Origin of the sequence: Pseudomonas aylmerensis (genome assembly GCF_001702265.1) — a bacterium.
In the GTDB taxonomy this organism is placed as follows: Bacteria; Pseudomonadota; Gammaproteobacteria; order Pseudomonadales; family Pseudomonadaceae; genus Aquipseudomonas; species Aquipseudomonas aylmerensis.
This window is the reverse complement of sequence record NZ_MAUE01000037.1, coordinates 55076-110483: the sequence shown is the minus strand read 5'-3', so window position 1 is coordinate 110483 and position 55408 is coordinate 55076. Positions and strand designations below refer to the sequence as shown.

General features: G+C 62.7%; 54 protein-coding genes and 1 pseudogene (1 of these 55 only partly in view). 29 read left to right on the top strand and 26 right to left on the bottom strand.

Going from position 1 to position 55408, the window contains the following annotated elements:
* Positions 1–70 precede the first annotated feature (70 nt).
* The 4 genes from BBG20_RS23695 (at position 71) to dhaL (ending at position 3690) form a co-directional block, all read left to right on the top strand.
* Positions 71–826 carry an SDR family oxidoreductase gene (locus tag BBG20_RS23695; protein WP_065907725.1) on the top strand — a complete coding sequence of 252 codons (756 nt, stop codon included), beginning with the start codon at positions 71–73 and terminating at the stop codon, positions 824–826.
* A 26-nt stretch (positions 827–852) separates the two neighbouring features.
* Entirely contained in the window at positions 853–1968 is a 1116-nt protein-coding gene (locus BBG20_RS23690) for an MDR/zinc-dependent alcohol dehydrogenase-like family protein (RefSeq protein ID WP_065907723.1), read from the top strand.
* Positions 1969–2037: 69 nt separating this feature from the next.
* Positions 2038–3039 (top strand): dihydroxyacetone kinase subunit DhaK, encoded by a 1002-nt coding sequence (locus tag BBG20_RS23685; RefSeq protein ID WP_065907721.1) that lies wholly within the window; start codon positions 2038–2040, stop codon positions 3037–3039.
* A 3-nt stretch (positions 3040–3042) separates the two neighbouring features.
* The gene (dhaL, locus tag BBG20_RS23680) at positions 3043–3690 is read left to right on the top strand and encodes a dihydroxyacetone kinase subunit DhaL (protein WP_065907719.1); all 648 of its coding nucleotides are present in this window, start codon (positions 3043–3045) and stop codon (positions 3688–3690) included.
* Here dhaL and BBG20_RS23675 read toward each other — a convergent pair.
* Positions 3647–4543, bottom strand: coding sequence for a LysR family transcriptional regulator (locus BBG20_RS23675; protein WP_065907717.1), 897 nt, complete (start codon positions 4541–4543; stop codon positions 3647–3649). The genes dhaL and BBG20_RS23675 overlap by 44 nt on opposite strands.
* A 103-nt stretch (positions 4544–4646) precedes the next feature.
* Here BBG20_RS23675 and BBG20_RS23670 point away from each other — a divergent pair, with 103 nt between their 5' ends.
* Positions 4647–5132, top strand: coding sequence for a GlcG/HbpS family heme-binding protein (locus BBG20_RS23670; protein ID WP_065907715.1), 486 nt, complete (start codon positions 4647–4649; stop codon positions 5130–5132).
* Entirely contained in the window at positions 5129–6661 is a 1533-nt protein-coding gene (locus tag BBG20_RS23665) for an MFS transporter (RefSeq protein ID WP_065907713.1), read from the top strand. The genes BBG20_RS23670 and BBG20_RS23665 overlap by 4 nt, the downstream gene beginning before the upstream one ends.
* A gap of 113 nt (positions 6662–6774) precedes the next feature.
* On the opposite strand, the gene sohB is transcribed toward BBG20_RS23665, so the two are convergent.
* Positions 6775–7800, bottom strand: a complete 1026-nt coding sequence (gene sohB, locus BBG20_RS23660; RefSeq protein ID WP_065907712.1) for a protease SohB — start codon at positions 7798–7800, stop codon at positions 6775–6777.
* Between the two features lie 193 nt (positions 7801–7993).
* Between sohB and BBG20_RS23655 the strand changes: the two genes are divergently transcribed.
* A complete protein-coding gene (locus BBG20_RS23655; RefSeq protein ID WP_065907710.1) occupies positions 7994–8704 on the top strand; it encodes a histidine phosphatase family protein in 711 nt (236 codons plus the stop codon).
* A 56-nt stretch (positions 8705–8760) separates the two neighbouring features.
* Positions 8761–9075 (top strand): SCP2 sterol-binding domain-containing protein, encoded by a 315-nt coding sequence (locus BBG20_RS23650; protein ID WP_016969749.1) that lies wholly within the window; start codon positions 8761–8763, stop codon positions 9073–9075.
* Positions 9076–9137: 62 nt separating this feature from the next.
* Here BBG20_RS23650 and BBG20_RS23645 read toward each other — a convergent pair whose 3' ends face one another.
* The 3 genes from BBG20_RS23645 to BBG20_RS23635 form a co-directional block, all read right to left on the bottom strand.
* Positions 9138–9731 carry a hypothetical protein gene (locus BBG20_RS23645; protein ID WP_065907708.1) on the bottom strand — a complete coding sequence of 198 codons (594 nt, stop codon included), beginning with the start codon at positions 9729–9731 and terminating at the stop codon, positions 9138–9140.
* A 213-nt stretch (positions 9732–9944) separates the two neighbouring features.
* Positions 9945–12581 (bottom strand): MGH1-like glycoside hydrolase domain-containing protein, encoded by a 2637-nt coding sequence (locus tag BBG20_RS23640; RefSeq protein WP_065907707.1) that lies wholly within the window; start codon positions 12579–12581, stop codon positions 9945–9947.
* A gap of 69 nt (positions 12582–12650) precedes the next feature.
* Positions 12651–14060 (bottom strand): OprD family outer membrane porin, encoded by a 1410-nt coding sequence (locus BBG20_RS23635; RefSeq protein WP_065907705.1) that lies wholly within the window; start codon positions 14058–14060, stop codon positions 12651–12653.
* Between the two features lie 289 nt (positions 14061–14349).
* Between BBG20_RS23635 and hglS the strand changes: the two genes are divergently transcribed.
* The gene (gene hglS / locus BBG20_RS23630) at positions 14350–15726 is read left to right on the top strand and encodes a 2-oxoadipate dioxygenase/decarboxylase HglS (protein WP_065907771.1); all 1377 of its coding nucleotides are present in this window, start codon (positions 14350–14352) and stop codon (positions 15724–15726) included.
* Positions 15727–15879: 153 nt separating this feature from the next.
* On the opposite strand, the gene BBG20_RS23625 is transcribed toward hglS, so the two are convergent.
* Entirely contained in the window at positions 15880–16104 is a 225-nt protein-coding gene (locus tag BBG20_RS23625) for a DUF465 domain-containing protein (RefSeq protein ID WP_065907703.1), read from the bottom strand.
* A gap of 174 nt (positions 16105–16278) precedes the next feature.
* Here BBG20_RS23625 and tkt point away from each other — a divergent pair, with 174 nt between their 5' ends.
* Complete coding sequence (tkt, locus tag BBG20_RS23620; protein WP_065907701.1) at positions 16279–18336, top strand: transketolase; 2058 nt, start codon at positions 16279–16281, stop codon at positions 18334–18336.
* Positions 18337–18374: 38 nt separating this feature from the next.
* Here the strand turns inward: tkt and uvrA are convergent, their stop codons facing one another.
* The 8 genes from uvrA to BBG20_RS23580 all read right to left on the bottom strand — a co-directional run bounded on the left by uvrA (position 18375) and on the right by BBG20_RS23580 (position 30850).
* The gene (gene uvrA, locus BBG20_RS23615) at positions 18375–20891 is read right to left on the bottom strand and encodes an excinuclease ABC subunit UvrA (protein ID WP_065907699.1); all 2517 of its coding nucleotides are present in this window, start codon (positions 20889–20891) and stop codon (positions 18375–18377) included.
* Between the two features lie 8 nt (positions 20892–20899).
* Entirely contained in the window at positions 20900–22600 is a 1701-nt protein-coding gene (locus BBG20_RS23610; RefSeq protein WP_065907697.1) for an ATP-binding protein, read from the bottom strand.
* Positions 22601–22725: 125 nt separating this feature from the next.
* Entirely contained in the window at positions 22726–25818 is a 3093-nt protein-coding gene (locus tag BBG20_RS23605) for an error-prone DNA polymerase (protein WP_218187749.1), read from the bottom strand.
* A complete protein-coding gene (locus BBG20_RS23600) occupies positions 25794–27206 on the bottom strand; it encodes a Y-family DNA polymerase (RefSeq protein WP_065907694.1) in 1413 nt (470 codons plus the stop codon). The genes BBG20_RS23605 and BBG20_RS23600 overlap by 25 nt, the downstream gene beginning before the upstream one ends.
* A gap of 7 nt (positions 27207–27213) precedes the next feature.
* Positions 27214–27828, bottom strand: a complete 615-nt coding sequence (gene imuA / locus BBG20_RS23595) for a translesion DNA synthesis-associated protein ImuA (protein ID WP_065907693.1) — start codon at positions 27826–27828, stop codon at positions 27214–27216.
* A complete protein-coding gene (gene lexA, locus BBG20_RS23590; protein ID WP_065907692.1) occupies positions 27828–28445 on the bottom strand; it encodes a transcriptional repressor LexA in 618 nt (205 codons plus the stop codon). The genes imuA and lexA overlap by 1 nt, the downstream gene beginning before the upstream one ends.
* A 939-nt stretch (positions 28446–29384) precedes the next feature.
* Positions 29385–29972, bottom strand: coding sequence for an NUDIX domain-containing protein (locus tag BBG20_RS23585; RefSeq protein ID WP_065907769.1), 588 nt, complete (start codon positions 29970–29972; stop codon positions 29385–29387).
* A 32-nt stretch (positions 29973–30004) separates the two neighbouring features.
* Entirely contained in the window at positions 30005–30850 is an 846-nt protein-coding gene (locus BBG20_RS23580; protein WP_065907691.1) for an SDR family NAD(P)-dependent oxidoreductase, read from the bottom strand.
* 162 nt (positions 30851–31012) lie between these two features.
* Here BBG20_RS23580 and BBG20_RS23575 point away from each other — a divergent pair, with 162 nt between their 5' ends.
* Complete coding sequence (locus BBG20_RS23575; protein ID WP_065907690.1) at positions 31013–31939, top strand: alpha/beta hydrolase; 927 nt, start codon at positions 31013–31015, stop codon at positions 31937–31939.
* A gap of 192 nt (positions 31940–32131) precedes the next feature.
* On the opposite strand, the gene BBG20_RS23570 is transcribed toward BBG20_RS23575, so the two are convergent.
* Positions 32132–33292: an alpha-hydroxy acid oxidase gene (locus BBG20_RS23570; RefSeq protein ID WP_065907689.1), complete on the bottom strand. Its 1161-nt coding sequence runs from the start codon at positions 33290–33292 to the stop codon at positions 32132–32134.
* A 121-nt stretch (positions 33293–33413) separates the two neighbouring features.
* On the opposite strand from BBG20_RS23570, the gene BBG20_RS23565 reads away from it, so the two are divergent.
* Positions 33414–34199: a DeoR/GlpR family DNA-binding transcription regulator gene (locus tag BBG20_RS23565; protein ID WP_065907687.1), complete on the top strand. Its 786-nt coding sequence runs from the start codon at positions 33414–33416 to the stop codon at positions 34197–34199.
* A gap of 869 nt (positions 34200–35068) precedes the next feature.
* Here the strand turns inward: BBG20_RS23565 and BBG20_RS23560 are convergent.
* Both BBG20_RS23560 and BBG20_RS23555 read right to left on the bottom strand, forming a co-directional pair.
* Positions 35069–35500: a DNA methylase gene (locus BBG20_RS23560; protein ID WP_065907686.1), complete on the bottom strand. Its 432-nt coding sequence runs from the start codon at positions 35498–35500 to the stop codon at positions 35069–35071.
* Positions 35501–35502: 2 nt separating this feature from the next.
* Entirely contained in the window at positions 35503–35727 is a 225-nt protein-coding gene (locus tag BBG20_RS23555) for a hypothetical protein (protein WP_065907684.1), read from the bottom strand.
* A gap of 198 nt (positions 35728–35925) precedes the next feature.
* On the opposite strand from BBG20_RS23555, the gene BBG20_RS23550 reads away from it, so the two are divergent.
* Together BBG20_RS23550 and BBG20_RS23545 are read left to right on the top strand one after the other, a co-directional pair.
* Positions 35926–36429, top strand: a complete 504-nt coding sequence (locus tag BBG20_RS23550; RefSeq protein WP_065907683.1) for a DUF4142 domain-containing protein — start codon at positions 35926–35928, stop codon at positions 36427–36429.
* Between the two features lie 30 nt (positions 36430–36459).
* Positions 36460–37020 carry a type 1 glutamine amidotransferase domain-containing protein gene (locus BBG20_RS23545; protein ID WP_065907681.1) on the top strand — a complete coding sequence of 187 codons (561 nt, stop codon included), beginning with the start codon at positions 36460–36462 and terminating at the stop codon, positions 37018–37020.
* Between the two features lie 61 nt (positions 37021–37081).
* Here BBG20_RS23545 and BBG20_RS23540 read toward each other — a convergent pair whose 3' ends face one another.
* Positions 37082–37288, bottom strand: a complete 207-nt coding sequence (locus BBG20_RS23540) for a PLDc N-terminal domain-containing protein (protein WP_065907680.1) — start codon at positions 37286–37288, stop codon at positions 37082–37084.
* A gap of 139 nt (positions 37289–37427) precedes the next feature.
* Here BBG20_RS23540 and BBG20_RS23535 point away from each other — a divergent pair, with 139 nt between their 5' ends.
* The 4 genes and pseudogenes from BBG20_RS23535 to BBG20_RS23520 all read left to right on the top strand — a co-directional run bounded on the left by BBG20_RS23535 (position 37428) and on the right by BBG20_RS23520 (position 39288).
* On the top strand, positions 37428–37985 hold the full coding sequence (locus BBG20_RS23535; RefSeq protein ID WP_065907679.1) for an ATP-dependent Clp protease proteolytic subunit: 558 nt from the start codon (positions 37428–37430) through the stop codon (positions 37983–37985).
* Between the two features lie 189 nt (positions 37986–38174).
* Positions 38175–38651 (top strand): hemerythrin domain-containing protein, encoded by a 477-nt coding sequence (locus BBG20_RS23530; protein ID WP_065907677.1) that lies wholly within the window; start codon positions 38175–38177, stop codon positions 38649–38651.
* Between the two features lie 170 nt (positions 38652–38821).
* Positions 38822–38929, top strand: a pseudogene (locus BBG20_RS33260) (general stress protein); the annotation flags it as partial.
* 80 nt (positions 38930–39009) lie between these two features.
* Positions 39010–39288: a hypothetical protein gene (locus tag BBG20_RS23520; RefSeq protein ID WP_404940350.1), complete on the top strand. Its 279-nt coding sequence runs from the start codon at positions 39010–39012 to the stop codon at positions 39286–39288.
* Between the two features lie 4 nt (positions 39289–39292).
* On the opposite strand, the gene BBG20_RS23515 is transcribed toward BBG20_RS23520, so the two are convergent.
* Both BBG20_RS23515 and BBG20_RS23510 read right to left on the bottom strand, forming a co-directional pair.
* On the bottom strand, positions 39293–40609 hold the full coding sequence (locus BBG20_RS23515) for an OprD family outer membrane porin (RefSeq protein WP_065907672.1): 1317 nt from the start codon (positions 40607–40609) through the stop codon (positions 39293–39295).
* A gap of 203 nt (positions 40610–40812) precedes the next feature.
* Positions 40813–41208 carry a winged helix-turn-helix transcriptional regulator gene (locus BBG20_RS23510; RefSeq protein ID WP_065907670.1) on the bottom strand — a complete coding sequence of 132 codons (396 nt, stop codon included), beginning with the start codon at positions 41206–41208 and terminating at the stop codon, positions 40813–40815.
* A 91-nt stretch (positions 41209–41299) separates the two neighbouring features.
* Here BBG20_RS23510 and BBG20_RS23505 point away from each other — a divergent pair, with 91 nt between their 5' ends.
* Entirely contained in the window at positions 41300–42202 is a 903-nt protein-coding gene (locus tag BBG20_RS23505; RefSeq protein WP_065907669.1) for an aromatic alcohol reductase, read from the top strand.
* On the opposite strand, the gene BBG20_RS23500 is transcribed toward BBG20_RS23505, so the two are convergent.
* Positions 42177–42722 (bottom strand): putative natural product biosynthesis protein, encoded by a 546-nt coding sequence (locus BBG20_RS23500; RefSeq protein ID WP_065907667.1) that lies wholly within the window; start codon positions 42720–42722, stop codon positions 42177–42179. The genes BBG20_RS23505 and BBG20_RS23500 overlap by 26 nt on opposite strands.
* A 62-nt stretch (positions 42723–42784) precedes the next feature.
* Positions 42785–43168 (bottom strand): DUF2946 domain-containing protein, encoded by a 384-nt coding sequence (locus BBG20_RS23495; protein WP_065907665.1) that lies wholly within the window; start codon positions 43166–43168, stop codon positions 42785–42787.
* A gap of 164 nt (positions 43169–43332) precedes the next feature.
* Here BBG20_RS23495 and BBG20_RS23490 point away from each other — a divergent pair, with 164 nt between their 5' ends.
* The 3 genes from BBG20_RS23490 (at position 43333) to BBG20_RS23480 (ending at position 46491) form a co-directional block, all read left to right on the top strand.
* Positions 43333–43938, top strand: a complete 606-nt coding sequence (locus tag BBG20_RS23490) for an SCO family protein (protein WP_065907664.1) — start codon at positions 43333–43335, stop codon at positions 43936–43938.
* Positions 43938–44405, top strand: a complete 468-nt coding sequence (locus tag BBG20_RS23485; protein WP_065907662.1) for a copper chaperone PCu(A)C — start codon at positions 43938–43940, stop codon at positions 44403–44405. The genes BBG20_RS23490 and BBG20_RS23485 overlap by 1 nt, the downstream gene beginning before the upstream one ends.
* 463 nt (positions 44406–44868) lie before the next feature.
* Positions 44869–46491 (top strand): argininosuccinate lyase, encoded by a 1623-nt coding sequence (locus tag BBG20_RS23480; RefSeq protein WP_065907661.1) that lies wholly within the window; start codon positions 44869–44871, stop codon positions 46489–46491.
* A 32-nt stretch (positions 46492–46523) separates the two neighbouring features.
* Here BBG20_RS23480 and BBG20_RS23475 read toward each other — a convergent pair whose 3' ends face one another.
* The gene (locus BBG20_RS23475) at positions 46524–47738 is read right to left on the bottom strand and encodes a cation:dicarboxylate symporter family transporter (RefSeq protein WP_065907659.1); all 1215 of its coding nucleotides are present in this window, start codon (positions 47736–47738) and stop codon (positions 46524–46526) included.
* 117 nt (positions 47739–47855) lie between these two features.
* Between BBG20_RS23475 and BBG20_RS23470 the strand changes: the two genes are divergently transcribed.
* Entirely contained in the window at positions 47856–48785 is a 930-nt protein-coding gene (locus BBG20_RS23470) for a LysR family transcriptional regulator (protein ID WP_065907655.1), read from the top strand.
* Between the two features lie 98 nt (positions 48786–48883).
* Here BBG20_RS23470 and BBG20_RS23465 read toward each other — a convergent pair whose 3' ends face one another.
* Positions 48884–49354 (bottom strand): GNAT family N-acetyltransferase, encoded by a 471-nt coding sequence (locus tag BBG20_RS23465; protein WP_065907653.1) that lies wholly within the window; start codon positions 49352–49354, stop codon positions 48884–48886.
* 174 nt (positions 49355–49528) lie between these two features.
* On the opposite strand from BBG20_RS23465, the gene BBG20_RS23460 reads away from it, so the two are divergent.
* Positions 49529–49864: a hypothetical protein gene (locus BBG20_RS23460; protein ID WP_065907651.1), complete on the top strand. Its 336-nt coding sequence runs from the start codon at positions 49529–49531 to the stop codon at positions 49862–49864.
* Here the strand turns inward: BBG20_RS23460 and BBG20_RS23455 are convergent.
* Complete coding sequence (locus tag BBG20_RS23455) at positions 49854–51467, bottom strand: ATP-binding response regulator (protein WP_065907650.1); 1614 nt, start codon at positions 51465–51467, stop codon at positions 49854–49856. The two genes, BBG20_RS23460 and BBG20_RS23455, sit on opposite strands and share 11 nt — an antisense overlap.
* 114 nt (positions 51468–51581) lie before the next feature.
* On the opposite strand from BBG20_RS23455, the gene BBG20_RS23450 reads away from it, so the two are divergent.
* Positions 51582–52184, top strand: a complete 603-nt coding sequence (locus BBG20_RS23450) for a LuxR C-terminal-related transcriptional regulator (protein WP_065907648.1) — start codon at positions 51582–51584, stop codon at positions 52182–52184.
* Here BBG20_RS23450 and BBG20_RS23445 read toward each other — a convergent pair.
* Positions 52181–52615 carry a GNAT family N-acetyltransferase gene (locus tag BBG20_RS23445; protein WP_065907646.1) on the bottom strand — a complete coding sequence of 145 codons (435 nt, stop codon included), beginning with the start codon at positions 52613–52615 and terminating at the stop codon, positions 52181–52183. The genes BBG20_RS23450 and BBG20_RS23445 overlap by 4 nt on opposite strands.
* Before the next feature lie 216 nt (positions 52616–52831).
* Between BBG20_RS23445 and BBG20_RS23440 the strand changes: the two genes are divergently transcribed.
* The 4 genes in view from BBG20_RS23440 to argE are tightly spaced (at most 25 nt apart) and all read left to right on the top strand, a layout consistent with a single transcriptional unit that may run on beyond the window.
* Positions 52832–54163, top strand: a complete 1332-nt coding sequence (locus BBG20_RS23440; protein ID WP_168167072.1) for a flavin-containing monooxygenase — start codon at positions 52832–52834, stop codon at positions 54161–54163.
* A 25-nt stretch (positions 54164–54188) separates the two neighbouring features.
* A complete protein-coding gene (locus tag BBG20_RS23435; RefSeq protein WP_010171793.1) occupies positions 54189–54599 on the top strand; it encodes a RidA family protein in 411 nt (136 codons plus the stop codon).
* A 10-nt stretch (positions 54600–54609) separates the two neighbouring features.
* On the top strand, positions 54610–55287 hold the full coding sequence (locus tag BBG20_RS23430; protein WP_065907643.1) for a DUF1028 domain-containing protein: 678 nt from the start codon (positions 54610–54612) through the stop codon (positions 55285–55287).
* Positions 55284–55408, top strand: partial view of an acetylornithine deacetylase gene (gene argE, locus BBG20_RS23425; RefSeq protein WP_065907641.1) — the 5' portion only. Its footprint extends 1021 nt past the window's final position; only the first 125 of its 1146 coding nucleotides appear in the window; the start codon lies at positions 55284–55286; the stop codon falls past the right edge of the window. Before BBG20_RS23430 ends, argE begins: the two co-directional genes overlap by 4 nt.

The window sequence follows — 55408 nt, the reverse complement described above, 5'->3', positions numbered from 1 at the left end:
GACCGAGTCGCTTGCATCGCAGGCCAGCTCCCACATTGAATCTCCAGCGCTTTCGATAGAGGAGTCATGCATGTCTGGATTCTGGAACCAAGCCTTCGACCTCACCGGCCGGTGCGCAGTGATCACCGGTGGCGCCGCCGGGATCGGCCTGGCCTGCGCCACCCTGCTGGCGGAACGCGGCGCCCGCGTGGCGTTGCTCGACCGCGACCCCGCCGTGGCTGAAGTGGCCGCCAGCCTGGGCGCCGGGCACTTGGGCATTGCCGTTGATCTCAGCCAGATCGGCCAGATACAAACTACCGTCGATAGCGTATTCGAACACTTCCAACGCCTCGATTACCTGATCAACAGCGCCGGCGTGGCGCTCCTGGACAAGGCTATTGATGTCAGCGAAAGCGCGTGGGATACCACCCTGGACATCAACCTTAAGGCGAGCTTTTTTGTCGCCCAGGCCTGCGCCAAGCACATGCTCGCCAACGGCGGCGGGCGCATCGTCAACCTTGCTTCGCAGGCTGCCGTGATTGGCCTGGACCGCCACGTCGCCTACTGCGCGAGCAAAGCGGCCATTGTCGGCATGACCAAGGTATTGGCGATGGAATGGGCGCCGCACATCAACGTCAACGCCATCTCCCCGACCATCGTCGAGACCGCGCTGGGCAAAAAAGCCTGGGCCGGTGAAGTCGGCGAAAAAGCCAAATTGCAGATCCCGGCGGGCCGTTTTGCCCAGCCGGAGGAAATCGCCGGGCTGGCGTTGTACCTGCTCAGCGACGCCGCGCAGATGGTCACCGGCGCCAATATGGTGATCGACGGCGGCTACAGCATTCAGTAATTCATTTTTTGTCGTGAGGTTTTGTCATGTCCACCGTCACCGAACGCACCCCCGAACAACTGTCACCGGTCATCCCGAAAACCATGCAGGCCGTGGTCTGTCACGGCCCTGAAGATTACCGCCTGGAAACCGTCGACGTGCCCACGCCCGGCCCCGACGAGATTCTTACCAAAGTCGAGTTGTGCGGCATCTGCATGGGCGATATCAAGACCTATCGCGGCGCCCCCTCGTTCTGGGGTGACGCCGAGCAACCCCGCTATGTGAAACCGCCGATGATTCCCGGCCATGAATTCGTCTGCCGTGTGGTTGCCCTGGGCCCAGGCGCGGAGAAACGTGGCGTGGCGGTCGGCGACCGGGTGATCTCCGAGCAGATCGTGCCGTGCTGGGGCTGTCGCTTCTGCAACCACGGCCAATACTGGATGTGCCAGAAGCATGACCTCTATGGCTTCCAGAACAATGTGCAGGGCGCCATGGCCCAGTACATGATCTTCACCAAGGAAGGCATCATCCACAAAGTGCCAGACTCCATCGCCCCCGACGAAGCAATACTGATCGAACCGCTGGCGTGTTCGCTGCACGCGGCAGAACGCGCGAATGTGGATTTCGACGATGTGGTGGTGGTCGCAGGTGCCGGCACCCTGGGGCTGGGGATCATCGGCGCGGTGCGCATGCGCAACCCGAAAAAGCTCATCGTGCTGGACATGAAGCCCGAACGCGCCGCCCTTGCCTTGCGCATGGGTGCCGACGAGGTGTGGAACCCGGCCGAGGTCGATGTACTGGCGAAGATCCGCGAGATCACCGAAGGCTACGGTTGCGACATTTACATCGAGGCCACCGGGCACCACAAGGCCGTGAACCAGGGACTGGCGATGCTGCGCAAGCTGGGGCGTTTCGTCGAGTTCAGCGTGTTCAATGACGAAGCCACGGTGGACTGGTCGATCATTGGCGACCGCAAGGAGCTGGACGTGCTGGGCTCGCACCTGGGCCCGTACATGTACCCGCGCGCCATCGACTTCATCGGCAACCGCAAGATCGACATGCGCGACGTGGTGACCCACAAGTTTGCGCTGGCAGACTTCAAGGAAGCGTTCGCAGTGATGGAGCGCGGCGACAAATCACTGAAGGTAGTCCTGGAACCCTGACCCACAGGCGAACACGCCCTGGCGTTGATCCATGTTGCCCACTAGAACAAGAACACAGGAACCCGCGTTATGAATCGAGTCATCAACGATCCGGACCAAGTGGTCGAGGACATGCTGCGCGGTATTCTGGTCGCGCACCCCGAACTGCGCCAATACGAGGCCAACCCTCGGGTGATCGTCAAGGCCAGGCCTTCGGCCCAAGGCAGCGTCGGCATTGTCACCGGCGGCGGCTCGGGGCATGAACCGGCCTTTCTCGGTTACGTCGGCCCAGGCCTGGTGGATGCGGTAGCCGTCGGCGAGATCTTCTCCTCGCCCACTGCCAAGAGTTTTTTCGACGCGTTCCGCGCCGCTGACCAGGGTGCCGGCGTGGCCTGCCTCTACGGCAACTACGCCGGCGACAACATGAACGTGAAGCTGGCGATGAAAATGGCCGCCAGCAAAGACATGCGTATCCGCACCGTGGTCGCCAACGATGACGTGGCATCCGCGCCCAAGGCCGACATTGCCAAGCGCCGTGGCGTGGCCGGGGAAATCTTCATGTGGAAGATCGGCGGCGCCGCTGCGGCCCAGCACTACGACCTGGACGGAGTGATCCGGGTCGCGCAGAAAACCGTCGACCACTGCCGCTCGATTGGTATCGGCCTCACGCCGTGCACCATTGCCGCGGTGGGCAAGCCGAACTTCCAGATCCCCGACGGCCAGATGGAACTGGGCATCGGCCATCATGGCGAACCGGGTATCGAAGTGGTTCCGATCGAACCGGCCGCAGCCATGGCCGAACGCATGCTCGCGCCGATCCTCGCCGACCGTGACTTCAGCCAGGACGACAGCGTGGTGGTGCTGGTCTCGGGCCTGGGCGCCACGCCGGTCATGGAGCTGTATATTTTCTATGCCGAGGTCGAAAAACAGCTCAAGGCCAAAGGCTTGAAGATTCACCGCTGCTATGTCGGCAACTACTTCACGTCCCTTGAGATGATGGGCGTGACCCTGACCTTGCTCGGCCTCGACGCCGAGTTGAAAACCCTGATCGACCAACCCTGCCGCTCCATCGGCATGACCCAGGCGGAGTGAACCATGAGCCAGCATTTTTCCACCCGTGACGGCAGCGCCATCGTCGCCGACCTGGTCAGCGTGATCGTGGCCAACCGCGAATACCTCAGCGAAGTCGACGGTGCCATTGGCGATGGCGACCATGGCATCAATATGGCCAAGGGTTTCGCCCATTGCGGGCGCACCATCGAAGGCCGCCAACTGACCCTGGCCGAAGCACTCGACGAACTGACCCTCAGCCTGATGGAAGGCATCGGCGGCTCCATGGGTCCACTGTATGGCAGCCTGTTCATTGGCATGGCCGATGAAGTGCGCAACAGCGACGACATCGACGCCGCAACCTTTGCTCATTTACTGCGCGGCGGCTTGACCTCGTTGCAGGACATTACCGAAGCAGGTGTGGGCGACAAGTGCCTGATGGACACCTTGATCCCGGCCGTCGAAGCCTTTGAGCAGGCGCATGCCTCCGGGGCCGCCTTCAGCGACGCACTGGACGCGATGAAAGCCGCCGCATCACAGGGCCGCGATTCGACCAAGGACCTGGTGGCGAAGATCGGCCGCGCCAGTCGCCTGGGCGAACGCTCCCTCGGCGTGCTGGATGCCGGGGCCGTGTCGTGCTGCCTGATCCTTACGCGCCTGGCCGATTCGGTACAGCCGCGACTGTCTGCTTGACCTGCTGGATGTACCGCGCCACCGCCGGCGCTTTTTCGAAGCGCCGGTGAATCAGCGACAGCCACGACGACGCGTCACTGCCCTGGATGCTGCGGTACACCACGCCTGGCAAATTCACATGCCCGACCATTGACGCCGGCACCACCGCCACGCCCTGCCCGAGTGACACCAGCGCCACCACCGCCACCAATCCGCCGGGCTGCGGCCCGAGCCGCGGTGCATAGCCGCCTTGAGCCGCCACCTGCAAGGTACCGCTGATTTGCTCCGGCAAGATGAACGTCTCGTTTTGCAGGTGCTCGCAACCGATGGCCTTCAGCCCCAGCAGCCAGGAGTCCTGCGGCAGCGCCAAGACAAACCCTTCACTGTCCAGGCGTACTGCCTCGACACCCTCCGGCAGGGTCATGGGCGAGCGGATATAACCGATATCGACACGTCCATCCGCTACCGCGCCAGGCAACGTCGCCATCGCACATTCGCGCACGTTCACGCTGACATCCGGAAACGCCTGGCTGAACGCCTGAATTTGCCGCTGCAACAGACCCGAATACACCGCCGACGCCACATAGCCCAATTCGATATGACCGATCTCGCCACGGCCGGCGCGCTGGGCATTGCGCTGGGCGAATTCAAACTGGCGCACGGTCGCCTCGGCCTCGATCAACAGTGCCGCACCCGCCTCGGTGAGGCTGACTTCGCGTTGCTGACGGACAAACAGGCGCGTGCCCAGGGTCGCCTCCATGTCCTGGATTTGCCGACTCAGGGTCGGCGGCGCAATGCCCAGCTGCTCCGCCGCGCGGGTGAAGTTTCGGTGCCGGGCAACCGCCAGGAAATAGCGGAAATGACGTATTTCCATCGCAGGATTAGCTCAAAGGTAATGAAGATCACACTGGCACCTAATAAAGCCACGGTGGACCGAAGATAAGCTAGGCGCACGCTCACAGTAGAGAGACCCGCTTATGTTAGTCAAATCGCTGGTACTGGTATTGACCGGCCTGAGCCTCGCCCCCGCGGCGATGGCGAACGAACCACCCGCCAGCGTTGCCCACAAGGCAACACTAACCCTGGCCACGGCCCAGCAGATTGCGGCGCAGGCACGTAAAGTCGCCGCGGATCACGGTTGGCCCTGCGCGCTGGCAATTGTCGATGACGGCGGCTGGCCGATTCTCACCACGCGCATGGACGGTGCGCCGGTAGTCGCCGGGATCGAGCTGGCCCAAGGCAAGGCGCGCACCTCGGCGCTGTTCAAACGGCCTTCGGCCGACCTCGAAAACGCCATCAACGGTGGGCGCCCGGCGGCCGTCACAGCCGGCCTGCTGATGATGAAAGGCGCGCTGCCGATCATCCTCGAAGGCCAGGTCGTGGGCGCCCTCGGCATCAGCGCCGACACCCCGGCCCACGATGAACAGATCGCCCGGGCGGCGTTGGCGTCGGTGCAGCCATGAGCACCGTCAGCCCACGGTTTACCTTGCTGACCGCCTCCGGGGTCTGTTCGCTGATTGTGCTCGACACCAACATCGTCGCCGTGACCCTGCCGAGCATCGCCCGCGACCTGGGCGCGAACTTTGCCGATATCGAATGGGTGGTCAGTGCCTACATGCTCGCGTTCGCCGCCCTGCTGTTGCCAGCCGGCAGCATCGCCGACCGCTTTGGTCGCAAGAAGACCCTGGTCTGGGGCCTGGGGATTTTCATCCTGGCCTCTCTCGGCTGCGGCGCGGCGCCCACTGCGCTGTGGCTGGATATCGCGCGGGCCGTCAAAGGTGTCGGCGCAGCCCTGCTCTTGACCTCGGCGCTGGCCTCCATCGGCCACACCTTCCACGACGAGGTCGAGCGCGCCAAGGCCTGGGCCTTCTGGGGCGCCTGCATGGGCGTGGCGATGACTGCCGCGCCGACGCTGGGCGGCCTGATCACCGAATACCTGGGCTGGCGCTGGATCTTCTACCTCAACCTGCCCGTGGGCCTGGTATTGATGAGCCTGGTGCTGCGCGCCATTCCAGAGTCCCGAGATACCCAGTCTGCACGCCTCGACCCGTGGGGCAGCCTGACCTTCAGCGCAAGCTTGCTGTGTTTGATCTGGGGCCTGATCGAGGCCAACCGCATCGGCTGGGACAACCCGCTGACCTATGCGCGGCTATTGGGCGGCGCAGCCTTGCTGGCTGCATTTGTCCTCGCCGAACGCCTGCAACAACGGCCGATGGTCGACCTGCAACTGTTCCGGCATCCACGCTTCATCGGCGCGCTGCTGGGGATGTTTGCCTACGCCGGCTGCGCCCAGGTGATGATGACGCTGCTGCCGTTCTACCTGCAGAACGGCCTGGGCTTTTCCGCGATTGCTTCAGGGCTGGGCATGCTGCCCTTTGCCCTGACGATGTTGATCGGCCCACGGATTGGCGCACGCCTGGCCAGCCGTTTTACCCCGTCGACAATGATGGCGACGGGACTCGCATTGGTCGGCAGCGGCAATTTGCTGAGCGCCTGGGCGGTGAACATCGGTGGTTACCTGCCCTTCGCCCTGGCCATTGCAGTCACGGGCGCCGGAGCGGGCCTGCTGAATGGCGACACGCAAAAAAACATCATGGCCTGCGTGCCACGAGACCGTGCCGGCATGGCCTCGGGCATGAGCACTACCATGCGTTTCAGCGCGATCATGCTGGCGATTGGCGTGTACGGGGCATTGCTGAGCAGCCACAGCGAGCAACTGCTGCGTGCGAGTCTCGACAGCCAGTGGCAGGCGCAGCTAGCGGGAATTGCCTCGCGGGTGGTGGCCGGGGACATGCCGGCGGCGATGGGCTTGTTGCCGGAGACGGCCCGGGCGGTGGCACAACCACTGGCGCAGCAGGCGTTTGTCGGCGGGTTCGGCGCTGTGTTGTGGGTGGCAGGGTTGTTGGGCCTGCTGGGCGCGTTAGTGGTGGGGATGCTGATGCGAAAGCCGATTCCTGTGGTGCAACAGGCCTGCGTGCTAACGCAGAACTGAATGTGGGAGCGGGCTTGCCCGCGATGGCGCCAGTTCAGTCGGTAGAGGTATCGACTGATACATCGCTATCGCGGGCAAGCCCGCTCCCACAGGGGCATGACCTAATTACGGCGTTACCAGAAGCGCTGCTGGGTCAACCGGCTCCACCAGGTCAGCAGCACACGGTCCACCGAGCCGCTGGCCGCCAGGCCCACTCGCTCCTGCAGGCTCTTGCGCTCGGCGTAGTGCAGGTGGAATACCTCGGCGGTCTTGGCCTTGGTAGCCAGGTATTCGTCGCTGGTCTGCAGCTCGTCGACCAGTTGCTTGTCCAACGCTGCAACACCCAGCCACACTTCTCCGGTCGCCACATCATCAATCGCCAATTGCGGGCGATAGCGCGAGACGAAGTTCTTGAACAGTTGATGGGTGATGTCCAGGTCTTCCTGGAACTTCTCGCGGCCCTTCTCGGTGTTTTCGCCAAACACCGTGAGGGTGCGCTTGTACTCACCAGCGGTCAGCACTTCAAAGTCGATGTCGTGTTTCTTCAGCAGGCGATTGACGTTGGGCAACTGCGCCACCACGCCGATGGAGCCGAGGATCGCGAACGGGGCGCTGATGATCTTCTCGCCGATGCACGCCATCATGTAGCCGCCGCTGGCCGCGACCTTGTCGATGCACACGGTCAATGGCACGCCCGCCTGACGGATACGCGCCAGTTGCGACGACGCCAGGCCATAGCTGTGGACCATGCCGCCGCCGCTTTCCAAGCGCAGCACCACTTCGTCCTTCGGGGTGGCCAGGCTCAGCAAGGCAGTGATTTCGTGGCGCAGGCTCTCGGTGGCCGAGGCCTTGATGTCGCCGTCGAAATCCAGCACGAACACCCGTGGCTTGGCCTCGGGTTTCTTCTTGCCTTTCTTCTTTTCGGTCTTGCTCTCGGACTTGCGCAGGGCCTTGAGCTGGTCCTTGTCGAGCAGGCTCGACTCCAGGCGCTCGCGCAGGCCCTTGTAGAAATCATTCAGTTTGCTGACCTGCAGCTGTCCGGCGGATTTGCGACGGCCTTTGCTGCGCAGCGCCGCGAAGCTGATCAGTACCACCAGAATAGCGACCACCAGGGTGACGGTCTTCGCCAGGAAACTCGCGTATTCGGCCAAAAAATCCATGTGACTCCTTACAAGTGCAGTGCGCCAGGCGCGGATTGCCCCAGCATACCGGCGGCACCGCGTTCGAGCCAGTGATCAAACCGCCAGTAGGCGGCCTCTAACGAGCTTTTAAAACAAGCGTATGTTTTTTCATTGACAGCTCCCTGGCATCCTCATAACCTCGCCAGACTTTCAACGTACCGGGAAAACGGACGTGGGCAGCATCTATCTGATTCGACATGGCCAGGCCTCCTTCGGTGCAGACGACTATGACGTCCTGTCGCCCGTCGGCGTGGAACAAGCGCAAGTGCTCGGGCGCCACCTGGCGGACCTGGGCCTGGTGTTCGACCGCTGCGTGGCCGGCGACCTGCGCCGCCAGCAGCACACCGCCACGGCCGCCTTCGATCAGTACAGCGCCCTCGGCCTGCCGGTACCGGCCCTGGAAATCGACAGCGCCTTCAACGAATTCGACGCCGACGCGATTATCCGCGCCCTGCTTCCCGACCTGCTGACCACCGAACCCGAAGCCCTGGAGATCCTGCGCAACGCCGCGCAGAACCGCAGCGAATTCCAGCGCATCTTCGCCCTGATCATCGAGCGCTGGCTGGCCGGCACCTATGATCCGCCGGGCCTGGAAAGCTGGCTGGGCTTCGTCGAACGGGTCCAGGGTGGCCTGCAGCGCATTCTGGAAGCCGCGGACAACGCACAGAAGATTGCGGTGTTCACCTCCGGCGGCACCATCACCGCCCTGCTCCACCTGATAACCCGAATGCCGGCGGCCCAGGCCTTCGAACTGAACTGGCAAATTGTTAACACCTCGCTCAACCAGCTGAAATTCCGTGGTCGCGAGGTGGCACTGGCTTCCTTCAACAGTCATACCCACTTGCAACTGTTGAAGGCGCCGCAGCTCATCACGTTCCGATGAACTGCGGCCAACCGTGACCCCAAGGTCACTGGACTCTACCCTAAAGGATCGAAACCATGACTGACGTAGCCAAAGCTGTAGAAGCAATGAAAGCCAAATTCAACCCAGCCGCTGCTGACGGCCTGGACCTGGTGTTCGGTTTCCGTATCGACGACACCCAGAATTTCTCGCTGGTGGTCAAGAACAACACCTGCGAACTGCTGGAAGGCGAAAACCCTGACGCCCAAGTGACCCTGGTCACCGACGGCGAAACCATGGAAGGCATCGTCAGCGGCGACACCGACGGCATGCAGGCCTTCATGAGCGGCAAGCTGCGCACCGAAGGCGACATGATGCTGGCCATGAAACTGAGCGAGCTGTTCCCGGCCTGATAAGCCCGCGCTCAAAAAAATCCCGCCTTTCGGCGGGATTTTTCGTTCAGCCAGCCTCCCGGTCAGCGGGTGTTGGCGTCATCCATTTCTTCGAACGTGTCCATGTACGCAGGGTCATTACCATCGTTTTCACGAATCACACGCCCATCATACTCGGCGGTGATTTCACCGGTATTGACGTCAAGCCCAACCACGATCACCAGCTTGTATTTGCCCACTTGCAAGTACATGTCATAGAGGTCCCGGGGTTCATCGGGCAGCATAAAAAAGCTGTAGCTGTAACGTACGCGCTTGGTTAACACGGGCCACTGTGCTTCAAACGCGCGGGGATCGAAGGATGGGAGCACATCGCCGATTCCACGCAGCGCGGCCTCGACCAGTTGGTCATTGTCCTTGGCTTTGAAGACCACCGGATGAGTGCGAGTCATCGTCCGCATCGGGTTGGGAACAATATCCGTTTCAAGGCGGTACATGCCGCTGCTGAACCATTTTGTCGCATCGAAGGTGTCGTCACCTTTCTCGCAATCGCGGCAATGCATCATCAGCGGCGTCGCAGCGCTTTCCCGGGGATACAGTGAAGTGATCAACACTGCGCAGGTGATCAGCAGTGCCCCCAATAGGCCTGCACTGCCAACCCGCGCGATAACATTCGCCATCGTCTACATCCTTGTCTGAAGGGGTGGCGAATTTACCTGATTCAGACCTTTCGGTGGCAGGATTTTTTTGCCTGCCATTTCGCAAGCCATGAAGTTTCAAAGTGGGAGCTGGCTTGCCTGCGATGGCGTCGGCACTGCCTGCATCAATGCTATCGGCTCCACCGCTATCGCAGGCAAGCCAGCTCCCACAGAAAAGCAGATCCGTGGCGCAGCCTAGATTTTCGGCTGCAGCAACAACGCCACCAACGCACTCCACCCCGTCTGGTGCGACGCCCCCAACCCACGCCCGGTTTCGCCATGGAAATACTCATGGAACAACACCAGGTCGCGACTGGCCGGGTCTGCTTCCAATTGCGCATAGCCCGCCATCGACGGGCGCAGGCCATCTTCATCGCGCAAAAACAATCGCGTGAGACGTTGGCTGAGGCTGTCGGCCACTTCTTCAAGGGACGCCAGATAACCGCTGCCCGTCGGGTACTCCACCGAGAAGTTATCCGCGTAGTAGCGGTGAAATTCGCGCAGCGATTCGATCAGCATGTAGTTCACCGGCATCCACAGCGGCCCGCGCCAGTTGGAGTTGCCGCCGTACAGGCGCGAATCGGATTCGCCAGGCTGGTAGCGCGCGCACAAGGTGTCGCCATTCATCTTCAGCCCCAGCGGCTGCTCGGCGAAGGCCTTGGACAAGGAGCGCACACCAAACGCCGAGAGAAACTCGTTGTCATCGAGCATGCGCCGCAGCAAGTCCTTGGTGCGCTCGCCCCGCAACAAAGCCAGCAACAGGCGATTGCCCTGCCCCGGTTCGTTCCAGCGCGACACCAGCTTGGCCAGGTCCGGACGATGGTGCATGAAGCCCAGCAGGCGCTCGCGCAGACCTTCAAGGCCCTCATGCTCGCGCTGCTCCAGCACCAGCACCGCGAACAACGGCATCAGGCCGACAATCGAACGCAGGCGCACCGGCTCGCTCTGGCCATCGGGACGGTGCAGCACGTCGTAGAAAAACCGGTCCTGCTCGTCCCACAACCCTTCGGCGCTGTCATCGACCCGGTTGATCGCGCCGGCGATATAGAGGAAATGCTCGAAGAACTTCACCGCGATATCGACATAGACGACGTTGCGCTTGGCCAGCTCCAGCCCGATGCGCATCAGGTCCAGTGCATACGCCGCGACCCACGCCGTGCCGTCGGCCTGGTCCAGTTGATAGCCCGGCGGCAACGCGGCCGAGCGGTCGAACAAGGCGATATTGTCCAGGCCGAGGAAACCGCCCTGGAACAGGTTGCGCCCCTCGGCGTCCTTGCGGTTGACCCACCAGGAAAAATTCAGCAGCAGCTTGTGGAAAATTCGCTCGAGGAAATCCATATCGCCGACGCCGGTCAGCGCCTTGTCCTGCTGATACACACGCCAACTGGCCCAGGCATGCACCGGCGGGTTGGCATCATCGAACCGCCACTCATAGGCCGGCAGCTGGCCGTTGGGGTGCATGAACCGGTCTTTGACCAGCAGCAGCAACTGTTGCTTGGCATACCCGGGATCAATCAGCGCAAAGGCCACGGCCTGGAAGCCCTGGTCCCAGGAGGCGTACCACGGGTACTCCCAGGTGTCGGGCATGGAGAGGATGTCGAAGTTGGACAGGTGCCGCCAATGGGTATTGCGAAAATGCAGGCGTTCGGGCGGCGGCGCAGGCTGGGCCGGGTCTCCGTCGAGCCACTGGTTCACATCAAAGTAGTACAGCTGCTTGGACCACAGTAATCCGGCCAGCGCCTGGCGCTGCACATTGCGCGCGTCGTCATCGGCGATGCCGTGCTGCAAGGCGGCGTAGAACTCATCCGCCTCCAGGCGGCGCAAGTCGAACAGCTTGCGCGCATTGACCTCGGGCGCGTCCGTCGGGGCAAAACGCAGGTACAGGGTTTTATGCTCAAGGCCTGCGAGTTCGAGGCTAAACCGCGCGGCGACCTTGGTGCCGGCGTCGCGGCGAATCGCCGTGGCAACGCCGTCCACCACGTAATCGTTGATGCCATCCTTGAACGGCCCCGGCGTCGGTTGTCCGTCGAGCTTGGGAAAGTTGGTCTGGTTTTCGCAGAACAGCCATTCCACCCCCTCCTGGCCCCAGGCGCTGAGATGGCGATCGTCGAGTTCGTGATGCCGGGCCAGCACCCGATCAGTGTCCAGCGTCAACGCTGGCTTGGGCGCGTCGAAGGTCCAGCTCCAGTCATTGCGCGCCCACAGTTGCGGCAATACCTGCAAGCGGGTTGGCTGTTCGGAGCGGTTGTGGACGGTGACGCGCATGAAGATGTCGTCGGGCGCGTGCTTGGCGTATTCGACACTGATGTCGCAGTAACGGTTGTCTTCGAACACGCCGGTATCGAGGATTTCATACTCGGCATCGTCCAACCCGCGGCGCCCGTTCTCGGTGGTCAGGTCAGCGTAGGGAAAGGCTGCGTGCGGGTATTTGTAGAGCATGCGCATGTAGGCATGGCTCGGTACGCCATCGACGAAAAAGTACAGTTCCTTGACGTCTTCACCGTGGTTGCCTTCGGCGTTATTCAGGCCGAACAGGCGTTCCTTGAGGATCGTGTCGCGCTCGTTCCACAAGGCCAGGCCCAGGCACCAGCGTTGCGCCTTGTCACTGAAGCCGGCAAGCCCATCTTCGCCCCAGCGGTAGGCGCGGCTGCGTGCATGTTCATGGGGGAAATAGGTCCAGGCATCGCCATCGGCGCTGTAGTCTTCGCGCACCGTGCCCCATTGGCGTTCGCTCAGATAGGGGCCCCACTCGCGCCAACGTTCGGCATCCGGCGTCGCCAGGCGTTGGCCTTCAATCGTGTCCAGTATTCGGGTGTTGGGTGTGGCCGTCATTGGGTCCTCCATCGCCTACCAGGTGAGGAGCAGTGTAGAACCCAATGACGCCCGGGTGCACATGAAGACTTAGAAGATCGCGTACGTGTAGTTGAAGATCAGGCGTGTCTGGTCCTGGTCGGCGGTGCCGGTGTTTTTGCCGTGGTAGGTACCGGTACGGAAGGTGGTACCGAAGCCTTTCAGAGGACCGGCCTGCACAACGTAGTCCAGGCGGAAGTCGGTTTCGTTTTCTTTCTGGTCCGGACCACCGGCCACTTTCGACTTGATGTCCGAGCCGTCCAGGTACGCCACGGACGCCTTCAGGCCCGGTACATAAGCCTTGAAGTCATACGAGTACTGACCGAAGTTGACCTGCTCGCCGGCACGGGAGAACTGGCCGACCACGGCGTCGGTGAACAGGTAGAAGTCGCTGCCGCCGGCGCCTTGCGCGTGCGGGTCGGCGATGCTGCCCTGGTTGACCCAGACAAAACCGCCGTCGTCACCCACACCAATGTGGCCCAGCATCAGGCTGCTGCCGCCCAACTGGTAGGTGAAGGCGGCACTGTAGGTTTTGTTGTCGACTTCGTTGGCATGCTTGGCGTAACCGCCGTTGTTGTTGAACTGGTAGCCGCTCTCGCCGTTCTTGCCGTCGCTGGTGCTGTCGAAGTAGCGCAGGTCAGTCTTGAACGACTGGTCATTGCCCAGCGGCAGCACGTGGACCAGGCCGAAGTAGTTCTGTTTGTAGAAGTCTTGCAGTTGGGCGTAGTAGTACTGCAACGTCAGGTTTTTCGCGACGACGTTGTCGGAAGAACCAAACGGCTTGTAGTCCAATCCACCGAACTTGAAGCTGTCGCTGTCGCGCTGGCCACCGGCAACGCTCAAGCCTGTGGAGTTGCTGGAGGCACGGCCTTCGGCGCGGTTCAATTCACCACCGGTGAACGTCACGTTGGGAATGTCGCTGGAGGTGAGGATGCCGCCATCAAAGGTCTGCGGTGCCACGCGGCTGTCGTTGGAGACCAGGATCGGCAACACCGGCGCCAAGCCACCCCCGACGTGCAACTCGGTCTGGGAAATGCGGAACTTCACGTTACCCGCCGCACGACCAAAGGAATCGGCCGGCTCAGTGCCGTTGTTCTTGGTCGGGAAGAAACTGTTGCCGTTACCCGACAGGCCAGGGCCCGCGGTGTGGCCATCGCCGCCGTCCAGGCGCAGCGCGCCAAAGGCCATGACGTCGAAACCGACACCCAGGGTGCCTTGGGTGTAGCCGGATTTATAGTCGAAGCGCAGCAATGTCGCGGCTTCGCGCAGATCGTTGTTGGTCCCCGAGCGGTTATCCGCGCTGTAGTACATGGTCCGCGAACTGACAGCGGCGTGGCTGTCTTCGAGAAAGCCGCTGTGACCGTTGCCCGTGCCCAGCGAACCGAGCCCGAAATCATCAGCCAATGCGTGTTGTGCAAGAACGGCGGCGGTGATGGATAACGCCAGTGTAGAAATTTTCATTAACGACGGCCCCTAAACATATTTTTATGTGTGCGATGTGCGAAACGACGTTTTCATCCTTGCAAACGTGACGATTCTTTCATGGCGGATGGGGCTGACTCCGTGAAGAATTAGTTAGGAAAGGCTCGGAAAAATGAAATTTCCAGCCGGCCGTTTTTTGTCATATTCGCGTCATCTCATTCATTTGCAGAATGAAGTCCAGAGGAATCTTCGTTTGCAACCTCACCTGCAGCTCAACAAAATCCAGCGAACGGTCACCTTCATCGGCAAAGCCATCAGGAATTTTTCTATGCACACCAGCGCACATGTCAGCCCCGACGAGATCCGCAAGGGCTTTTCCAAGGCCATGTCCGATATGTACCGAGATGAAGTTCCGCTGTATGGGGCGCTGATGGAGCTGGTGGCCGAGACCAATACCCGCGTATTCGAGCGCGAACCGGCCCTGGCGCAACAGCTGCAGCGCACCGGCGAAATCCAGCGCCTGGACCAGGAGCGTCACGGCGCCATCCGCCTGGGCACTGCTGCAGAGCTGGCGACCATCAGCCGCCTGTTTGCGGTGATGGGCATGCAACCGGTGGGCTACTACGACCTGACGCCCGCCGGCGTGCCGGTGCATTCCACGGCGTTTCGCGCGGTACATGAAAGCGCGCTGCAAACCAGCCCGTTTCGCGTGTTCACCTCGCTGCTGCGCCTGGAGCTGATCGAAAGTCCTGAGCTGCGCGCCTTCGCCGAAACGGCCCTGGCCAAGCGGGCGATCTTTACCCCCGGCGCCCTCGCACTGATCGAACAAGCGGAGCAGGACGGCGGCCTCGACGCCAACGATGCGGAGGCCTTCATCCGCCAGGCCCTGGAGACCTTTCGCTGGCACCACACCGCCACCGTCACCGCCGCGCAGTACCAGCAACTCAGCGACCAGCACCGCCTGATCGCCGACGTGGTGGCCTTCAAGGGCCCGCACATCAACCACCTGACTCCGCGTACGCTGGATATCGATCAGGTGCAGGCCGCCATGCCCGGCAAGGGCATCACCCCCAAGGCCGTGATCGAAGGCCCACCCCGCCGCCGTTGCCCGATCCTGCTGCGCCAGACCAGCTTCAAGGCCCTCGACGAACCCATCGCCTTCACCGACGCCCAAGGCAGCCACAGCGCGCGCTTCGGTGAAATCGAACAACGCGGCGTCGCCCTCACCCCCAAGGGCCGTGCGCTGTACGACCAACTGCTGAACGCCGCCCGCGACGAACTCGGCGCTTTCCCCAATGAGGGCAACGCCGCACGCTATATGCAATTGATGGAGCAACACTTCCAGGCCTTCCCGGATGACCACGCGCAGATGCGCGAACACGACCTGGCGTACTTCCGCTACTTCGCCACGGACAAGGGCCTGGCGGCACGCGGCCAAGCCGATCAGCCGCGTACGCTGCCAGCGCTGATCGCGGCCGGTCATGTGGACGTGGAACCGTTGGTGTATGAGGATTTCCTGCCAGTGAGTGCGGCGGGGATATTTCAGTCAAACCTGGGGGACGCGGCGCAGAGCCACTACGCAGCCAATTCGAACAAGGCCGAGTTCGAGAAGGCGCTGGGGCGCCAGACAATCGATGAATTGCAGCTGTACGGCGAAACGCAGCAGCGCTCTATCGATGACTGCACCCGCGCGCTGCTGGGGTAAAAAGACCGAGTGCCCACCCGGCTCACCAGCGCCATCCTGGCGCCGCAACAGTCCCCAGAGCCGGGTGGGCGGTCGGCATCATAAGCAGCGAAGTGGAAGATGTCCCTCAGACAATTCTGAACAAAAATTACCGTTTCGTTGCAAGCGCACGGCTTATCCCAGCCGCCCCACGATCTCATCTTTGACCAACAAGCGTTTCTTCTTCAGCTTCTCCACGTCCTCATCGCTGGCACTGGCAGACTCCGCCTTCAGCACCGCGGCGTCGGCTGCGTCGTATTGACTGAACAGCGAGTCCAGGCGTTTGTCGCTGGCCCTGCGTTCGTGAACGACTTCCTTGGTAAAACCCAAGTCCTGGTATAGGTCGTGTTTCACTGGCATGGCGTACCTCCGCAAGTTGATCAATGGCTACAGCCTTGAAACTAGCCCATTCCAAGGGGTCTTGTCATGTCCGGGGTCAAACCATCCCCGTTCGTCGCAACGCCGGCGATGCGATCAAACCTTTGCCGTGCCCTGCCCTCCACTGTAGATCGCACCCTGAGGGAGACCGGTTTCATGACTCACGCTGCCACTGCTGTCGACACCCAATGCATCAATACTATTCGCACCCTGGCCATGGACGCTGTGCAGAAGGCCAATTCCGGCCATCCGGGGACGCCCATGGGCCTGGCGCCGGTGGGGTATACGTTGTGGAGCCGCTTCCTGCGCTACCACCCGGACCATCCCGACTGGCCCAACCGCGACCGCTTCGTGCTGTCGGTGGGGCATGCGTCGATGCTGCTGTATTCGCTGTTGCACCTGGCCGGCGTGGTCGAGATCGATGCGCATGGCAAGCGCTCGGGGCAACCGGCGATCAGCCTGGACGACATCAAGCAGTTCCGGCAAATGAGCTCCAAGACCCCGGGCCATCCCGAGTACCGCATGACCACCGGCGTGGAAACCACCACCGGCCCCCTCGGCCAGGGCTGCGCCAACAGTGTCGGCATGGCCATGGCCGAACGCTGGCTGGGCCAACGCTTCAACCGCGATGGCAAGGTGCTGTTCGACTACAACGTCTACACCCTGTGCGGTGACGGCGACATGATGGAAGGCATCAGCAGCGAAGCCGCCTCGATGGCCGGGCACTTGAAGCTGGATAACCTGTGCTGGATCTACGACAACAACACCATCAGCATCGAAGGCCATACCGAACTGGCCTTCAGCGAAGACGTGATCAAGCGCTTCCAGGCCTATGGCTGGCACACCTTGCACGTGACCGACGCAAATGACTTGCCGGCCCTGAGCACCGCCCTGGAGACCTTCAAGGCCAACACCGGCGCACCGACCCTGATCGTGGTCGACAGCGTGATCGGCTACGGCTCGCCCCACAAGCACAACACTGCCGCCGCGCATGGCGAGCCGTTGGGCGACGAGGAAATCCGCCTGACCAAGGCCGCGTACGGCTGGCCGCAGGATTCCAGTTTCCTGGTGCCCGATGAAGCGCGCACAGTGCTGCGTGATGCGCTGCTGGAGCGCAGCCGGCCACTGTATGACGCCTGGAAGCAGCACCTGACGCACCTGGAGCAATATGAACCGGAGCTGGCCGATGAACTGCAGCGCATGCGCGCCGGTGAAATGCCCGAGCATTGGCAGGACGGCTTGCCCAGCTTCGACACCGACGCCAAGGGAGTGGCCAGCCGCGCCGCCGGTGGCGAAGTGCTGAACGCGTTTGCCCAGCAGATTCCGTGGTTGCTCGGCGGTTCGGCGGACTTGTCGCCCTCGACCAAGACCAACCTCACCTTCGACGGTGCCGGACGTTTCAGCGCCGACGACTACAGCGGGCGCAACCTGCATTTCGGCATCCGCGAGCATGCGATGGGCGCGATTGCCAATGGCATGGCGCTGTCTTACCTGCGGCCGTACACCTCGACGTTCCTGGTGTTCAGCGACTACATGAAACCGCCGATCCGCCTGGCGGCGATCATGGAGCTTCCGGTGGTGTTCGTGTTCACCCACGACTCGATTGGCGTCGGCGAGGATGGGCCGACGCACCAGCCCATCGAGCATTTGACCCAACTGCGCGCCACACCGGGGTTGCTCACCCTGCGCCCAGGCGACGCAAATGAAACCCTCGAACTGTGGAAAGTCGCCCTGGCACAAACCCATCGTCCGAGTTGCGTGGTGTTGTCGCGCCAGCCGTTGCCGACGCTGGATCGGTCAAAGTACGCACCCGCCTCCGGAGCGGCCAAGGGCGCGTATGTGCTGGCCGGGGCTGAGCAGCCTAAAGTCCTGCTGTTGGCGACGGGCAGCGAAGTCAGCCTGGCGGTGGCGGCCTATGAGCAGCTCAAGGCTGAGGGGGTCGCCGCGCAAGTGGTCTCGATGCCGAGCTGGGAACTGTTTGAAGAGCAGGACCAGGCCTACCGCGACAGTGTATTGCCGCCCGCCGTGAAAGCACGCGTGGTGGTCGAACAGGCAGGCCCGCTGGGCTGGGACCGCTACGTCGGCCAGACCGGCGCCAAGGTGGTGATGAACAGCTTCGGCGCGTCGGCGCCGTTGGCGAAGCTGCAGGAGAAGTTCGGCTTTACCGTCGAGAATGTGGTGAAGCAGGCCAAGCAACAGATCCAGCAAGCCTGACACGGAAGGCGCCCGGCTTGCCGGGCGCATACAGGGGGTCAGAGCTCCTTGACGAGGAAGGCGGCGGTGCGGCTTTTCTTGCTTTTCGCGACCTTCTGCGGCGTGCCGCTGGCAACCACCTTGCCGCCCAAATCCCCGGCCCCGGGCCCGATATCAATCACCCAGTCACTCTGGGCCACCACGCGCATTTCATGCTCCACCACGACCACCGTATGCCCCGCGTCCACCAGATGGTTCAACTGGCTGAGCAGGCGGTCGACATCCCGTGGGTGCAAGCCCGTTGTCGGTTCATCCAGCACATATAACGTGGCGCCGCGCGCATTGCGTTGCAGCTCGGTGGCAAGCTTGATGCGCTGCGCTTCACCCCCCGACAGCTCGGTCGCCGGCTGGCCCAGGCGCAGGTAGCCCAGGCCGATATCGCGCAGTACTTGCAATGAGCGCAGTACGCCAGGCTCCTCGGCAAATACCTCTACCGCCTGTTCCACCGTGAGCCCCAGCACCTGGGCGATGCTCAGGCCTTGCCATTCGATCGCCAGGGTCTCGGGGTTGTAGCGCGCGCCGTGGCAGGTCGGGCATGGCGCGTACACGCTGGGCATGAACAGCAATTCAACGCTGACAAAACCCTCGCCTTCGCAGTTCGGGCAACGGCCCTTGGCGACATTGAAGGAGAACTGCCCGGCATCGTAATGGCGTTTCTTCGCCGCCGGAGTGGCCGCGAACAGTTTGCGCACGTGGTCGAACAATCCGGTGTAGGTCGCCAGGTTGGAACGCGGCGTGCGGCCGATGGGTTTCTGATCGACCTGCACCAGGCGGCGGATCTGCTCCAGCCCGGCACTGATGCGCCCGCCGCTGGTTTGCGGTGCATCGTCTTCCAGGCTGGGTTCCTCGTCGGTTTCCACCCGGCTGCCGAGGCCGCCACTCACCAGCTCCAGCAACGCCTGGCTGACCAGGCTGGATTTGCCCGAGCCGGAGATGCCCGTCACCGCCGTGAAGCAGCCCAACGGAAACTCCACCGCCAGGTCCTTGAGGTTATTGCGCGTCACGCCTTCCAGCTGCAACCAGCCGCCGGGCTGGCGTTGCGCTGCGCTCGACGGGCGCCGTGCGGCGAACAGGTAGTCACGGGTCTGCGAGGCTTCGACCTTGGCCAAACCCGCCGGTGGCCCGCTGTACAGCACATGACCGCCATGCTCGCCGGCCGCCGGGCCGACGTCGATCAGCCAGTCGGCGCGGCGCATGGTTTCCAGGTCGTGTTCCACCACAAACAGCGAATTCCCCGCCGCCTTCAAGCGATCCAGCGCAGTGAACAGTGCTTCGCCATCCGCCGGGTGCAAGCCCGCCGAGGGCTCGTCCAGCACATAGATCACACCGAACAACTGCGAGCCCAATTGCGTGGCCAGGCGCAGGCGCTGCAACTCGCCGGACGACAACGTCGGCGTGCTGCGCTCCAGGGACAGATAACCCAGCCCCAAGTCGGTCAACGTGCTCACGCGTTCGAGCAGATCCTGGGCAATGCGCTGGGCGGCCAGGCGCTTTTCCACCGACAGCTTCATCGTGTCCTGCCCCGCCGCTACCGGGCGCAGCACTTCGGCCAGTTGGGTCAGCGAACGTTGCGACAATTCACCGATATCCAGCCCGGCAAACTTCACCGACAGCGCGGCCTTGGTCAGGCGCTTGCCCTCGCACAGCGGGCAGGCGCTGCCCTGCATGAATTGCGACACGCGTTTTTTCATCAGCGCGCTTTGGGTGTGGGTGAAAGTGTGCAGGATATAGCGCCGCGCGCCACTGAACGTGCCCTGGTAACTCGGCTCCAGTTTGCGTTTCAACGCCTCGCGGGTCTGCTGTGGGGTGAAGCCGGCGTACACCGGCACGGTCGGGGTTTCTTCGGTAAAGAGGATCCAGTCGCGCTGCTTTTTCGGCAGGTCGCGCCATGGAATGTCGACGTCATAGCCGAGGGTCACCAGGATGTCGCGCAGGTTCTGGCCCTGCCACGCCAGCGGCCAGGACGCCACGGCGCGCTGGCGGATGGTCAACGAAGGGTCCGGCACCATCAGCGCCTCGGTTACCTCGTACACCCGGCCCAGGCCATGGCATTGCGGGCACGCGCCCTGCGGCAGATTGGGTGAGAAATCCTCGGCATACAGCATCGCCTGGCCCGCCGGATAGCTGCCGGCGCGCGAGTACAGCATGCGGATCAGGCTCGACAAAGTCGTGACGCTGCCCACCGAGGACCGCGCGCTCGGCGTGCCGCGCTGCTGTTGCAGGGCCACGGCCGGAGGCAGGCCTTCGATGGAGTCCACATCCGGCACGCCGACCTGATCGATCAGGCGTCGCGCATACGGCGCCACCGATTCGAAATAACGCCGCTGGGCCTCGGCATACACCGTGGAAAACGCCAGCGACGACTTGCCCGATCCGGACACGCCGGTGAACACCACCAAGGCATCGCGCGGGATATCCACATCGACGTTCTGCAGGTTGTGTTCGCGGGCGCCGCGCACCCGGACGAAGCCTGGTCGCTGGGCAGTGAGGGCGGGGATGTCGCGCTGTGAAGTCATGGTCAACCTTATCGAGCGGTGAGCACGCTGCGCACCCGTTGCGCCAGGGCTTCGGGGCTGTAGGGCTTGCTCAGCAGATGAATGTCGGGGCTCAGCAGGTGATTCCCGGAAAGAATGTCGCGGGTGTGGCCGGAGGTGAACAGCACCGCGATCGGTGGCTCCTGGGCGCGGGCCCAGTTGGCCAGGTCGGTGCTCTTGACCCGGCCGGGCATCACGACATCGGTGAAGATCAGCTCGGGCAGCACGCCGGACTGCAGCAGGTGCATCGCCTGGTCGCCGTCTTCGGCGGTGAGCACGGTGTAGCCCGCCTGCTCGAGCAGCTCGACGACCGTCACGCGCACGTCTTCGTTGTCTTCGACCACCAGCACCGTCTCATGCCCGTTGGCCGGCAGCGCCGGTTCGGCGTGGGTGTCCTGGCTCTCTTCACCCAGGTTGCGCGGAAAATACATCTGCACCACGGTGCCCTTGCCCTCTTCGCTCCACACGTCGACATGCCCGCCGCTCTGGCGCACGAAGCCGAACACCATGCTCAAGCCAAGGCCGGTGCCGTGGCCACTGCGCTTGGTGGTGAAGAACGGTTCGAACACCCGCGCCAGGATCGCCGGCGGCATGCCCACGCCGATATCCGTGACCGCCAGGCGCACATACTCACCCGGCTTGATGCTTTTACCCACGCACTCGGCAGGGTTGAGAATGATATTTTCGCCGGTGATGCGAATCACGCCCTCGCCCTGCATGGCATCACGGGCATTGATCGCCAGGTTGAGCAGCGCGTTTTCCAACTGGTTGCGGTCGACATTGATGCACCAGGAATCCTGGGGCAATTGCACGTCGATATGGATGGTTTCGCCCAGCGCGCGCTGCAGCAGCTCGCCCAGGCCTGCGTAGATGCGCTGCGGGTTGTACACCGCCGGCGACAACGGTTGGCGCCGTGCGAAGGCGAGCAGTTGCGAGGACAGCTTGGCGCCCCGCTCCACCGCCGCAATGGCCGCCGTGACGCGGCGCTGTACCTGGGGATTGTCCGGCTCATGACGGGCCAGCAGGTGCAGGTTGCCGGCGATCACTTGCAAAAGGTTGTTGAAGTCGTGGGCGACGCCGCCGGTCAGCCCGCCGATGGCCTCAAGCTTTTGCGCTTGGCGCAGTTGCTCTTCGGCGGCGGAACGCGCCTGCACTTCGGCGGCGACGCGTTGCTCCAGGTTATGCGTGAGTTCCTGGCGCACTCGTTCGGATTTCACGTGCTCGGTGGTCTCGTTCACGATCACCAGGACCCCGGCAGGTTGCTGGTGGTCATCGGCGATGGGGCTGTAGGTCAGGTCCATCCAGACCTCTTCCGGCACGCCGTTACGCAGCAACTCCAACGGAAAATTGCGGTAGGACAAGGTGCCGCCCGCCAGGCACGTATCCAGCACATGCCGGTTGAAATCGGCGACCTCAGGCCAGCCCAGCTCCACCGCCGTGCCCAGCAGGTAGGGATGCCGGCCGCCGGCAAACACCGAATAGCTGTCGTTGTAAATCATGTAGCCCGCCTGCCCCCACAGCATCACCATCGGCATGGGCGAGGCCAGCAGCATCTGCACGCTGCTGCTCAGGCTGCAGGGCCATTTCTCAATCGGCCCAAGCTCGGTCGAAGACCAGTCGAAGGCGCGGATCCGCTGGGCCATTTCACCGCCCCAACCTTCACAACCGTGGGTATTGGATAAAAACTGCATGGTGGGCTCTTGGCGAACGGCTGGGTGAATGGGTGGGGCGCTAGCCGTGATAAAACCTTGGAGCCCGGCAGCCGTGAAACGTTTCATTGCATATAACGTATCCGCAGCGGCGGCGGCAACTCCCCTCAGTGAAAATCCCGACTCCGCACCGTGATCCCCTCCAGCAGCGGCGTCAGGTCGGTCAGGCGCCCGGCAATCAGGTGCCGGACCTCGCCCACCGCTTCCCAGCGCCCGTCCACCTTGAGCAGCCGCGAGCCGACCAGGGCCTGGCGCTGACGCTCGGCCAGGTCGCGCCAGACCACCACATTGAGGTTGCCGAACTCATCTTCCAGGGTGACGAACGTGACGCCGCTGGCGGTGCCAGGACGCTGGCGACCGGTGACCAGCCCGGCGATGCTGACGTTGCGCCCATGCTCCACCGCAAGCAATTCCTGCGAGCTGCGGCAGCGTCGTCTGCGCAGCTCCGCGCGCAGCAGCGCCAAGGGATGCGGGCCGAGAGTCGTGCCGACGGTGGCGTAATCGGCGTGCAGGTCCTCACCCACCGTGGGTGCAGGCAGCTCCACTTGCGCCTCGTCGGGGCTCGGCAAACCGGCGAACAACCCCAACTGTTTATGCACCCCGGCCACGTCCCAGCGCGCCTTGTGCCGGTTGCCGGCCAGGGCGCGCAAGGCCCCGGAATCCGCCAGCAAGGCCTGGGCGCGGGGATCCAGCCCGGCGCGTTCGTCCAGGTCGGCGATGTCACTGAAGGCCCGACGCTGGCGCGCCGCCTCGATGCGCCGCGCATCCTCTTCGCGAAACCCCGAGATCATGCGCAAGCCCAGGCGAATCGCCGGCTGTTCGCCGTCGCTCGGCTCCAGGCTGCAATCCCAGTCACTGGCCTGCACGTCCACCGCACGGACCTGCAGGCGATGGCGTCGCGCGTCCTGCAGGACCTGGTCCGGGCTGTAGAAACCCATCGGCCAGCTGTTGATCAGCGCGCAGGCGAAGGCCGCCGGCTCATGGCATTTGAGCCAGCAACTGGCGTAGGTCAGCAAGGCAAAACTGGCCGCATGGGACTCGGGAAAGCCATAGCTGCCAAAGCCCTTGATCTGCTCGAAAATCTGCGCGGCAAACGCCTCGCTGTAGCCATTCTTGAGCATGCCGGTACGCAGGCGCTGCTGATGCGGTTCCAGGCCGCCGTGGCGTTTCCAGGCGGCCATCGAACGGCGCAGCTGGTCGGCCTCGCCGGGGCCGTAGTCGGCGGCGACCATGGCAATCTGCATCACCTGCTCCTGGAACAACGGGATGCCCAGGGTGCGTTTGAGCACCGCTTCGAGCTGCGGCGATGGGTAGGTTTCCGGCTCTTCCTTGTTCCGCCGCCGCAGGTACGGATGCACCATGCCGCCCTGGATCGGCCCCGGCCGCACAATCGCGACTTCGATCACCAGGTCATAAAAGGTCTTTGGCTTGAGCCTTGGCAACATCGACATCTGCGCCCGCGACTCGATCTGGAACACGCCGATGGTGTCGGCCTTGCTGATCATCGCGTAGGTGGCCGGGTCTTCCTTGGGGATCGTCGCCAGGGCCAGGTCACGATTGCGATGGCGGCGCAGCAGATCGAAACAGCGGCGGATCGCGCTGAGCATGCCCAGCGCCAGGATATCCACCTTGAGCAGGCCGACGGCGTCGAGGTCGTCCTTGTCCCACTGGATGATGGTGCGCTCGGCCATGGCGGCGTTTTCCACCGGTACCAGGGTGTCCAGCGGGTACTCGGAAATCACGAAGCCGCCAGGGTGCTGGGACAAGTGCCGGGGGAAGCCGATCAGTTGCTGCGTGAGGGTGAGCACGCGGCGCAGGATCGGGCTGTGCGGGTCGAAACCACCTTCGCGCAGGCGTTCCAGTGGCGGTGCATCATCGCTCCAGCGCCCGCAGCATTCGGCCAGGGCGTTGATCTGGTCCGGCGGCAAGCCCAGGGCCTTGGCCACATCGCGCACCGCGCCGGCCGCGTGGTAACTGCTGACCACCGCCGTCAGCGCCGCGCGGGTGCGGCCGTAGCGCTGGAACACGTACTGCAGCACTTCTTCGCGGCGTTCGTGTTCGAAGTCGACGTCGATGTCCGGCGGCTCGTTGCGCTCCTTGGACAGGAAACGCTCGAACAGCATGTCGGTCAGGCTCGGGTCGATCTCGGTGATGCCCAGGGCAAAACACACCGCCGAGTTGGCCGCCGAGCCCCGGCCCTGGCACAGGATCGAACGGCTGCGGGCGAAGCGCACGATGTCGTGCACCGTGAGGAAGTAACTTTCGTAGCCCAGGTCGCTGATCAATTGCAGCTCGTGATTGATCTGCTGCAAGGTCTTGGCGTCCACCCCGTGCGGCCAGCGCTGGGCGATGCCTTCTTCGGTCACGCTGCGCAACCAGGACCTGGCGTCATGGCCCTCAGGCACCAGCTCGCGCGGGTAGTGATAGCGCAGCTGGCTCAAATCAAAGGTGCAGCGGCGCGCGATGTTCAGGGTTTCGTCGCGCAGCGCTGGCGGATACAGCGCGGCCAGGGCACCGAGGCTGCGCAAATGCCGCTCGCCGTTGGGGTGCAGGCGCGTGCCGGCTTCGGCCACCGGCACGTGATGGCGGATGGCGGTCATGGTGTCCTGCAGGGCGCGGCGACCGCGCGCATGCATGTGCACATCGCCGCAGGCCACTGCCGGGATCTGCAGGCTGGCAGCCAGTTGCAGGCGCTGCTCCAGGTGGCGTGCATCGTCCTGGCCGCAGTGCAGGTGCACCGCCAGCCACAGGCGCCCGGCAAAGGTGCGGCGCAGCCATTGGATCGAGGCCTGGGTGTCCTGGTCGTCGGCGACCCACAGCGCCAGCAGGCCGGGCAGCGGTTGTTCGAAGTCTTCCAGCAGCAGTCGGTACTGGCCCTTTTCGGCCCGGCGCCGCGCCAGGGTAATCAGCCGGCACAGGTGCTGGTAGCCGTTGAGGTCTTCCACCAGCAACACCAGTTTCGGGCCGTTCTCGATGCGCATCTCGCTGCCGATGATCAGCGGCAACTCCACCGCCTTGGCCGCCTGCCAGGCGCGCACGATGCCCGACAAGGTGCACTCGTCGGTAATCGCCAGGGCGCTGTAGCCCTCGCGCTTGGCGCGCTCGAACAACTCCAGCGCACTGGAAGCACCGCGCTGGAAGCTGAAGTTGGACAGGCAATGCAGCTCGGCGTAACTCATGCGAACCAGCCTTGCAGCCACAACCCATCGCTTTGTCCCACGGTGCGATAGGCCCAGCCTTGCTGGCCAGCTCGGGTCTGGATCAGGTAGTAGTCGCGGCGAATATCGGCGCCATCCCACCAGCCGGACTCGATGCGTTCCGGGCCCATCAGGATGTGCACCGCCTGCTCAGCCAGCAACGTCGGTTCGTTGAGCAGCCAACCGGGGCGTTGCACCTTGCTCAAGGTCGGGCATGCGCGACTGTCAGCCGCTGCTTGCCAGGCGCACTCGGGGCGATGATCGGCGTGAAAACGCAGGCCTTGCACCGCGTCATCCCCCAGGCGCGCACGCAAGCGTTCGCGCAGTTGCTCCCACGGCAAGGTCTGCTGCGGACGGTCATCGAACAGGTCCTGGCGTTGCGGGACGAAGACCGGCAAGTCCTGGGCCACCAGGCGAAAGCCGCGCACCGGTGACGTCACTTGCACTTGCTCCAGGCGCCCACGGGCCAGCTCGAAGAGCATCGCCGGCTCGCGCTCGGCACTCAGCAGGCCGACCTTGATCACACTGTCGGGCGCCTGGGCATGTTCCAGGTGCAGGTCGAAGCGCTGCACGCCACTGTCGCGGCCGCAAAGGAAGGCGGACAGGTCGCCGGTCAAGCGGCGCAATGGAAACAGCAAGGCCTGGTGGGATTGCACGTCGAAATTCAACTCGATGCGCACATCGAACTGGTCCGGCGGCTGATAGAACGCCAGCGCCAAGGGCCGCTGCCCGCTCAACGCATCCAGGTGCTTGAGCAGGCTGGCGTCAAAGCGCCGCGCCAGGGTATGCCGGGGCAGCGCCTGCACCTGGGCCAGGCTGCGCAGGCCCATGCGCGACAAGGCAGTGGCCGCCGCAGGGTCGAAGCCGGCGCGGTCGATGGGCAGCGGCGCCAGGGCCTGCATCAAGCCCTCATCGTTGACGGCCAGGCCATCATAGATATTCGCCAGCACCCGCGCCGCCGCCGGGTTGGGCGCAGCGACGATACGGTGGCGAAAACCCAGCTCGGTCAGCTCCGTGCGCAAGCGTGCCTCGAACTGCGCCCACGGCCCGAACAGCCCCAGGCTCGACTCGATCTCGAACAGCAAGGCGCGTGGGTAATACACACTGACCTGGGAGCTGAAGCGGTAGGCCCAGGCGGCGAGGAACTGTTGCCAGCGTTCTATTTCAGCCGGGTCGTATTCGGCGCAAGTGAAGGTCTTGGCCAGCGCATGCGCGGCCGTCAGGGATTGGCCCGGGCGCAGGCCCAAGGCGCGCGCAGCGTCATTGACGGTCTGCAGCACGCGACGCTGCGGCGTGCCGGCCAGCAGCGCCAGCGGTTGATCCGGTTCGGGATACAGGCGCTGCACCCCGTCCAGCGCCAATTGCGGGAAGACAATACACACCCAGCGCATGGCAACCTCAGTGCCCCGCCAGTGCAATCGGTGCAGGGTGGGCCAGGCCGCCCCGGCATTTGAGCACCCGCACCTGCGCCGGCCTGGCTTCGACGACCAGGCGCAAGGCGGCGGGCGAGGCGTTGACCGCCTCACTCAAGGCACGCCAGGCAAATGCCAGGGTCTGCCCGGTTTCCGCCGCCACCTGCAAGCGGCGCAGCGCGCGATCATCGGCCTTGCGCGGCCAGCACAGCACCGCGCCACAACTGCCGGAGCGCAGGCATTGCTCCACGGCCCACAGGGCATCGCGCTCCTCGGCCTGGATCACCGAGAGCTGACGCAAATCCACTCCGGCGTTCTGCCAGGCATGCGGATACGGCGTGTAGGGCGGCGCCACCAGCACAATGCGCTCGCCCGCCGCCGACAGCCGCGCCAGGGTCGGCAGCACCAGCTGCAGCTCGCCTACACCTTCCTTGGCCATGAGGATTTCGCTCAAGGCCGATTCCGGCCAGCCGCCTGTCGGCAACACCGCATCCAACGCCGCCAGCCCGGTGGGCTGCACGCTGGCCGGAGGCGCGGCAGGTCGGCCCTTCCAGACACGGCCGCCATTGAACAGCGTATCCAACGCAACCACGGCGCCCATCAGCCTTGCCTCACCAGGCCGCAAAACACCCCTTCGATGGCCAGGTCCTGATCGGGCCCGACCACGATAGGTTGATACGCAGGATTGCGCGGCAGCAAGCGCACATGCTCGCCGTGACGTTCGAAGCGCTTGATGGTGACTTCGCCGTCCAGGCGCGCCACCACAATCTGCCCATTCAAGGCCTCGGCACTGCGCCGTACGCCCACCAGGTCACCGTCGAGAATGCCATCCTCGATCATCGAGTCGCCCTGCACCCGCAACAGATAGTCCGGGGTTTTCGCGAAGGTGGCGGGGTCGAGTTGCAGCCGACTGTGCACGTCGGCATCGGCACCGATGGGCGAGCCCGCGGCGACTCGACCAAGGACCGGGATGTCCAGCCACTCGGGGCGTGCCGGCTGGTTGAGCAGGCGAATACCACGGGCCTGGTTGGGGTTGACCTCAATAAAACCGGCTTCGGTCAGGGCCAGCACGTGTTTACGCGCCACGCTGCGAGAGGCGAAACCAAACGCCTCGGCGATCTCGGCGAGGCTCGGAGACTGGCCTTGCTGCGCGATACGGTCGCGGATAAAGGTCAGGATGGCGGTACGGCGGGGAGTGAGAGTCGTCATGGAGTACATTTGTACTCCTGTGGGATTTTTCTGACAATAGCCGCCAGTCTGAAGGTGGGTTTGCCCGCGAAGGCGCCGGATCAGTCACCGTCTGCAGCGACTGACCCACCGCTTTCGCGAGCAAGCCCGCTCCCACAGTTTTGATCGCTGTTCGGGCTTGGGATTCGGGGTGCTGCACAAGCATTTGAGCGGACGGCACAACCCGGCTCCAACCTTGAAATACACCCCAAATGTGGGAGCGGGCTTGCTCGCGAAGGCGCCGGATCAGCCACCTTCTCCAGCGACTGGCCCACCGCTTTCGCGGGCAAGCCCGCTCCCACAGTTCTGATTGCTGTTCGGGCTGGGATTCGGGGTGCTGCACCGGCATTTGAGCAGGCGACACAACCCGGCTCTAACCTTGGAATACACCCCAAATGTGGGAGCGGGCTTGCTCGCGAATGCGGTAGACCAGTCACCCTCTCCAGCAACTGACCCACCGCTTTCGCGAGCAAGCCCGCTCCCACAGTTTTGATTGCTGTTTGGGCTGGGATTCGGGGTGCTGCACCAGCATTTGAGCGGACGGCACAACCCGGCTCTAACCTTGAAATACACCCCAAATGTGGGAGCGGGCTTGCTCGCGAATGCGGTAGACCAGCCACCTTCTCCAGCGACTGACCCACCGCTTTCGCGGGCAAGCCCGCTCCCACAGTTGTGATTGCTGTTCGGGCTGGGATTCGGGGTGCTGCATCCGCATTTGAGCAGGCGGCACAACCCGGCTCTAACCTTGAAATACACCCCAAATGTGGGAGCGGGCTTGCCCGCGAATGCGCCAGACCAGCCACCCTCTCCAGCAACTGACCCACCGCTTTCGCGAGCAAGCCCGCTCCCACAGTTTCAACCGAGTTCGACAGGCAACACCGAACAACTCCAAGGCCGCCATGTTACTGAAGAAGTGGAAAGCTCACCGCCTCACCAGCCCTCTTTCAACATCCGCAACTCCAAGTGCTGCAGTAACAGGATGGTCTTCCCATCCACAATCTCCCCAGCCTGTACCATCGTCAGCGCCTGTTCGAATCCCAACTCCAACACTTCGATATCCTCGCCCTCTTCTTCCAGCCCGCCGCCATCCCCCATCCGGTCACCCGGCTGATATTCGCCGATAAAGAAGTGAATCCGCTCAGTCACCGACCCGGGGCTCATGAACGCCGCATAGACCTTCTCCACCTGCCCCACGCGGTAGCCGGTCTCTTCCTCCGCTTCCAGTCGAATGCGCTCCTCGGGGCTGGCATTGTCCAGCAGCCCGGCGGCCGTCTCGATCAAGTAGCCGGGGTAATCGTTGACGAACGTCGGCATGCGGAACTGGCGAATCAGCAGCACCGTGCGCTGTTCGCGGTTGTACAGCAGGATCGTCGCGCCATTGCCCCGGTCATACACCTCACGGGTCTGGGCCTGCCAGCTGCCATCACGGCGACGCAGGTCGAAGCTGTATTTCTTCAGGATGTACCAGTTGTCCGAGAGGGTCTCTTCGGCCGTGATGCGAACGGGGCTGTTGTCCATGGTCAGGTCTTTGCTCAAGGGAGTCATCGGGTTCACGCCTGTTTGATGCGAGGCCACGCGGCGGCGACAGCTTCGGCGCTGTCCGCCTTGATCCGGGCGAGATTGCGCGGGTACTCCACGCCGGGATTTTCAGTGAAGCGCGTGGCAGTGAATTGGCCATTGCTGGCGCGCAGGATGTAGCCCGTGTCCTCGCACTGCGCGGAGGCCAGGAAGACCACGCCCGGCGTCACCCACTCCGGCTTGAGTTCGTCAGGCTCCTCGGTGACACCCCACATGCGCGTCTTGGCCACCGGCGAAATCGCGTTGACGCGGATCCCGGCCTCGGCGCCCTCATGGCTCAACGCGTTCATGATCCCCAGTTGCGCCATCTTGCCGGCGCTGTAGGCCACCAGGCCGGTCTGCTCGTACTGCGCATACATCGCGCGGTCGGACGTGGTGAGGATGATGCGCGGCGAGGCCGATCGCAGCAGGTGTGGCCACGCGTGCTTGCACAGCCACAGCGGCGCGTAGAGGTTGATGTCCATGGCGCGCTGCAGGAACGCGGCATCCAGGTCGGCAATGTTCTGGTAACCGACCCAACCGGCATTGTGGATGAGGATATCGAGCTGCCCGAACGCCTCGATGGCCGAGGCGATCAGGTGCCGGCTGCCTTCTTCGGTGGACAGGTCACCTGCGTGACCGATCACCTGCAAACCTTCGGCCTGCAAGGCCCTGGCCGCCGTCTCGACCACCGTGGCGTCGTTGCCGGCGCCGACCGGGTCGGCACCAATGTCGCTGATCACCACCCGCGCCCCGCCCAAGGCCAGCGCCCGTGCATAACTGAGCCCCAACCCGCGGGCGCCGCCGGTGACAATCGCGGTTTTGCCTGTGAAATCCATGTGCTTGCTCTCCTGTGTAGCCGCCCACCCTAACAACCGGTGCAGGGGTAATTCAATGCTGTAACACTTTGCAAGCAATCGCCGTGGACGGCTGTCGAATTAATTCCTGCCTGCGCGGGCCATCTGGTAAAACCCGTGCTTCACCTTTGTCCTGGAACCTTCATGTCTTCTCGTTTTCTGTCTCGCCTGGGCCTGCGCTGGTTTCCCCTGCTGTGCATGGCGCTGCTGATCGTCGGCCTGCCGGTGGGGTGTGCCGTGCTGCAACACAAGGAGCGCGAGCTGGTGTTTCGCATAGAGCCGGGGACTGCCAGCTGGTACAGCGGTTTGCCCAAGGCAGTGCAGGAGTTCGAACTCAAGCCCGCCAGTTTCAAGTCCGGGCAGAACATCCATGGCTGGTGGTACCCGGCGGCCAAGGCCGACGCACCGGCGATCCTCTACCTGCACGGCGTACGCTGGAACCTGACCGGGCAGCTGTTTCGCATTGAGCAGTTGCACGCCCTCGGCTACTCGGTTCTGGCCATCGACTATCGCGGGTTTGGCCAAAGCCACGGCGAGCTGCCATCGGAAACCACCGTGTACGAAGACGCCCGCATCGCGTGGGAGCGTTTCCAGGTGCTGCAACCGGACCCGAGCAAACGCCTGATCTACGGACATTCCCTGGGCGGCGCGGTAGCCATCGACCTGGCCGCCGAACTGGGCAAGCAAACGCCGTTGCCGGTGCGCGGGTTGGTAATTGAATCGACCTTCACCTCCCTGGCGGATGTGGCCACGGCGGTGGCGAATACCTCGTTGCCGGTACGCTGGCTGCTGTCGCAGAAGTTCGATTCCATCGACAAGATCGCCGCTATCCATATGCCCCTGCTGGTGGTCCACGGGCTGGCCGATCAATACGTGCCGCCGCGTTTCAGCCAGCAGTTGTTCGAAGCCGCCCAGGAACCCAAACGGCTGTTGCTGGTGCCCGGCGCCACGCACAACAACAGCATGAGCCTGGCCGGTCGCAATTATGGCCAGGCACTCGACAGCCTGATGCAAGCGAAGATGCCGCCGCAGGTTGTCACCCACTCCACAGCGCGCAACGGCGACTCATAAAAGCGCTTTTCGGCACTGGGTTCGCGCTTGCGTGTCAAGCGCAAACCCTGCCCATACTGGCCCGCGTCGAAAGTTGATCAAATATTAACCGAGGGTTAAATCACCAACCCTGCCGGGCCTTCGCAAAGTTATCCACAGAGATACCCACGGTTTTCGTGGACAACTCTTTTTATTTTTTTACGATTTTTTTGCTCAGTAAACGTTTTCGGGAAATGTACCGGGCAACAAAATCTCGCGATTCACATCGCGTATATCGTTATAGCCGCACAACGCCATCGACACGTCCAGCTCACGCGCAATGATCTGGAGTGCCTTGGTCACGCCCGCCTCGCCCATCGCGCCCAGGCCATACAGGTGCGGGCGACCGATCATGGTGCCCTTGGCGCCCAATGCCATCGCCTTGAGCACGTCCTGGCCGGAGCGAATGCCGCCGTCGAGCCACACTTCGATGCGCTCGCCTACCGCGTCGACAATCGCCGGTAACTGGCTGATGCTCGACGGCGCACCGTCCAGCTGACGGCCACCGTGATTGCTCACCACCAGTGCATCGGCACCGGAATTCGCCGCCAGGCGCGCATCCTCCACATCGAGAATGCCCTTGATGATCAGCTTGCCGCCCCAGCACTTCTTGATCCACTCCACATCGTCCCAGCTCAGGCGCGGGTCGAATTGCTGGGCGGTCCACGACGACAACGAACTCATGTCCGCCACGCCCTTCACATGCCCGACAATATTGCCGAAGCCGCGCCGCTGGGTGCCGAGCATGCCCATTACCCAGCGCGGTTTGGTCGCCATGTTGAGGATATTCGGCAGGGTCAGCTTGGGCGGCGCCGACAGTCCGTTGATCAGATCCTTGTGGCGCTGGCCGAGGATCTGCAGGTCGAGGGTCAGCACCAGCGCATCCACGCCAGCGGCCTTGGCGCGCTCGATCAATTGCTCGACAAACGCGCGATCACGCATCACATACAGTTGGAACCAGAATGGCTGGCCGACGTGTTCGGCGATATCTTCCAGCGAGCAGATGCTCATGGTCGACAAGGTGTAGCGCAGGCCAAACGCGGCGGCGGCGCGAGCGGTGAGAATCTCGCCATCGGCATGCTGCATACCGGCCAGGCCGGTGGGTGCGAGGGCGACCGGCATGGCCATGTCCTGGCCGATCATGCGGGCGCGGATCGAGCGCTCATCGATATTGCGCGCGACCCGCTGGCGGAATTTGATCCGCGCGAAATCGCTTTCATTCGCCCGGTAGGTGCTCTCAGTCCAGGAGCCGGAATCGGCGTAATCGTAGAACATCCGTGGGACACGTTTTTGCGCCAGCTTGCGTAAATCTTCGATGGTTGTAATCAACGACATCTAGGTCACCTCTCCCTGAACTGAACACAGAGAGTAACCGCCCATCGGCTGCGCAACCAGCCATTGCGTTTAGATGGGCAGGAGACTAATCTCGCACAAACCCGCAAAAAAGCGCAAAAACATGCATACCACTCATCAAGCCATTGACCTGCCTTCGTTGCGCAAACAAAAGATCCTGTTGCTGCTCGAGCGCGATGGCAAAGTCACCGCCGCCGACCTGGTGGAGCATTTCGCCGTGTCCCAGGACACCATCCGCCGCGACCTCGGCGAACTCGCGGCTGCTGGCCTTCTGCAACGCGTGCATGGCGGCGCCCTGCCCCGGCCCAAGGACACCGGCAAGGACTTCTTCACCCGGGTCGGCGAGACCAACGACGCCAAGCGTCACCTTGCCCACCGGGCCGCCAACCTGGTGGAAGACGGCCAGATCGTGTTGTTCGATTCCGGCTCCACCACACTGCAGATTGCCCAGTCGTTGCCGCGCTCGATCCGCCTGACCGTAGTCACGCCGTCGCCGATGATCGCCATCGCGCTGGCCGATCATCCCGAAGTGAAGGTGATCCTGGCCGGTGGCCAACTCAACCCGGCGACCTTGTCCACCACGGGCCAGGACGCCGTGCGCCTGATCCAGAGCGTCAAGGCCGACCTGCTGTTCACCGGCGTATGCGCACTGCATCCGCAGGTGGGTATCAGCTCGCTGCATTTTGATGAAGTGGCGGTCAAACAAGCCCTCCTCGACAGCGCCTCGCACGTGGTGGCAGTGACCATGGCCGACAAGCTCGGTGCGGTGGAGCCGTTTGTGGTGGGGCCGTGTGAGCGTATCCACACATTGATTACCGAGTGGCACGTGCCGAGCGTCGAAGCGTACCAACGGTTAGGCCTGGAAGTGCTGCAGGTGGAGGTCGAGTGAGCTGTGGCGAACAGCTTTTGGGGGTGAGCGGGTTTGCCAACAAAGATCGCTCGCCGCGAAAGCTCATAGGCGGCGAAGTGCTGAAGAGATAATCGAGCCCCCCTTGTGGTGAGCGGGCTTGCCCCGCGTTGGGCTGCGCAGCAGCCCCAAAACCTGTCACCGCGTTTTACCTGAAAGAATTGCGCTGGCTGGGTCAGGGCCGCTTCGCGCCCCAACGCGGGGCAAGCCCGCTCGCCACAAAAAGCTAGCTTTCCACAACTAATTTGCTTGCCACTAGAGCGGGCTTGCCACAATCAAACTGCTTGCCAACACAGGTCGCTCGCCGCGAAAACTCATAGGCCGCGAAGTGCTGAGGAGGTAACAATCGAGGCCCCTTGTGGTGAGCGGGCTTGCCCCGCGTTGGGCTGCGCAGCAGCCCCAAAACCTGTCACCGCGTTGTACCTGAAAGAATTGCGCTGGCTGGGTCAGGGCCGCTTCGCGCCCCAACGCGGGGCAAGCCCGCTCGCCACAAAAAGCGGGCCTTCCACAACTAATTTGCTTGCCACTAGAGCGGGCTTGCCACAATCAAACTGCTTGCCAACACAGGTCGCTCGCCGCGAAAGCTCATAGGCGGCGAAGTGCTGAGGAGGTAACAATCGAGCCCCCCTTGTGGTGAGCGGGCTACACCCGCGTTGGGCTGCGCAGCAGTCCCAAAACCTGCAACTGCGTTTTACCTGAAAGAAATGCGCTGGCTGGATCAGGGCCGCTTCGCGCCCCAACGCGGGGCAAGCCCGCTCACCACAAAAAGCCGGCTTGCCACAAAAAAGTCACCACAAAAAGGCCGCAGCACATCTGTTACAGCAGCCCCATGCTGCAATTAAAAATCAGGGTCAAAACAGCACCGCGGCTGCATCGCGCATGAAAATCTCAATGGTCTTGGGCCCCACGCCGTCAAATTCCCCCAGGCGTTTTTCGAACGCCTGGCGGTCTTTGCTGGCACTGCGCATGTGGGTGATCTTGCCAGCGTATTCGGCGTTGAGCTTGGCACTGAGGTCGAGCAGGCGCTGCGCGGTGCTCTCGTCGTAACGCACGTAATGCGCACGCCCGAGCATCGAGACCAGCTCACGCGATGTGCAGTGCTGCAACTTGCGCGGTGTGTCGCGGCCCTGCTCTTCGACGATCACCTTGTAGGCCTGTGCCGCGATGGGAGCCTGGATGCGCTTACCCATCAGGAAACTGGCGATAAACCATTTGAACAGGCTGGCGTCATCCGCAGGCTTGAGATCAATCCCCAGTTCCGACGCGGAAATTGCCTTGGCCATGTTCAGCGGCCCAGCTTGCGCTCGGCCTTGGCGGCCTGCTCGTTGATCGCATCGGTCTGACGCTCGGTGTCCTTGATCGAGGTCGGCGTGAGCACCTTGTCGACGGTTTCGGTCTTGGGGTTCGGGCGCTCCAGGGTCTCGCCCTTGGCGGCGGTGCCGGCACCTTTCTGCGCCTGTTCGGAGCTGATGGGTTCAGGGGTTTTGTCGGCGGTCTTGTGATCGGTCACGGTGTCTCTCCTGGCAGTTGAAGGCGTGCAAGAAAATCGCACGCACCTGTGCAGCAGAGGCCAACGGATTTCGATAGTTCAAGGAATTTGCCAGCCATGCCCGCTGGTGAGAAAAGCGCGAATTAATTTAAACCTTTTGCAGTCGGGCCGGCTCAACACTCAGGTAACGGCATCCCGCCATGTTCAAGGAGATCCACCATGACCACGCAACTGATCAAACAAATGGGCCTGACTTTCGTGCTGGTTGCCGGCTCGATTTCCACGGCCATGGCCGCGACGTCCAACAGCTTCGTAGAAGACGCGGCACAAGGCGGCATCACTGAAGTCGAGGCCGGCAAACTCGCCCTCGAAAAAAGCAGCTCGGCCGATGTGAAAACTTTTGCCCAGCACATGGTCACCGACCACACCAAGGCCAACCAGGAACTGGCAGCCCTGGCGAAAAAACTCGATATCGAAGTGCCGGACGATGCCGCGCTGACCGACAAGGCCAAGAAAGCCATCCTCGAGCTGCGCGATGAATCGTTCGACAAGGCCTACGCCAACAACCAGGTGGCGGCCCATGAAAAAACTGTCGAACTGTTCCAGAAAGAAGCCGCTTCCTCGGACAACGCCGAGCTGAAAGCCTTCGCCACCAAGACCCTGCCGACCCTTGAAGCCCATTTGAAAATGGCCAAGGAACTGCAAGCCAAACACGACCATTAATCTACCCCTGACCCAAGGAGACACTCGACCATGAGCGCGCAACTCAACGGCAAGCACATCCTGATCATCACCTCCAACACCGGCATCGAGCGCGACGAGCTGGTCAAGCCGCTGGAAGCGCTGCGCGGGTTCGGCGCCACCGTAACCCACGCATCCAGCAAGGGCGGCACCACCCAGACGTTTGTCGGCGATACCGAGAAAGACAAGACGGTGGAATCCGACGTGCAGCTGTCGGACGTGATCAGCAGCGAATTCGATGCACTGGTCATCCCTGGCGGCACTGTCAACGCCGACACCCTGCGCCAGGATGCAGCGGCGCTGCGGGTGATCAACGACTTCGTCAAGGCCGGCAAGACCGTGGCCGCGATCTGTCACGGCCCATGGGCGCTGATCGACGCCGGCGTGATCAAAGGCAAGACGCTGACCTCCTACAAAAGCGTGCGCATCGACCTGGAAAACGCCGGTGCCGCCGGTTGGGTGGATGCCGAGGTCAAGGAGTGCAAGGCCAATGGCTGGACCTTGATTACCTCGCGTACACCGGATGACTTGCCGGCATTCAACCAAGCCATCGCCAAGGCCCTGGCGGGTTGATAGCGATGGGCTGAAACGCAAACAGGCGCCTCTCGGCGCCTGTTTTTTTTACCTGTGAACCTTAACTTCTGCGCTGCTGCGCCATCTCTCGCTTGGGACCAAACATCGCCCAGGCTATCAGCCCCAACAGCGGCACGAAAATCAGCACTACCACCCACAGCCCCTTGGTCTCCCAGCCACCGGTGCTGCGCAATACGACGTTGATCGCCCACAATTCCAACAGCAGCAAAATCACCGCCAACGCGATCCAGATATATTCTATTTGCATGGTTCACCTCCTGAGGTCTATGCATTAGGTCAAGCATCTGGCCCGAGGGTTCCATCCGATTTGCACCCGGGCACATCGCGGGCAACCTTCTAGACTCAACCTCAGTCACCCCTCTTGCACTGAATTCCGGAGGTTCAGGATGACCGAGCATGTTATCCACTTTCACTGCCAGATCGACCAAGGCACCACCGAGCGTTTTCGCGACTGCTGCCTGGATGCGATCGACGAAGGCGCCAGTTCGCTGCTGCTGAACCTGTCGACCACCGGCGGCAGCACCAACTTCGGGTTTACCCTCTACACCTTCCTCAAGGCGCTGCCGGTGCCGCTCTGCGCGATCAACGCGGGCAATATCGAATCCATGGGCATCATCATGTTCCTGGCAGCGAACCGGCGTATCACCACACCGCATTCGCGCTTTCTGATCCATCCGATGAACTGGTACTTCAGCCAGAGTTCGGTGGACCACCAACGGCTGCGCGAGTACCTGTCGAGCCTGGATAACGACCTCGCCCGTTACGTGAAAATCTATGAACTGGAGACGTCCCAAGCCGACACCCAGCTGGATATTTTCAAGTGCCTGTCAGCCGAGGAAAAGGTCATTGCCGCGCACGAATCGCTCGCCTACGGAATTGCCCATGAGGTCAAGCAGGTGGTGTTCGCCGAAGACATCAAGCATTGGAAAGTCAGCGGCGGCTAGGGACAGCGTAATGCAACCCAAACCTTGCCCGACCATGCAAGCTGCACGACCGCCACACCTACACTCATGACATAAGCGACTGATTCATAAATGATTTATAAATAAGTTCAAGTTGGTATAACTGATGCACTACCTACCGGACGAGGCGCGCACTTCGACGCGCCCGCTTGCTATCCGTGAGGTTCCACCATGAATGCCATCGACCTTCTCAAGGCTGACCACGAACGCGTCAAGGCGTTGCTGACCCAACTGAGCGAGTCCACCGAACGCGGCGTCAAGAAGCGCACCGAACTGCTGGCCAAACTCGAGATGGAGATCAGCCTGCACACCAAGCTTGAGGAAGAGATCCTCTACCCGGCCTTCCGCAAAGCCGGCGGCAAGGAGCAAGACATCATGTACCACGAAGCCAAGGAAGAGCATCGCACGGTCGACGCCCTGGTGCTGCCCGACCTGAAGCAGACCGAGCCATCCACCACCGAGTTCTCCGGGCGCGTCAAAGTGGTCAAGGAACTGCTGGAACACCACATCGAAGAAGAGGAAACCGAGATGTTCCCCCAGGCCAGGAAGCTGCTGGGCAAGGCAGTGCTGGAAGAACTCGGCGCTGAAATGGAAGCGATGAAAGCGGCGCACAAGAAATCCATGGGCGCCAAGCCGCTCGCGGCGTGACGTCCATTCGTCGCATGGCCGCGAACTTTTTCAAACTTTGCTTTCGGTTGAGTATTCCCAATTAAGCGACACCATTGATTCACTCATTGATGAGGGATTTGAAAATGGCTACCAGCGGAAAAACCACCACGGGTGCAGGCGGCAAAGCCAAGCCCGACACGCAGAAAAAAAGCGGCGGTCAAGGTTCGGGCGGCAACTTTGCCAATGACCGCGAAAAGGCTTCTGAAGCCGGCAAAAAAGGCGGGGCGCACAGCTCCGGCGGCGGCAAGAAGTCTTGATTGAAGCAGTACTGAAGCCCGGATTTTTCGGGCTTCAGTCATGATCAGAGCAACAAGGGGATCGCGTCATGAAGACCAGAATGTCCCAAAGGATTTTGCTTATTGTCGGCCTGTCGGCCCTGCTGGCCAGTCCGGCCTTCGCCGCCTTCGGCGATGACACCGCGCCGTCACCGAATACGCTGAGCGACAGCAGCGCCGCGGGCTCCGCCCTGCCTCCGGGCACCTACCCCAGCAGCCCATCAGACAGCGACAAAAAAACCGAGACTGCTCCGAAGGAAAAAGCCTCGCCGAGCCCTGCGCCGCACAAACAGCCCAGCAGCAAGGCGACGAAAAAGAAAACCGCGCATACCGGCAGTTGACGCTTTACATCAGCGGGATGCTGTAGCTGACAATCAGGCGCGTTTCATCTTTGTCTGCGGTGTCATTCCCGCGCAGCACCGCACTGCGCCAGGTAAACCCCAAGCCCTTCAACGTGCCGTTGGGAATCACATAATCCAGGCGCAGGTCGCGTTCCCATTCGCTGTTATCGCGGCCTGCAGTACGGATATGGCTGCCGTGGATATAGGTCACGCTTGAACGCAGACCAGGAATGCCCAGGCCGGCAAAGTCATAGGCATAGCTGCCCACCGTCGCCTGCTCGCCGGCATTCACGAACTTGAGTGACTGCGAATTGGTGATCAGGTAGAGCGAGCGGCCCTGACCTTGGTTGATATGCGGGAAGTCACTTTCGCCCGTGGTTTTCTGGTAGCCAAGGCTCAACGCGTGCCCGCTCAGACCATAGGTGAACAGTGCGCTCCACAAGCGGTTGTCGACCTTGCCCGTGTTGATGCCCGGCGCGTAGTAACCCGAGCTGACATACCCTTCGCTGCGCCCCGCCGCGCTGCCATTCTTGCCATCAGCGGTGCTGTAGAAATAGCGCAGGTCGCTCTTGAACTGCCCCACTGGCAACTGCCAGTTGTGCACCAGGCCGAGGAAGTGCTGCTGGTAGAAATTCTCCAGGTTGGCGTAGTAGTACTGCAGCTGCAGCTGCTTGGTAACGCTGTAATCAACCCCGCCGTAATAGAACTGGTTGCTGGATTTCCCCTTAATCGGGTCATTGGCACCGGCAATCGACATGCCCTGGCCGTTGCTGGAATTGCGGTCGACAACCTGCTCAAGCTTGCCGGCAACCAGGTTGAAATCCTTGAAGTCCTTGGAATCCAGCTGATAGCCACGAAAGGTCTGGGGCAGCAGGCGCCCGTCTTCGGTGGTCAAAACCGGCAGCTTGGGCATCAGGCTGCCGACTTTCAATTGAGTCTGGGCGATGCGCATTTTGCCGGTGACGCCAGTCTTGCTGAAGTCATGTGAGGCCTTGCCGTCGTCCAGGGGGAAAACGCTGCCAGGAGTGTTGTCTTCACCGGCCTTGCCGGCGCGGCCCGACGCATCCAGGCGCAAGCCATACCATTGTTGCAGATCCAGGCCCAGGCCGACCACGCCCTCGGTGAAACCGGACTGGTAGTTGAACATGAAGGCCTGGCCCCACTCCTTGTCCGAGGCGCCCCTGGCATTACGGGTGTCCTGGTTGTAGTAGAAATTGCGCAAGTCGAGGCTGGCTTTGCTGTCATCGATAAAACCGGCGGCAGCCGCCTGCTGCGCCGCGCCGATGGACACGGCGAGCGCCAGGCAAGTGGTGTGCTTCATGAAGGCTCCGAGAAGTGATTGAGGCGACCCCGTCACGGCCCAACCCTGTTCTTTGTCAGTCGGGTCGGTGCCGCATTCAACGGGAGCGCGCACGGTATAGAGTTGAGCGGCACAGAAACAGCCGCCAAAACCGCCAATCACTTTTTCAGATTGCGTAACAATCCAGGACTGCCTCCGCTCGCGTCTGCCCGGCTGTTTCCCGATCAAGCCTGATCAAACTGCTCCCGCGCCTGGCGAAACGCCTCGCCGTTTTCCACCACCCAGGTCCACAGCGGAATCATGTGCACCAACAACTGCGTGCCGAGGGGCGACAGCGCGTATTCGACCCTCGGCGGCACTTCCTGAAAGTCATGGCGCAGCACCAGGCCGTCGCGTTCCAACTGGCGCAAGGTGCGGGTCAACATGCGCTGGGTGACGCCCGTCATGCGTCGACCGATCTCGGCATGGCGCAGGCGACCGGACACGCCGAGCACGTGCACGATGCCCAATGACCAGCGGTTGCCGGCGTGGCTCAACACCTCGCGCTTGAGGCCGTCATCGTCGGCGCTGAGGGCGTCGCAGGCGGCCTGCGAGCGGCGGATGATTTCGTCGTTATCCATGAGGAGCTCTCGGTATCACGCGTGTGCCTTCTTATGCGCGGCGTTTAATTCTGCAAGCATGCCACGACTTTCACTGTTGACGGAGAACCCTATGACTTCCCCTTCCATCCTGGTGCTCGGTGCCGGTGAACTGGGCATGGCCGTGCTGCGCGAACTGGTCGCCCTGGCGCCGCAGGGCACCCGCATCGCCGTGCTGTTGCGTGCGCAGTCGACTACTGCGAATGGCTTGAGTGAGCTCGGCGTCGAGCCATTGGCCGGCGACCTGCAGAACGATAGCCAGGACACGCTCGCCGCGCTGTTCGCGCCGTTCGACACGGTGATCAGTTGCATCGGATTTGCCGCAGGCCCAGGCACCCAACGCAAGTTGGCACAGGCGGCGATCCGCAGTGGGGTCAAGCGCTATGTGCCGTGGCAATTTGGCGTGGACTACGACGTGATCGGCCGTGGCAGCCCGCAGGACCTGTTCGACGAGCAACTGGACGTGCGCGATCTGCTGCGCGGCCAACAGACCACCCAGTGGCTGATCATCTCCACCGGGATGTTCACCAGCTTTCTGTTCGAGCCGTCGTTTGGCGTGGTCGACCTCGCGCAAAACACCGTGCATGCCCTGGGCGACTGGGACACAGCCGTCACCGTCACCACGCCCGAGGACATCGGCCGGCTGACGGCGCAGATCGTGCTCACTGAACCCGCCATCGCCAACCAGGTGGTGTACACCGCTGGCGACACCCTGACCTACGGGCAGTTGGCCGACACCGTCGACGCCGCCATGGGCATCCAGCTCCAGCGCGAACCCTGGTCGGTGCCGGCGCTACTGGCCGACCTCGCCAGCAGCCCCGACGACAACCTGAAGAAGTACCGCGCGGTGTTCGCCCAGGGCAACGGCGTGGCCTGGGACCCCGCCGTCACGTTCAACGCCCGGCACGGCATCGCCGTGACCGACGTCGACGCGTGGATTCGCCAGCACCTTACGGCACCGGCAACCAGCCGCTGAATTCGCCCCGCGTGTCCAGTGAGCCCCAGACAAAGTCCCCCGCCGGCACCGGCGTGCGCGGTGGCTCGACGGTCGCTCGCGGGGTGCCCTTCCACTCCAGTACGGTCGAACCTTGCCAGGCCAGGATCACACCCTGTGCCGGGCTGTCGTCGGTATTGATCCAGCGCGCTGCGGCGGCGGCCATGAAGGCTTCGATCGGCTCATCGTCGATCTGCGTGCGATACGGCGAGCCCAGCAGCCAGCGACCGATGTTCAGGTGGTAGGTCCAGTCCTGCGCTGGCTGGTTGCGGTAAGCCCAGGTCATGAAGCTGCGAAACAGGTTCAGGCCCTCGGGTGGGTCGAGCTTGAGCAGCGCCGGGCAGATGTCGAACACGCTGTGCCAATACGGCAACAGGCGCGCATCCAGGTGTACGAAACAACGGGAATTGCTCGGGTAGTCAGGCTGCACAGGTTCCGCGCGCAGGCGACGCGACGCCTTGCGCACCAGGCGGCTGGCGCCGGCAGGCAACAGGTGGTTCATGAAACGCACTCTCAGTCGTGACGATAGAACGCCCCCTGGTTGCAGGGAGCCCAAGGCACACGTCAGAAAGTCGGGGAAGCGCGGGGGTTGGCCGAGGGCCAGGAATAACGCGGTGGCGCCTTGTTCCGCCGCTCATGCGCCGGACGCGGGGTTTGCGCCAGGCCCAACAGCCAGGCGAGACCGATCAGGAACACCAGCGCAACGGTGACGGCGTTGCACACCGGGCAGGCAAAGTAGTTCGAGATGTTGCTGGAAGACGGGCTGCCCAACCCTTTGTCGGAAAGTGGCGCCTGGCTTCCGTCCACCGAACAGAACGCCCCGCCGATCCCGTTGAGTTGCTGGCCGAGCATCTGGCCATGCCCCAAACCGCACGCGAACAGGTTCATCAGCACGCAGAAGTACAGGGTCCAGACGATCAGCGGACGGGCGGGATGGCTCGATTTCATGGCGGCGACTCTACCATCAGAGCCGCACAAGGATGAAGCACGGCATGCCCCTGTGGCAGAACGTCGCAGATTACGTGCGCTTCCCAGGGTTGGTAGACTTGGCGCCCTCAAAGCCTGATGTGTAGATCCAGAGCAATGCAGGCGTTTCACAGGATGCACAGTTGATGAGTACGTTATTTACCCGCCGCAAGGTCCTGACCGGCATGGGCCTGCTGGGTCTGGGCCTGCTGGCCGGTTGTGACAACAGCCCCAGGTTGAACTTCAAGTACGGCAAGGACTTGAGCGACAAGATCATGGGCCGCACCTTCAAGCTCAAGAACACCGAGGGCGACACCGTCACCCTCAGCTCCTACCGTGGCCTGATGCCGGTGGTGTTCTTCGGCTTCACCCAGTGCCCGGCCGTGTGCCCGACCACCCTCGCCCGCGCCGCCCAGGCCAAGAAGCTGATGGGCCGCGACGGCGAGATCATGCAAGTGATCTTTATCACCCTGGACCCGGAACGCGACACCCCGGAGATTCTCGACAAGTACGTGAAAGCCTTCGACCCCAGCTTCGAAGCGCTGTATGGCACCCCGGAAGAAATCGCCGTGGCCGCCAAGGAGTTCGGGATCTTTTATGAAAAGATCCCCGCAGGCGACACCTACACGCTGTCTCACACGGCCACCAGTTTCGTGTTCGACACACGCGGCAACCTGCGCCTGGGCCTGCAGGCATCCCTTAACGCTAAAGAGTGCGCAGAAGACCTGCTCACCGTCATGGAGGTCTGCTAATGACTGCCGTTCAACACCTCAAGCGCACCCTGATCGGCCTGTCCCTGCTGGGCCTCGCAGCGCACGCCAGCGCCCAGGTACTGGTCACCGACGCATGGGTACGCGCCTCGGTGCCGGGCCAGCCGTCCAGCGGCGCGTTCATGACCCTGACCGCCGACAGCGACAGCCAGTTGCTGAGCGTGGCAACGCCTGCGGCCAAGGACGTGCAGATCCATGAAATGAGCATGAAGGATGACGTGATGCGCATGGGCCCGGTGGATTCCGTCGCCCTGCCGGCGGGCAAGGCCGTCAAGCTCGACCCGGATGGTTATCACGTGATGCTGATGGGCCTGACCAGCCAGATCAAGGAAGGCGACCAGGTGCCGCTGACCCTCACGGTGAAAAACGCCAAGGGTGAGAAACAAGCCATTGAAGTCAAGGCCACCGCACGCGGCCTGGATGGGATGGACCATAGCAAGATGCATTGATCTGTTGCCGCTGGGTTTTCTGGGCAGCAACAGGTTTTTGTGGCGAGCGGGCTTGCCCCGCGTTGGGCTGCGCAGCAGCCCTGAAACCTGACAACCCAAATCCACCTGAAGAACTGCAGTGCATGCCCGGGGCCGCTGCGCGCCCCAACGCGGGGCAAGCCCGCTCACCACAATAGCCCCCGCTCACCACAACAACCTCATTCACCACAACTGCCCCCGCTCACCACAACAATCTTATTCAACACAACAGCCCTCTCCCTACAACAACCTCATTCACCACAACAGCCCTTCCCCCAACAACCCCCTTCATTCCCCGCAAACCCTCCCAACGCCATACCTAAAACCTCAGCCTTCAACACTTACTATATATTTTCAATCTGCAAACAGACCCGATAGCCTGATCCTGCCGCCTGTGCCCTGCGCCCGGCTGGCCCCCAATTCCAAAAATAAATCGGGTACTCCTGTGAACACATCCCCCCGCGCCCTGAAAAGCCTGCTGCCTCTGGCGGTGGCCTTCGCCCTCTTCAACAGCTTCGGCGCCCAGGCGGCCAACACCGGCGAATTGCCGTGTACCACCACCGAACAATGCGCGGCCCAGGCGGCGAAAGTCGGCGCCACGCCCGACAGCTCGCAAACCGAACACAAGGCCAAGGCCGATCCGACCCAGACGCAATTCGCCTGGCTGAATCGCATCAACAAAGCCTCGATCGTGATGCTCACCGAAGAAGGCATCGTCAAGCCGGACATGGGCCAGAAGATCGCCGGCGGTGTGCGCTACGCCATTGCCAAGGCCGATCAGCCCGGCGGCACGCGCCCCAGCGACGTACTGCAACTGGAAAAGATCATGACCGACAAGATCGGTCCCGAGGCCTCGCTGATCCACTCCGGGCGCAGCCGCCAGGACATGCTCGCCACCTACCGCCTGGCCGCGTTGCGCAGCCAGGTGCTGGCCTACAGCGAGGCACTCAACGCCACGCGCCTGCGCCTGCTGAACATTGCCGACAAGAACGTCGACACCCTGGTGCCCGCCTACACCAACGGCGTGCAGGCCATGCCGATCAGCTATGCCCACTACCTGCTGGCCTTCGAAGCCGCGTTTGACCGCGATGGCCAGCGCATCCGCGAACTGTACACACGCTTGAACAAGAGTCCGATGGGCACCGCGGTGTTGGCAAACTCGGCCTACCCGCTGAACCGCGAGCGCCTGGCTGAGTTGCTGGGGTTTGATGGCGTGCGCGAGAACTCGCTGGATTCGAGCCAGGTGTCGACCTACGACATCCCGATCGAAGCAGCCAACCTGGCGTCGTCCTCGGCGATTCGTGTCGGCGCCATGATCGGCGACATCCACACCCAGTATCACCAGATCCGCCCGTGGCTGCTGCTCGATGAAGAGGCCACCTACACCAGCAGCGCCATGCCGCAAAAACGCAACCCAGGCTTGCTGATGCGGGCGCGGGAGACCGCCTCGGACGTGGTCGGCCTGGCCCAGGCCGTGACCTTGCGCGCGCATAACGTCACCACTGGCATGACCGACTACAAGTTCGCGTTCGACTCATTGGGCGTGTTCCGATCGACCAAGGAGATGTTCCAGGCCATGGACGCAGTGCTCGACGCGCTGCAGATCAACCCGCAGCGGGCCCTGGAAGAACTGGAATCGGAGTGGACCACGTCGATGGAGCTGGCCGACACCCTGGAGCGTCAATACAAGGTGCCGTTCCGTATTGGTCACAGCTTTGCCTCGCTGATCGTCACCGAAGCACGCAGCAACGGCACCACGCCGAAGACCTTCCCTTACGCCGACGCACAAAAGCTGTATAGCCAGGCGGCGGACAAGTACAAGTGGACTCCCAACACCTTGCCGCTGGACGAGGCCGGTTTTCGTGCGGCGTTGTCCCCGACCACCATGGTCCAAACCCGCAAAGGCACCGGCGGCCCGCAGCCGCAGGAGGTCAAGCGCATGCTGGTGGAGGCGCGCAAGACGCTAGAAGCGGATCAGCAGTGGCTGAAGGAGCGGCGTGAGAAGCTGCAAAGTGCAGAAGGCAACCTCGACAAGGCCTTCGACAAACTGGCCAATACCAAAGGCTGACCCCTCACCAGTAGGAGTCGGCTTGCCGGCTCCTACTGGGTGGGCAGTGCCTGTTTCAACACCTCACGATCAATCGACTTCTGCCACCCGCAAATCGCCAGGCACGCCACGCAGTTGCCGAGCACATTGGTCAGCGAGCGGCACTTCATCAAGCGCTCCACTCCCAGCAACAGGCCCACCCCTTCCAGAGGGACCAGTTGCAGGATGTTCAAGGTGGCGATCAAGGTGAACAGCGCCGACCCCGCCACACTGGTGGAACCCAGTGACGTCACCAGGCAGATCACCAGCACCGCGAGCAGCTCCGGCAGGGCAATCTCGACCCCGGCCATATGCGCCAGGAACATGATCGCGGTAGTCAGGTACAGGTTGGTCCCGGCCAGGTTGAAGGTGTAGCCGGTGGTCAACACCAGGCGCACTAACTGGCGATCGCAGCCCAGGGCTTCGAGTTTATCCACGCAACCGGGAAGTGCCGCTACGGAAGAACCGGTGAATGTCACCAGCAATAACTCTTCTTTCAAATAACCCATCAAACGCGTGAGCTTTATTCCAACTAAACGCGTAATAAAGGCCAATACCACGACCACAAATAACGCACTCACCAGGTATATAACCAGCACGAACTTCAACAGCGGCAAGACCGAACTAACCCCATATTTACCCACCACAAACGCCATCGCCCCAAACGCCGCCACGGGGGCAAACGTCAAGATTATCCGCAGTACGAAAAACACCCCCTGCACGCCCGCCTCCAGCCAGCCCAGGCAGCGATTGCCGAGGCTGCTGCCGCGCCCCAGCAGCAGCCCGCAGAGCACGGCGGCGAACATCACTTGCAGCACCAGGCTCTGGGTAAACACGCGGTACAGCGTGGAGGACGCCGACAGCAGCGACAGTTCATGCAGGAAGCTTTCGGGCGGTAACGGCGGCGCCGAGACCGCGCTGGTCTCGAGGTTGAACACCCAGCCCGTGGCCATGCCCAGCATCAGCGCGGCACACGACATCAACTGGAAATACACAATGATGCGCCGTACGACACGGCGGTGCTGCGGCTCACGCTTGATACCGGCAACACCGGTGGACACCAATACAAACAACAGGAACGGCATCAATAAGCCGACGCATTTGATGAAACCGTCACTCAACACTTTCATTTCAATCGCCAGGCTCGGAGACACCAGGCCCAGCGTCATGCCAAGTGCGATGGCAATCAAAATAGGCAGGGTGGCGTTCTTGGCGTATCGGGTCGGCATCGGTACTCCAGCCTGTTTTTATTTATTGTTATTGTCGCTGCGCGCCGCTTTCGGCATATTGGGCGCCTGGCCGCTGCCGGCCGCAAATAATAAAGTCTTGTCACGGGATATACCACCATGGAACTTCGCCATTTACGCTATTTCATCATGGTGGCTGAAGAGCGACATTTCACCCGTGCCGCTGCGCGCCTGAACATGCAGCAACCGCCCCTCAGCCAGCAGATCCGCGCGCTCGAGCAAGAGCTGGGCTTCGACCTGTTCAAGCGCCACCCCAAGGGCGTCGACCTGACGGCCGGTGGCCTGGTGTTTCTCGATGAAGTGCGGATCATCCTCGCCCGTGTCGAACAAGGCTCGCTCAAGGCGTCCCGCGCCGCCCAAGGCATCGAGGGCACGCTGGTGATCGGCTTCACCAGCTCCGCCGCCGCCCACCCGCTGATCCCACGGATCATCCGCGCGTACCGCGAGCGCTACCCCGGCGTGGAGCTGTCGATCAACGAAGGCAGCGCCCGGGAGGTGACCGAGGACAGCGTCGAAAAACGCATCGACATCGGCATCCTCCGCGCGCCGGTCAGCACTCACCAAAGCCTGACTTTCCACCGCCTGCTCAACGAAGATATGCTGCTGGCGCTGCCCACCGGCCACCCATTGCTGAAAGCCCCCGGCACCGACATCGCGCTCGACGCGCTCAAGGATGAACGCTTCATCCTCGTGCGCCGCCCCGGCGCGCCGGGCATGTACGCCAACCTGATCAAGGCCTGCCAGAACGGCGGCTTCGAACCGAAGATCGCCTTTGAAGTGGAGCGCATGCTCACCAACCTCAGCCTGGTGGCCGCCGGTGAAGGCATCTCGGTAGTCCCTGCGTCAATGCGCGACGTACACCGCGAAAGCGTGGTGTATTGCCGGATCAAGGACGCGCGGCCGAAGCTGCTGGCGCCGATTACCCTGGTGCGGCGCACATTCAATCCATCGGCGCCGCTGCAGAACTTTATCGGGCTGGCGCGGGAATTGGCCGGGGTGTATCGCAAGCAGGCGCTCAATCCGCACTAAACAGCGTCGCACCTACCTGGCGCGGCACCCGATAGACATAGATAGCGGTCGCTCATCCGGCTTGTTTGCCGGCAAGCCGCCCCCGGCAAAGTGTGGTGTCAGGGGCTGAGCTGTTTGGTCATCGGGATACATGCCAGCTGCAAACCGGACGGCGAATGGTAAATCGCCTGCTCATCCCCCACGTAACCGCACGCCCGATAGAAACTGGCCGCATTCAACGTCGAGTCCAGGACCAATGCGGTCATGTCCAGCTCGCGTGCCAAGTCTTCCAGAAACGCCAGCATCGCCTTGCCATAACCGTGGCCGGTGTAATCGGGCAACACGAACAGCGCGCCCACTTCGTTATTGCGCGGGTCGAGCATTCCGGTGGCTACCGCCTCGCCGTTGACCCAGCCCAGGTAAAACGGTTGATCCATCAGGGCGTCGTAGCCGTCCTCGGCTTTTCCCCGCGTCCACAGCAGCATTTGCTCGGACGTATAGGCGCCGATGCATTGGCTGCGAATGGCCCGCAAACGGATGTCGAACGCCACCTGGGCGTGCTCCGGGGTGGCGCGTTTTATCTCCAGCATGTGCATCTCCCTACATGAAATCATCGTGCCACTAGCACACTTGTGCTAATCGACCGCTTCCCCCGGCGGCGCTATATTCGCCGCCACTTCCAACGTTCCCCAGGCACCGCGCATTCATTGCGCGCGGGTTCGTTGTGCGTTGGAAAAACCATAACAACCCAAGGAAGAATCACCATGAAACTGCACGCCCCCATTACCCGTCTCACCCTGCTCGGCGCCCTGATCATCGGCGTCGCCGGCTGCAGCAACGTCAAGCCCAGCGAAGACCACCTCAAGACCCTGTCGGAAACCAACCTGGGCGAACCGGTCAAGCGTATTTCCAATGTGCGCAGCGATTCGATGACCACCTACTACATCGCCAGCGCTGCCTCCGGCGAGTACAACTGCTCGGTGCCCAGCGGCGCCAGCGGTGGCTTGTTCACGGTGGCCAGCTTTGGCTTGATGAAGCCCGCCGCTTACTGCCAGCCCAAGGGCGCACGCGGCAACGCACTGCAGGGGTTCACCCAGTAACCGTCTCCTGGCTCAGGTCCCGCAGGGTGCCGCGCAGTTCAGCGGGACGCACGGGCTTGGAGAGAATGGCGATCTGACGGTCGTGCAAGGCGGCCTGGATTTTCTCCACATCGTGCCCGGTGAGGATCAGGGCCGGGACCGCCCAGCCGCGTTGTTCGCGCAGGGCATCGATGCATTCGATGCCGGTGGCATGATTCCCCAGGTCGTAGTCGGCGACGATGATGTCGCAATCGCTGACCAGGTCGCGTCCTGATGACTCGGCCTGGACCACGCAGCCCCAGCGCTCCAGCAGGGCCTGGGTGGCGAGCAAGACGTTGTGATCATCTTCCACCAGGCACACTTTCAAACCGGTCAGCAGGCCCGCCTGGCGCGTTTCGTCGCGAGCGGCCGGTGCACGCGGTGCGGTGGCGAGGGTCAGGCCGTAGAGGCTCACGGACGTGCCATGGCCAACCCGTGAACGCAGGCTCACGTGTACCCCCATCAACTGCCCCAGGCGCTTGACGATGGACAGCCCAAGGCCGACGCCTTCGACGTCTTTGTCACGCAGGTGGCGTACCCGATAGAACTCTTCGAAGACCTTTGACAGATGCTCCTCGGCAATCCCCCGACCCCGGTCATGCACCTCCACCGCCAAGCCACCGTCGCGAATGCGCACGCCGATCAACACGGGACGGTGCGCACCGTATTTGAAGCAGTTGGACAGCACGTTCTGCACCATGGTCGCCAACAGCGCCGGGTCGACCAGCACCCAGTATGCGCAAGGCCGCAGGCGCAATTCCACGCCGGCCCAACGCGCCGCCTCGGCGTTCTGGCGCACCAGATCAGCGAGAAATTCACCCAGGTGGATCGCCTGGTATTTGGGCAACAGGCGGCCATTGTCGAGGGTGTAGAGGTCGAGGATCGAGCGGAACAACTGCGACACGTTGAGCAGCGAACGGTCGATGTTGTCCACCAGCCGCCGCTCTTCATCGCCGAGCCTGGCTTCGCGCAGGCACGCAGTGAACAGGCCGATGGAGTGGATGGGCTGGCGCAGGTCATGACTGGCCTGGGCCAGGAACCGGGACTTTTCCAGGTTGGCCGCGATGGCTTGTTCGGACGCCTTGCGCGTACGTTCCAGGAGGATATGCGCGTACACCGGGATCACCGTGCTGGTGATCATCAGCATCAGCACCATGAAGGGCTGCGCCTGCCATACCGGTGTCAGCCGGTACACCACCAACAGCGCCAGCAACGCCAATGCCGTGGCAATCGCCAGGTAGCGCGAGCCATAGCGCATGCCGTTGCCGAGGTTGACCCACACCATCACCGCATACAGCGGCAACGCCGCTTCACCGCCGATGACCATGCCGAACGAGGTGCCGGTGTAGTCGTGGAGCATGCCGAAAATCCGCCGCGCCGGGTAATGCCCGGGCCACCGCGCGATGACCTGGCGCAAGACGATGGAGGCCAGCAGGAACAGCACGATGTACAGGATTACCGGCAGGTAGGTGTCCAGCGACTGTCCGGGCAGGAAGCCCAGCGCGCCGATATACACGATAGCAATGGCGGCCACCACGATGCGCAGGTTGGCCTGGTCGAGTTCGGAGTTGGTCTCAAGACTCATGGGGTACGTCCTTGTGCGGCAGTCAACAAATCCATCATGCACCCCAGGCAGACCCTGGGCGCGGTGGTAAGGTAGCATGCCAGCGCACAACCTTGCCCCAGGGAGGAGCACGCCATGACCGATCGCATCATCATCGCCGACGACCATCCGATGTTCCGTGAAGGCATGCGGCGCACCGTACAGCGCTTGCTGCCCGAAGCCGTGGTGCAAGAGGCCGGCGACCTGGACACGGTGCTCGCGCTGATCGGCGACGGCCACGACGTCGATACGCTGATCCTCGACCTGCGCTTTCCCGGCCTGACCTGCATGAGCCAGCTGGTCGAGCTGCGCCAGCGACTGCGGCGCACCACCCTGGTCGTGGTGTCGATGGTCGATGACCCGGCGCTGATCGATCAAGTGATGACCCTGGGTGCCGACGGGTTTATCGGCAAGAACATCGCCCCCGACGAGATCGGCCAGGCGCTGCTGGCGATCCGCGAAGGCGAGGTGCTGGTCAAGTTCGCGCCCTCCGGCCTGCTGCCCCTCGACACTCACACCCTCACCACCCGCCAGCAGGAAGTGCTGCGCCTGATCGCCCAGGGCAAGACCAACAAGGAAATCGCCAAGGCCCTGGATATCTCGCCGTTTACCGTGCGCATCCATGTGTCATCGCTGCTGCGCACCTTGGATGTACCCTCGCGGGCAGCGGCAGCGGTGAAGTATTCCGGCGAGTTCTAGGCGTTTTCATTGCCCGGGCGCGTGAAGGAATACCGGTCGATATCGGTACGCAGCTTCCAGCCCTGGCCCTGCCAATACTGGGCGGCGTGGGTGTTGGTCTTGAACACGTCGATGTGGCATTTGTGGATACCCAACTGTTCCAACGCCTCAAGGCAGCGCCGGGTCAACGCCTGCGCGAGGCCTTGGCGACGGTAGTCCGGCAGCACCAGCAAGTGCTGCAGATACCCGCGACGCCCGTCGTGGCCGCACATGACGCACGCGATCAATTGGCCTTCGATTTGCGCGACAAAACTCATCCCGGGGTTGCGCGCCAGGTAGCGCTCGGTGGCCTCGCGGGAGTCGGCATCACGCAGGGAGATGCCGGGGGTGTTTTGCATGAGGGTGAGCACGGCGTCGTAGTCGGACGCGGTCATGACGCGAATGTCAGGCATGGCGAAAACCTTGTGGAAGCGGGCGTGCCCGCGCTGTCGGTGAGTCAGATGGAACGCTATCGCCGGGCAGATTGCAATCGCGGGCAAGCCCGCTCCCACACCGAAAGGAGGAGGCCCTTTAACGCCGCGGGCGACGGCTCTGCATCCGATATTTATGCTCACTTCCCAGCTTAATAATATTTTATTAATAACCGCCCTCCCCCTAGCCTTGAAGTCATGCCCGAGCTGAATCCAACTGCATTACGGAAGGACAGACACATGACTGTAGCGATAACAAAAATAGATACCCTGGTGGTGGGAGCCGGTCAGGCTGGCGTGGCCATGAGCGAGCATTTGAGCAAGCAAAGCGTGCCCCACCTGGTGCTGGAACGCAGCCGGATTGCCGAACGCTGGCGCACCGGGCGCTGGGATTCGCTGGTCGCCAACGGGCCGGCCTGGCACGACCGCTTCCCGGGCCTGGAATTCGATGACGTCGCCGCCGATGGCTTTGCGCCAAAAGAGCGGGTGGCGGATTACTTCGAGGCCTATGCACGCAAATTCAACGCGCCGATCCGTACCGGCGTGGACGTGACCTCAGTGGTGCGCAATGTCGGCCGCCCAGGCTTCACCGTGCACACCAGCGAAGGCGTGATCGAAGCCAACCGCGTGGTGGCCGCGACCGGGCCATTCCAGAAGCCGGTGATCCCGGCGATTGCGCCCAAGGACACCACGCTGCACCAGCTGCATTCCGCCGACTACCGCAACCCCGCGCAACTGCCGGCCGGCGCCGTGCTGGTGGTGGGCGCTGGCTCGTCCGGTGTACAGATCGCCGATGAGCTGCAGCGCTCCGGTCGCCAGGTGTACCTCTCGGTCGGCGCCCACGACCGCCCGCCGCGCGCTTACCGCAACCGTGATTTCTGCTGGTGGCTGGGCGTGCTGGGCGAGTGGGACCAGGCGGCGATGAAGCCTGGCCGCGAGCACGTGACCATCGCGGTGAGCGGCGCCCATGGCGGCAAGACCATCGATTTTCGCGAGTTGGCCCAGCACGGCATGACCCTGGTCGGCTTGACCCAAGCCTTCGACGGCAGTGTTGCCACCTTCCAGCCCAATCTGGTCGAGAACCTGGCCCGCGGTGACGAGAACTACCTGGCCCTGCTGGACGCGGCCGATGCCTATATCGAGCGCAACGGTCTGGACCTGCCGCTGGAGCCTGAGGCGCGCCGTGTCTTCGCCGATGCAGACTGCATCCGCCAGCCGATCCTGGAACTTGACCTGGCCAAGGCCGGCATCACCTCGATCATCTGGGCCACCGGGTTTGCCGTGGATTACAGCTGGCTGCAAGTCGACGCATTCGACGCTGCCGGCAAGCCGCAACACCAGCGCGGCGTGTCCAGCGAAGCCGGAATCTACTTCCTTGGCTTGCCCTGGCAGTCACGTCGCGGCTCGTCGTTTATCTGGGGCGTCTGGCACGACGCCAAGTACGTGGCCGACCACATCGCCATCCAGCGCCAATACCTCGAATACCGCGACGCCGCCCCGGTGGCTCACAAAACACCTGTCAGCGCCTGACCCCTTATTTTTCGGAGTTTTCCAGATGCCTACCCACACTCGCATCCGCATGTTCAACACCAAGGAAACCTACCCCAACCAGAGCCTGGACAATGACCTGTGCCAGGCCGTGCGCGCCGGCAATACCGTGTACGTGCGCGGCCAGGTCGGCACCGATTTCGACGGCAACCTGGTCGGGCTCGGCGACCCACGCGCCCAGGCGGAACAGGCCATGCGCAACGTCAAGCAACTGCTCGAAGAAGCCGGCAGCGACCTCAGCCATATCGTCAAGACCACCACTTACCTGATCGACCCGCGCTACCGCGAGCCGGTGTACCAGGAAGTCGGCAAGTGGCTCAAGGGTGTGTTCCCGATCTCCACCGGGCTGGTCGTCTCGGCCCTGGGCCAGCCGCAGTGGCTGATGGAAATCGATGTGATCGCGGTTATTCCCGAATAAGGAGCTGCCCATGACGTTTTCCATCGTCGCCCGATGCGCCGACACCGGCCAGTTGGGCATTGCCATCAGTTCCTCAAGCATTGCCGTGGGCGCCCGTTGCCCGTGGCTGCGGCCCGGCGTGGGTGCGGTGTCGACCCAGAACATCACGCTGCCGGCGCTGGGCCCGGACGTGCTCGATTTGCTCGAACAAGGCCTCGCCCCTGACGAGGCCATCGACACCGCGTTGACGCGCAATGGCTACAGCCAGTACCGACAGCTCACAGCCATTGATCACCTGGGCCGCAGCGTGCACTTCAGCGGCAGCGAAACCCTCGGCACCCACAACGCCGTATCGGGCGAGCAATGCGTGGCGGCCGGCAATATGCTCGCTGACCGCGCGGTGATCGACGCAATGGTCACCGCCTTTGAACTGGCCGAAGGGCAGTTGGCGGACCGACTCCTGGCCGCCATGCACGCCGCCATCGCCGCCGGTGGTGAAGCCGGCCCGGTGCACTCCGCCGCACTGGTGGTGGTGGGCGAACTGACCTGGCCGATCATCAACCTGCGGGTCGATTGGGCGGACGAGGCGCCAATCGGCGCGCTGCAAAAACTCTGGGACGCCTACCGCCCGCAAGTGCAGGACTATATCGACCGCGCCCTCGCCCCCGACCGTTCGCCCGGCTACGGCGTGGCCGGAGACGAGCGATGAGCCAGAGCCAGGCGTTGCTGCGCACGCTGGTGGGGTTCGACACCACCAGCCGCGAATCCAACCTGCAGTTGATCGAGTTTGTGCACGATTACCTGGCGAGCTTCGGCGTGGTCAGCGAGCG

Bases quoted from the DNA above. Each gene is read 5' to 3' on its own strand.
- BBG20_RS23470 (WP_065907655.1), top strand. From the start codon at position 47,856: ATGGAACTTCGCCATTTACGCTATTTCATCATGGTGGCTGAAGAGCGA.
- BBG20_RS23430 (WP_065907643.1), top strand. From the start codon at position 54,610: ATGACGTTTTCCATCGTCGCCCGATGCGCCGACACCGGCCAGTTGGGC.
- BBG20_RS23685 (WP_065907721.1), top strand. From the start codon at position 2,038: ATGAATCGAGTCATCAACGATCCGGACCAAGTGGTCGAGGACATGCTG.
- BBG20_RS23585 (WP_065907769.1), bottom strand. From the start codon at position 29,972: ATGGACAACAGCCCCGTTCGCATCACGGCCGAAGAGACCCTCTCGGAC.
- BBG20_RS23625 (WP_065907703.1), bottom strand. From the start codon at position 16,104: ATGCCAGTGAAACACGACCTATACCAGGACTTGGGTTTTACCAAGGAA.
- BBG20_RS23500 (WP_065907667.1), bottom strand. From the start codon at position 42,722: ATGAACCACCTGTTGCCTGCCGGCGCCAGCCGCCTGGTGCGCAAGGCG.
- BBG20_RS23495 (WP_065907665.1), bottom strand. From the start codon at position 43,168: ATGAAATCGAGCCATCCCGCCCGTCCGCTGATCGTCTGGACCCTGTAC.
- BBG20_RS23635 (WP_065907705.1), bottom strand. From the start codon at position 14,060: ATGAAAATTTCTACACTGGCGTTATCCATCACCGCCGCCGTTCTTGCA.
- BBG20_RS23640 (WP_065907707.1), bottom strand. From the start codon at position 12,581: ATGACGGCCACACCCAACACCCGAATACTGGACACGATTGAAGGCCAA.
- BBG20_RS23445 (WP_065907646.1), bottom strand. From the start codon at position 52,615: ATGCCTGACATTCGCGTCATGACCGCGTCCGACTACGACGCCGTGCTC.
- uvrA (WP_065907699.1), bottom strand. From the start codon at position 20,891: ATGACTTCACAGCGCGACATCCCCGCCCTCACTGCCCAGCGACCAGGC.
- BBG20_RS23550 (WP_065907683.1), top strand. From the start codon at position 35,926: ATGACCACGCAACTGATCAAACAAATGGGCCTGACTTTCGTGCTGGTT.
- dhaL (WP_065907719.1), top strand. From the start codon at position 3,043: ATGAGCCAGCATTTTTCCACCCGTGACGGCAGCGCCATCGTCGCCGAC.
- BBG20_RS23600 (WP_065907694.1), bottom strand. From the start codon at position 27,206: ATGCGCTGGGTGTGTATTGTCTTCCCGCAATTGGCGCTGGACGGGGTG.
- lexA (WP_065907692.1), bottom strand. From the start codon at position 28,445: ATGTACTCCATGACGACTCTCACTCCCCGCCGTACCGCCATCCTGACC.
- BBG20_RS23610 (WP_065907697.1), bottom strand. From the start codon at position 22,600: ATGCAGTTTTTATCCAATACCCACGGTTGTGAAGGTTGGGGCGGTGAA.
- BBG20_RS23490 (WP_065907664.1), top strand. From the start codon at position 43,333: ATGAGTACGTTATTTACCCGCCGCAAGGTCCTGACCGGCATGGGCCTG.
- BBG20_RS23460 (WP_065907651.1), top strand. From the start codon at position 49,529: ATGAAACTGCACGCCCCCATTACCCGTCTCACCCTGCTCGGCGCCCTG.
- BBG20_RS23505 (WP_065907669.1), top strand. From the start codon at position 41,300: ATGACTTCCCCTTCCATCCTGGTGCTCGGTGCCGGTGAACTGGGCATG.
- sohB (WP_065907712.1), bottom strand. From the start codon at position 7,800: ATGGATTTTTTGGCCGAATACGCGAGTTTCCTGGCGAAGACCGTCACC.
- BBG20_RS23530 (WP_065907677.1), top strand. From the start codon at position 38,175: ATGAATGCCATCGACCTTCTCAAGGCTGACCACGAACGCGTCAAGGCG.
- BBG20_RS23675 (WP_065907717.1), bottom strand. From the start codon at position 4,543: ATGGAAATACGTCATTTCCGCTATTTCCTGGCGGTTGCCCGGCACCGA.
- BBG20_RS23515 (WP_065907672.1), bottom strand. From the start codon at position 40,609: ATGAAGCACACCACTTGCCTGGCGCTCGCCGTGTCCATCGGCGCGGCG.
- BBG20_RS23570 (WP_065907689.1), bottom strand. From the start codon at position 33,292: ATGTCGTTGATTACAACCATCGAAGATTTACGCAAGCTGGCGCAAAAA.
- BBG20_RS23645 (WP_065907708.1), bottom strand. From the start codon at position 9,731: ATGGCGAATGTTATCGCGCGGGTTGGCAGTGCAGGCCTATTGGGGGCA.
- BBG20_RS23565 (WP_065907687.1), top strand. From the start codon at position 33,414: ATGCATACCACTCATCAAGCCATTGACCTGCCTTCGTTGCGCAAACAA.
- BBG20_RS23545 (WP_065907681.1), top strand. From the start codon at position 36,460: ATGAGCGCGCAACTCAACGGCAAGCACATCCTGATCATCACCTCCAAC.
- hglS (WP_065907771.1), top strand. From the start codon at position 14,350: ATGCACACCAGCGCACATGTCAGCCCCGACGAGATCCGCAAGGGCTTT.
- BBG20_RS23560 (WP_065907686.1), bottom strand. From the start codon at position 35,500: ATGGCCAAGGCAATTTCCGCGTCGGAACTGGGGATTGATCTCAAGCCT.
- BBG20_RS23690 (WP_065907723.1), top strand. From the start codon at position 853: ATGTCCACCGTCACCGAACGCACCCCCGAACAACTGTCACCGGTCATC.
- imuA (WP_065907693.1), bottom strand. From the start codon at position 27,828: ATGGGCGCCGTGGTTGCGTTGGATACGCTGTTCAATGGCGGCCGTGTC.
- BBG20_RS23485 (WP_065907662.1), top strand. From the start codon at position 43,938: ATGACTGCCGTTCAACACCTCAAGCGCACCCTGATCGGCCTGTCCCTG.
- BBG20_RS23510 (WP_065907670.1), bottom strand. From the start codon at position 41,208: ATGGATAACGACGAAATCATCCGCCGCTCGCAGGCCGCCTGCGACGCC.
- BBG20_RS23650 (WP_016969749.1), top strand. From the start codon at position 8,761: ATGACTGACGTAGCCAAAGCTGTAGAAGCAATGAAAGCCAAATTCAAC.
- BBG20_RS23465 (WP_065907653.1), bottom strand. From the start codon at position 49,354: ATGCTGGAGATAAAACGCGCCACCCCGGAGCACGCCCAGGTGGCGTTC.
- tkt (WP_065907701.1), top strand. From the start codon at position 16,279: ATGACTCACGCTGCCACTGCTGTCGACACCCAATGCATCAATACTATT.
- BBG20_RS23580 (WP_065907691.1), bottom strand. From the start codon at position 30,850: ATGGATTTCACAGGCAAAACCGCGATTGTCACCGGCGGCGCCCGCGGG.
- BBG20_RS23435 (WP_010171793.1), top strand. From the start codon at position 54,189: ATGCCTACCCACACTCGCATCCGCATGTTCAACACCAAGGAAACCTAC.
- BBG20_RS23475 (WP_065907659.1), bottom strand. From the start codon at position 47,738: ATGCCGACCCGATACGCCAAGAACGCCACCCTGCCTATTTTGATTGCC.
- BBG20_RS23535 (WP_065907679.1), top strand. From the start codon at position 37,428: ATGACCGAGCATGTTATCCACTTTCACTGCCAGATCGACCAAGGCACC.
- BBG20_RS23520 (WP_404940350.1), top strand. From the start codon at position 39,010: ATGTCCCAAAGGATTTTGCTTATTGTCGGCCTGTCGGCCCTGCTGGCC.
- BBG20_RS23450 (WP_065907648.1), top strand. From the start codon at position 51,582: ATGACCGATCGCATCATCATCGCCGACGACCATCCGATGTTCCGTGAA.
- BBG20_RS23670 (WP_065907715.1), top strand. From the start codon at position 4,647: ATGTTAGTCAAATCGCTGGTACTGGTATTGACCGGCCTGAGCCTCGCC.
- BBG20_RS23440 (WP_168167072.1), top strand. From the start codon at position 52,832: ATGCCCGAGCTGAATCCAACTGCATTACGGAAGGACAGACACATGACT.
- BBG20_RS23455 (WP_065907650.1), bottom strand. From the start codon at position 51,467: ATGAGTCTTGAGACCAACTCCGAACTCGACCAGGCCAACCTGCGCATC.
- BBG20_RS23695 (WP_065907725.1), top strand. From the start codon at position 71: ATGTCTGGATTCTGGAACCAAGCCTTCGACCTCACCGGCCGGTGCGCA.
- BBG20_RS23575 (WP_065907690.1), top strand. From the start codon at position 31,013: ATGTCTTCTCGTTTTCTGTCTCGCCTGGGCCTGCGCTGGTTTCCCCTG.
- BBG20_RS23665 (WP_065907713.1), top strand. From the start codon at position 5,129: ATGAGCACCGTCAGCCCACGGTTTACCTTGCTGACCGCCTCCGGGGTC.
- BBG20_RS23540 (WP_065907680.1), bottom strand. From the start codon at position 37,288: ATGCAAATAGAATATATCTGGATCGCGTTGGCGGTGATTTTGCTGCTG.